Raw genomic sequence first — 48,254 nt, 5'->3', positions numbered from 1 at the left:
CGGGTTGGTGAGTTTGGTTTCCAGATTCGCTTTGGGGTTTTTGAAATCAAAATCGCGCTGGCTATAAGCGCCTGGCTGAAGCTTACGGCTGATGAGCCATTTGTTGATGTAGTCTTCATCACGTTCGACGTTTTGTGACGGTGGGTAATAGGGGACATCCGGCATGGCGATCGGTTCGTGGGCGCTGATGGAGTCTGAGAGTTTTAAGATATGTTTGCCATCTTTATGCATGAAGTAGTAATAAATACCTTCTTGCTCCATCAGGCGGCTGACAAAGTTAAAATCAGTCTCGCGGTATTGAACGCAATACTCCCAGGTGCGGTAGTTGCCACTCAGGGACTCTTCAAAATCTGAAAAGCCGTTATCACGAAAAACCTCTTTGATGATATCGGGGACCGTTTTTTCCTGAAAAATACGGCAGTCAGAGGTTTGATCCAGTAACCACAGCCACGGGCGTAATGTCGCTTTGTAGCTGAAAAATTCACCCTCCTCGCCCTCCTGGCTAAAGTGGCTGACGATGCCGTTGAAGTAACGGCTCTCACCCTCTGGAAGTGTCAGCTCCACGGTGAGGCTCTGACCCAGAACATCTTCCAGCTTTATCTGGTCATCTCGGCTCAGCAGGGTAAGATTAAACTCCGAGAGTCGCCCCAGCTCTTCGTTGCCCGTCATGCTACGCAACATCAGCACATCATCCCCCAGCGGGGTTTTAACCTTGATCGGTCTGTTTTTTTGTGTATAGCTCACTTAAATCATCCTCAAATGGTCATGTTATATTTATTATGGTAGCCATCTTTATTTTTTATCTTTGGCATCGCTCGAAACAGCTTAAAAACGATAGCTGAATTCATCGTCTGTCACGCTTACATGAACGCGTTCAATCGCTTCCCCTTGCAGCATTCGATTCAGGAACTCTTCGCTGATTCTTGGCAAGACTGTATTGGTCAGGATTGAGTCGATCATGCGTCCGCCACTATCAAGTTCGGTGCAGCGGCTGGCGATGAGTGTCACCACTTCTTCATCGTAGCTGAATGGAATTTCATAATTTTCCCGGATGCGTTTTTCGATGCGTCCGAGTTGTAGTTTTGAGATGGCGGTGATCATTTCATCGCTGAGCGGGTAGAACGGTATTGAGACCATTCGCCCCAGCAGGGCGGCGGGGAAAACATCTAACAGGGGTTTGCGCAGGGCTTTGCTTAAACCTTCGGGGCCTGGCATTAACTCGGGGTCTTGGCACATGTTCATAATGAGGTCGGTGCCGACATTGGTGGTGAGCAGAATAAGTGTGTTTTTAAAATCAATGACGCGGCCTTCGCCATCTTCCATCCAGCCTTTGTCGAACACTTGAAAAAATATCTCATGCACATCGGGATGGGCTTTTTCGACTTCATCGAGCAACACGACGCTATAGGGACGGCGACGCACTGCTTCGGTTAATACTCCGCCTTCACCGTAACCGACATAGCCTGGAGGTGCGCCTTTTAAGGTTGAAACTGTATGGGCTTCTTGAAATTCGCTCATGTTAATTGTGACGATATTTTGTTCACCGCCATATAACGCTTCGGCCAAAGCTAACGCTGTTTCAGTTTTACCCACTCCGGAGGGACCCGCCAGTAAAAACACGCCGACTGGTTTGCCAGGGTTGTCGAGATTGGCGCGGGAGGTTTGAATGCGTTTCGAAATCATCTCCAGTGCATGGCGCTGGCCAATGATTCGCTCTTGTAAAATATCAGCCAGCCGCAGTGCTGTTTCGATCTCGTTTTTGACCATGCGACCGACTGGAATACCCGTCCAGTCGCCGACTACGGAGGCCACCGCCTGGGCATCAACACTGGGTAAAATGAGCGGCGATTCACCTTGATATTCTTTGAGTTGTGATTGCAGTTCGCTCAGTTGTTCTAAAAGTGTCTCTCTGGGCAACGCTTGTTGTCTCTCTGCTGGCTCATCATCCGTTTCTAAGTCACGATCCGACTCTAATTCACGATCTGCTTCTAAATCACGCAGTTGTTGACGCAGGGTGAGAATCTGATCGACCAGCTCTTTTTCCGAGACCCAGCGTGACTCAAGCTTTTCAAGGCGCTCACGTTCATCGCCGAGGGCGCTATTGGCTTTTTCTTTTCGCTCATCCGCCTCAATACCAATGGTCTGCTCTCTCTCAATAATGTTTAACTCTGTTTCCAGCGCATCAATACTTTTACGGCAATCGTCCAGCTCGGCGGGCACGGCATGCTGACTGATGGCGACGCGTGCGCAACTGGTGTCGAGCAGGCTCACTGATTTATCCGGTAACTGACGCGCTGGAATGTAACGATGAGAGAGGCGCACTGAGGCTTCAAGCGCTTCGTCCAATATCTGCACGCGATGATGTTGCTCCAACGTGGAAGCAACCCCCCGCATCATACGAATCGCTTTTTCTTCATCCGGTTCGTGGACTTGCACCACTTGAAAACGACGCGTTAAGGCGGGGTCTTTTTCAATGTATTTTTTATACTCTGCCCACGTTGTTGCCGCAATGGTTCTAAGAGTGCCGCGCGCTAAGGCGGGTTTTAATAAGTTAGCCGCATCGCCAGTGCCTGCAGCACCGCCCGCACCGATCAAGGTATGGGCTTCATCGACAAATAAGATGATCGGTTTGCTTGAGGCTTGCACTTCATCAATCACTTTCCTTAGACGATTTTCAAACTCGCCTTTCATACTGGCACCGGCTTGCAGAAGACCGATATCTAATGTTCTGAGGGTGACATCTTGCAGCGAAGGCGGCACATCACCCCGCGCAATGCGCAAGGCAAAGCCTTCGACCACGGCTGTTTTACCCACCCCTGCTTCACCGGTGAGGATGGGGTTGTTTTGACGGCGGCGCATCAGAATATCAATGATCTGGCGAATCTCGTCATCACGCCCAACGATGGGGTCAATATCCCCATTACGCGCCTGTTCGGTGAGGTCGGTGGTGAACTGTTTTAGCGCTTGTTGTTTGCCCATCTGCGCTGGCGCAAGAGCACCGCTGGCTTCGCCCGGCTCTGCTCCGCTTTGAAAACCGTCGGTGGCCTGCAACGACTCTTCCGGTGAACCGGCAAGCACTTCATCAAAACGATCACTTAAAGTATCAAATTTAACTTTTTCAAACTCTTTGGAGATGCCGTAAAGTGCATGTCTTAATCCTGGTGTTTTGATCATGCCAACCATCAAATGGCCCATGCGCACCTGCGATTCACCAAACATCAAGGTGCCATAAACCCAGCCGCGTTCCACTGCTTCTTCAACATGTGAGGAGAGATCAGAGATCGAGGTTGAGCCTCGTGGCAGTCGATCCAGCGCTTCGGTAAAATCTTTGGTCAAGGTCGACGGGTTGATATCAAATTGTTTGATAATGCGGTGCAGGTCAGAGTCTTGCAATTGCAATACCTGATGCAACCAGTGAACCAGTTCCACATAAGGATTACCCCGCAGTTTACAAAAAACTGTTGCCCCTTCGATTGTTTTATAACCTACACTATTGAGCTTACCAAACAGTGCAACTCGGCCGATTTCAGCCATAATGACATCCTCCCACTAATTCGTTAATAACAGTATCGCTACGATCTTCAGAAATACCATTGGAATACAACCATGTTGTCCACCCCAGCTGGTTTTCTCCGCCTAATATAAATGCGGGAACCTCATTTTTATTCATCATTAAATTGGTATCCCAGGCAAACTGAAAACCTACATAATTTTTAACCACGGCGGCAACAGACTTCAGGTCATCTCCCCCGGGAAGCAGGCGTTTAAACTCAGAGAGAGACAGCGGCCCGAAATTCAGCCGAAATTTGTGCTGACACCCCCAGGATTTTTCGCCCACCAAGGTGGTTTTCCCCAGAATTCCTGTCTCTTCACTCTCACCCAGCCGCCATTGACTCTCTTTGGGCATCAACATCCACTCGCCAATAAACTCGCTCACCGTCACGGGTCTGTTGAGGTAGCCATTTAAAATCGTCGCCAAGCCATCGGCGTTACGCACCTGATTTGAAAATTTACCCGCAAAAAACAGTTTGGCCCGGTTGGGAAACTCATCTAGGTGATGTGATGGCTGACCCTCACCAAACAGTGAACCGACATATCTCTTAAACTGATCTGATGCTTCCCGATCAAAATTCACGGTGGGCTCTTTATTCGCCCAGGCACGATAAAAGAGTGACAACATGCGGTGATGAAACAGGTCAACAAAGCGAATAAAGGTGGGGTCTTTATCGTTTTTGAGCCGATCTTTGGCATATTCGGTCAAGTGTGCAGGGAGTGCACCGTGCGGTCCGAAAAGACCCAGAAAAAAACTATTCAGCCGAGCAGGGCGACCCTCTTTGCCTTCTTCAAAATCCGCCAGCGTCGAGTTCGCAAAAGAGAGCGAAGGCACTTGACCTAAGCGCACAGGGTCAGTCGCGGGGCGCAAGGATTCACCCAGGCGGGGAGACGCGGGTGACGCGCTCTCAATGCAGCGCAACGCTAAAAAAAAATTAAATTTTTCAGGCGCTTTTTTAAGCGCTTCGAGCCGTGTTAAATCACTGGACATCGCCCTACCCTCACTGGCCAACGCATCACTTCACCTCGACTTGTGCTCGTAATGACTGTTTGTGTAAAAGAGTTTATCGAGACGTAACGTGCCAAAAACTGCTCCAGTACAGCGCCCAGTAAAAAGATGCCGACACCTTCAAAGGCACTCTCTTCAAATTCGAGAGTAATCTCTACGCCCCGAGCCATCGCCATCGGCCCCGAGATGGGCACTCGGCGTATCACTGTTTGGGATTTTACCGATAACAAGCCATCAATCTGCTTATGAGTCGATATGTCATTCTCATCGCTATACAAACGTAACAGATCACGCAGTGCCTGTGCCCCCTTGTTGTCATCACTATCCACCAATGAGAGATAGTTAAGCGAAAGGTGGCTGATCAAATCCCAGCTCACACGGCTCGGATTATGGGCGGGCCGTGGTTTTGTCGGCCCTGCGATGCAACGCACGGAGAGTACTGGCGCACTGGACTCCATGGTGAAATCTGTTTTCCCCTTACCCACCGGCATATGCAGTGGCAAGTCGCGATTGGTGCAAAGCAGGTCAACACCGAGCTGCCTTAAATGACTGGAATACGGGGCCTCGTTGGCATCAACCAGGGAGACAAAAACTTCGCTGCCCATATAACTGGAGCGTGGGCCGTTCATGCGTTGACGACCCGAGAACATTCGTGGTTCGCGATAGTGTGTAAAATAGGCTCTTTTTTCGCGACTGTCGACGCTGTTATCTGCCGCATAAAAAGGCGCAAAGGGCTGTTCAGATTCAGTGCTGATACCATGACCCGTGACCCCTTTAACCGAGTGAACTTCAAAATCCATCGGTCGCGTTCTGTCTGGAACAACGTGATATTCGGTTTGGTTCGTTGTTAAATGAATGCGGTCGGACCGCTTGGGAAACAGGTTGATCGCCGGTGTGCAAAAAAGAGAAAAATTCTCTTTGTTTAATCTATTTTCTAACTGTGGCTCTGAGCGGTCTAACAGGACAATGATCTCTAATTCATCTCCCGAGCACTGTTTGACGGCCTCATCCAGACCGTTTATATTCAAAAACAGAAAGCGTTCGTAAAAGGCAAAGTACTCTTGTAATAGGCGATAGCCTTCAAAAGATCTTTTTGTGTAAGGCAAGATGGCATCAACATCATCAAAACCACCCGATTGAATTTTGTTTTTTGATAGCAGTTTGTCACTGTACGAACGATTCAGAGATTTGTTTTTTGAACGAACAACAACGCCTAGGCCGTTGGCAATAAACTGTTCATAAATGCGCGTGGGGAGTTCGCCACTGCCTCTCATAAACAGAGGCAAGGAGCTTAAACTCAGTTGATTGAAATTCAGACCTGCTGTGCTTCTCAAGCATAGTCGAATCGCGGCTTTTACCTTTGGAACATCCGGCAAACCCAAAGAGGCCACGGCGCCACTGCCTGAAATATAGTTCGCCTCAAACAATTCCAGTGGCCACAATGTTACGTCATGAGCGGTACGATATTCGCACGCGGTTTGATCATCTTTTCCCAGCAAGCTCCTTAAGCTACTATAACGTGGCACAACAAAGCCATTGGCCAATGAGCCTTCCATTAAATCAGGTTCAAATTGAACAACAGCCATGGAGGGCATGGGAGCAAGATAATGAGGGTAAACCATCGACAATAGATGCTGGGTGAAGCGGGGGAATTCCGAGTCTATTTTTAGCTGCACCCGCGCGGCTAAAAAGGCAAACCCCTCCAGCAGACGTTCAACGTAGGGATCCGCACACTCAAAGCTATCTAGCCCTAAACGTCCGGCAATTTTCGGAAACTCATTGGCAAATTCGCCGCCCATCTCCCGTATAAACTGAAGCTCCTGATTGTAATATTTAAGAAAACGCGGATCCATTAGCTTATTTTTTGAGTCCCTGATTCAGAAATATTGATACTGCCTGTTTCAAGGTCAACTTCTGTTTTCATAAACAGGCGTAACGGCACGGGCTGAGCCCACAGATCACCCTCTATTTCAAATTGCACCGCATTTTGATTCATCTCTTCTTCATCAACACACATACGCACACGAATAGATTTTCGTAAAATACGCGGTTCAAAATCCAGGATCGCCTGACGTAATTGGCGCTCAATTTCATGAATATTAAGTGTTGAAACCGTATGACCAGTTAAGCCCCGCATCCCATAATTTAATACCGATTTTTTAACATGGGGATAGTCTGAAAGTAGCATAACCTCTTCCAGATTACCCGTATTAAGCAACCAGGCAAGATCTCGAATGACGCACGCTCTTAAGCGGCGCAATGAAAGCACACGTTGATTGCGTGACTCTTGTGTCTGATCAGGCTCATCATCAGTCAAACGATCCAGTAATGAAGGTTGTAGACGCTCTTGTGTCGTTAATTCAGCCATTACAATTTAATATAATTTCTCTGACATCCATCAATGGAAATTCGCCCATATCAGTGGCCAACAGGCGCTGCCCCAAACCTAGATACAGATCATCACTGCACTCCAGCCACTCTGTTTTTTTTGCTAATTTTATTTGTGAGTCCATCGCATTTTCGGAGCCAGGGTAACGCGTCGGAATCAGGGCGGCACACTCGCCTTCATTTGCCCATATAAAATGGGCGGGCATCCAGACACTGTCACGTAGATCGCAGGGAGCTTCCACCTGAATTTTAGCAATTCGATGAAACGGCACCCAATAATAACGATCGTTGATGATAACCTCTATTACGGGTCCCAAACGACTATCAGCATCCGCAATCCAGCTAAACGCCTCACCGTTGATTTTACCGGTTGTTGCGGGAGCGGCATCAAACGCCTTTTCGCGCAGTTGTTGAGACTGCTCATGCTGCCCATCAGCAACTAGCTTAAACGCCTCTACAAGCTCAGCAATCCACTGCGTTGGTTCGCCAAAAATAAGCGGTGATTGTTTACCATCAAAAACATCACTTCGCAGTTGCTCGCAACTCAGTGCGTCACGATAGACTTGAACCATCGCCAAGGCAGAGTCATCTAAATCACCAACAATTTCCAATTGAACCAAAGCCTTATCCCAGTCGCCTAAAACAGCAAGCAACTGAAACAGAAAGATGCGCTCTTTAGCGCTAGCAGGATCACTGCGAACCCTCTCTTTAACTTGAGCTAGTGCACTATCCAAATCATCACTTTTTAAACTCTTTAACGCATTGTTCATTTTTCGCCCTCCATCATCAAGAAACGCAGGATATGCGGCTCCCGCACCCTTTGAGCGTAACGCGCACGAGTATACCCTGCGATTCATCTATCGCCAAAACCAGCGTCACATTTTTTGCGTCCCACTGGATTTTATTATGCACTTATGACTTGAATTCAGGTATTTATATTCCAATCATTAGAGGAAGCTCCACTAACAGGAATAACTTTTTCCTCTGGAATCAAGAACCCTGTCAGAATCACTCCACAAACACCTAGCGTTATTTTTTTAAATTTCATTTTTTCATTTCAGCGATGCACAATGAATTAAACTCGAAAGGTCGAATCAGAAATTGAAGCGTATTAATGTATTTTTATCTAATAGTTATTTTTGAACTTTGAGATATCTATCACCTCTCAAATGCAAATTATCACCACCTGAACCGCCACTTGCTACATAGTAACCCTCAAAACATATGACTCCTGTTTTATTTGGTGGTTAAGAAGGTAAATCTGTAATTTTCTTCTTTGTTACTTTTAGTGAATTACCTTTCACAGTCATTTTGTAATACCCTTCACTTAAGTTTATATAAAAGATGTATGTTAGCTCAGTTACTTTACCTTTACTGTCGACCACCGCTTCATAAAAACAGCTAGTTTCATCATTACAGCCTTCTGCCCATGCCCAAGAATTGAAAGCGCTATCAAACCAGTCATAAAAGCTTGTGCCAGTTGGATCAATTATGTAAATTCCACTCTTAATAGAATTGACATCACAGTGAACTTCTACCACCCAAGTTGTGTTGCTATAGTAAAATCGTGAACATTTTTTGTGGTCATCCGCAAACAGTTTAGCAACCAGATGAGGTTTCGACTTAGCTTCGCTAGTCGGGTTCAAAGTGATATTGTGACTAGCGCAGCCAGTGACGGTACTAAGAATTATGCATAGTAGTATTTTTATAAATAGTTTCGTATTCATGGAATAAACACTTATGGGGTGGATTTAATTAGTTTGCTCGGATCTTTATATTGACTTCCTATTTTTATCTCAATATGAATATGGTTTGTTATTCTCGGATATTTTATTGTTAAGTCCTGTGCCTCACCAACATCATCACCAGCTTGAACGATTTTACCTATTATTCCACTTGAAGGATTCATGTAGAATATTTTAATTGAATATCCTTTGTGCCTCCCCGTTCCTTCCAGTAATACGCCTGTGTACCGCATATCGTTGGCATAAGGGTAAGTTTTTCGGACTATAGACCCATCGATTGGTGAAACGATTACTTGCTTAGGATACGCTTCTATATCTAGTCCATTGTGTGTTCTACTTCCTCTTGGCGCTCCATAGTGACCTTTCCCCCATTTATCACCACTCCTTATTTTTCCATTTTTAACTGGATTTATTAGATTTTGTTGTACCGTCATTTAAACCGTTATGCACTAATGACTTGAATTCAGAATTTTTCGCCCTCCATTGGAGTATTTTTTAGGCATTTTACTTATCACTAGATTGCGGTAAAAACCACCTATTGAACAAATAGCCTGCCAACACACCTACAACCAAACTTGTTAGAACATAAATATTAAAATTACGCTGCTGATCTGACTCTGATTTGTACAACTGAATATCAAAGTACTCTAGCCCATGACCAAGGGCATAGAAAATTGTAAATACAACGATTAAACCTGCCGCAAAACCCGAGACAAAGAGACTAATTTTTTTTATCATTTGACCTCAAAGAACCTAATTGTCTTTGACTGTCTGAAATCAGACCAAAAGCCAGGGACTACGATATTGAAGCGCGTTCTAAGCCATGAACCAAAGCCTGTAAGTGAAGAGCCATCCCATAAATCAATATGTTCACCACCTGAACCACCACTTGGTGCATAGTAATCCTCAAAACATATGATTCCTGTTTTATTTAGAACTCTATCACGCCAGTTATCACCTGTTATATTTTGTGGTTTTGATACGAAGTGAACGATACCTTTCTCTAGCCAGTCAGCTAATTCTTTTGCGGCTAAAATATGTTCGTCACTTTTATGCACCCAGCACTTTCGGTTCTCTGGGAAGGACTGGAAGCTAACCCCTGTTTTTTTAATGCGTGACTTACTCTTATAGCGCATTGGTTAGAGAACAGCTTTTCTCCATCTTCATTCTTGGCATCACAAGGACCTTCATCTGAATAATTCGCCCACAACAGTATGAAGTTTTTTAAGAACTCACCGGCATCAGCGAAAATGATTTAATCGGTTATCCACTTATGACTTGAATTCAGAAGGCTTTTTTACTCGACGCCCAAATTAGAAAGGGTTTCAAATAAATGAAAGGGCTTATTAATCTCAGAAAGATTTTCCAAAAGGTTTCGTTTTTTCTTAGAAACGTTCAAATATTTGGCCTCCATTTCCAATTTTTTCCAATAATGTCCAAACATTAAGTTTTCGGAATATGGGTCAGCGAGCGTTGCTTTTTTTTCATAATGCTTTGCGGTCTCCCTATAAATGCTAGCTGCAACAACAAATTCCCCCCTTTTTCCCTGTTCACAAGAATCTTCAGCTTTAGCACTTAAAACGAACAAAGATACTTTCCATTCTTCATTCGTCAATTCTACATTTTTAAACGCGTTTTTTGATATTATGATTCGATTTTTGTCGCACTCTTCTATCTTTTTTTCTAGATTAATTTTTGCTTTTTTAAAATTATTGATTGATATATTGAACGCATCAGTTTCGTCGAGATTACTACTTTGACCGTTACACGAACCAGAAAATATAGCCAGAATAATTACCAGAAAAAATGAACTAGTTAATTTTACAGCCATCAGCCACCCCTTTCCAAAATGTAGACTCTTTTCCGATATGAGAAACTGCTTCAATTTTAGCAATATCTCTTATAATTTTTCTTTGAATTTCTGGTAGGGATGCCATAGCCTGTGCAAGTGCTTCAAAATCCGTCTGTTTGATGTTGTAACTAGATTTCAAAGCACCGTTCCCCACAAATATGTTTGCCATTGTGCCGAACGGCATCACTTGAGATAATACTAAAGTCAAATTACGACGTCTTTTTATGTCGTTAATCGCTGCGATACTACTACTATCAAATTTTACATCGTAAATTGGAATACACTTCATAGTAAAATTCCCTTAATTATTCGCCAAATAAAAATATGCACCCTAATATACGGCGACAAAATACAAGGTATAACATCTATATATACAAAGCTGCAGGTGGAGCGAAACCCCACCCACGACTTTTATTTACAACATCACAGTTTGATGTTCTGCTCTATATTCCAACCAAACACGATGCCGGCTTCACCCGCACCTTGGTCTTCTTGTGCTGTATATTCAACCTCAACTTCAGCAAAGCTGAGATTAACAGTTTCAGTTAATCGTTCTTCGCCTGGAGATCCACCTGTAGAAACACTGGTCACCATGATTTTCTTCATGTTAATCACCAGATACTCAAGAGGATCATCTCCAGCCTTACGACAAACAATTTTCCCTTCTTCAAAGTGCTTTCCTGCAGCGCAATACAGCATAAAATTAGCACTAGAACTATCGACATACTTAGAAATGGTAATATCCTGGATACTCACTTTTCCTGTTCCAGAGCCACCGCCTGTATGAGAACTGCCTGTTTGGGCCATTCCCCAGCTCCATCCGAGAATATCAATTTTACCCTCATAAGCTGCATCCTTAGATTCACCTTTGATGGTGCTGCCCAAATCCAAAAACATATCACTAGCCATTATTAAATCCTCTTATATTATTATTAAAAAAATGAGCTTTATTAGCTCTTCACGGAAGGAAGTTTTGAAACGAGGCGGAGCGACACTGTCAGTCCTTCCAGCTGATAGTGTGGCCGTAGATAAAACTTCGCCGCGTAATACCCTGGATTCCCTTCCACCTCCTCAACGACAACTTCAGCCGCTGCCAGAGGTTTTTTCGCTTTCGTTGTTTCACTTGAATTTTGAGGGTCGCCATCCACATATTGCATGATCCACTTTTGTAACCAGCGCTGCATATCATCACGCTCTTTGAATGAACCAATTTTGTCACGCACAATACATTTCAAATAGTGTGCAAAACGACAGGTCGCAAACAGGTAAGGCAGCCGAGCGGCTAATCGGGCATTCGCCGTTGCATCAGGATCATCATATTCCATAGTGCTCTGTAACGACTGTGCACCAATAAAAGCCGCAACATCAGAATTCTTACGATGAATTAAAGGCATAAAACCGTTTTTTGCCAACTCAGCTTCACGTCGATCACTGATCGCAATTTCTGTCGGGCATTTCATATCCACGCCGCCATCATCCGTAGGAAAGGTGTGGACAGGCAGCCCCTCAACCGCGCCTCCTGACTCAATGCCGCGAATACGTGAACACCAGCCATACTCTTTAAATGATCGATTAATATTCACCGCCATGGCATAGGCTGCGTTAGACCAGGTGTAGCTACTGGAGTCTGCGCCCTCCGTATCTTCTTCGAAATCAAAATCTTCCACAGGGTCTGTTTTTGTGCCGTAAGGCAGGCGTGATAAAAACCGTGGCATGGCCAAACCAATATAGCGAGAATCATCAGACTCTCTCAATGAGCGCCATCCAGCGTACTCAGGCGTGGTAAAAATTTTGGTCAAATCCCTTGGGTTGGTTAACTCTTGCCAGGAGTCCATCTGCATTAATGTCGGCGCAGCTCCAGTAATAAAAGGTGCATGAGCCGCAGCAGCCACTTGCGCCATACTATTTAATAATTCGACATCGGGCGGACTGTGGTCAAAGTGATAATCACCGACGATACAGCCATAAGGTTCGCCACCAAACTGCCCATACTCCTCTTCATACATTTTTTTGAAGATTGGGCTTTGATCCCAGGCAGTGCCTTTGTACTTTTTGAGTGTTTTCCCTAACTCTTTTTTAGAGATATTCATTACTCGAATTTTGAGCATCTCATCGGTTTCGGTATTGTTAACGAGATAATGAAGCCCTCGCCATGCACCTTCTAATTTTTGAAACTCTTCTTGATGAATAATGAGATTAATTTGATCCGTTAGCTTTTTATCAATTTCGGCTATAATCGCACTAATGGTATTCACAGCTTCATCTGATACCAATGTGGTATCTTTAAGCACATACTATGCTAATGTTGTCACCGCATTTTCAACGGCCTCTTTAGCCCGATCTGATTTAGGCTTGAACTGTTTTTGCAACAAATCACCCAAAACATTTGGGTCGAGTACTTCGGTTACCTCTTCTTGTAAACCTGACTTTTCTGATTCAACCATAATTATGACACCTCTTTAGTTTCTGATTCATCATCTGCTGGCTTGGCCGCAGAAACCAGTGCTTTCATCAATTCGGGATCATTGATCGCCTGTGCAACCAGTTCCTCCGCGCCTGATTTCCCATCCATATAGGTCACTAAATTAGAAAGCTGTGAACGCGCATCCATCAGTTTACTCAGTGAATCAACCTTTCTCGCGATAGCAGCGGGTGAAAAATCATCCATACTTTCAAAAGAGATATCCACATCAATGTTTCCCTCCCCCGTTAAAGTATTAGGCACAGAGAAAGCAACACGGGGGTTCATCGACTTGAGCCGACCATCGAAATTATCCATATCAACCTCAAGTGCTTTACGGTCAGAAACCGGCTCAAGCGCCTCTTTTGGAGTGCCCGATAAATCAGCCATCACCCCCATTACAAAGGGGACTTGAACCTTTTTTTCAGCACCATAAACTTCAACGTCATATTCAATTTGCACTCGTGGTGCCCTATTGCGTGAAATAAATTTCTGACTACTTTGTTTTGCCATGATGTTACCCCTCTTAAGCTGATCTTGTTAAGTATTTAATAGAATTTAGATAGCACTGCTCAAATTTATTTTTTTTTCTCATCAACACCCATAACTTTCTCCACTTGTTGCACTCCATCAGAGGCAAGGTCTTTAACAATTTCCATAAAATCCATTGACACTAAACGCTTCGTTCGTTGCAGCAACAAGGGCACTGGGCTTGAGCCGCCACGAGAGGTGAACACCTCAATGTCTGGATAATCGTTTGTGGGTCAATAGGCGACCCAGAAAATGTTTGGGATACCAAGCGCCTTATGAAACTTTTGAAAAGCTCGCGGGAATCGGTGAAAAGGGTTTAGACGATTATGCACTTATGATTTGAATTCAGGGGAAATGGATTTCCTTCGCCACGGTTTCCATTCTCGGACAAGCTCCTAGACATAATGATTTCCCCTTAATGGGGTCGACCTCCGTTCTACGTGGGTTAGCTACATCGAACATAATATGAAGATTTCACATATTCATTAACAGGATCGGAGGTCAACATGATTACTATCCTTTAGTAATTCCAGTAATTTGAAGCCCTCTATTATCTGATATTTCTCGACAGTACAGATGATGTGCCTTCTTCTCTTTATCTATTTTTATTGTAATATGAAGTCGATCATTAGGGTTTTTACTACCTAAAACATGAGCTGTAGCTTTTAGTCTCCATGCCCCATCAGCCATAACCTGAATCAATTTTTTTGCACTTGCTCGAGCGTTTAAACTACAGTTTTGTAATAGTTCATATATTTGTTTTGGCTCTAGTTTCTCCCATTCTCTAATGGTCGTGCTTCGAGGTGCAACACGGGATCTACGAAAATTTCGTTCAATTTTACTTTGAATTTCTGATCTTATCATAGAAAAACTCCGTTTATGATTAAACTATCAAATAGTACTTCAACATAACTGGTTTTACCCGTTCGAGACATTGCATTATTCGTTAGGAAATTTAAGGACACTTTTCTACCGAGTAAGAGACACTATCTGGATTTCTCCAACACCTAAAAGCTCTCTTAGCGCTCTTGATTTTCCATTGATCTTCAGTTTTCTCAATCACTAGCTCATGAATATCCCCCCTTACAGAATCATCCAAAAAACCATCGCGGATTATGATAATAGTCGATTTTTTATTTGACTCGCTACTCTGTGCTAAGTAATTAACTGAATAGGTTTTTAAATTAGAAAGATCAAAAAGGTGTTGAGGATAAAAGAAAGGATAAGAAACCCAGCTCTCGGAATTATTCCGCGCATTTTCTATTACTGTCGATAATTCTAATATTGAAAGTTTCTCCCATAATTTAACGGAATACCCGTAAGGTTCCACATGTTTCTTGTCAGTTGTTGTACACCCCAGCATAAGAAATATGAATGCAAATAAGACTATACTTTTTGACGATTTCATGGTTTTTTCAAAATTTTCGAGACTTTACGCTTTATACTTGGAAGCTGAGAAATTAAATTTTTCCCAGGACAGCTCGTTTTAGTAGTAGCACCCGGCACACTTGTATGCCCATATATATTTCTAGATGTTAATTTATATTTTTCACACCATTCAACTAACACTTTAACCACACTTTTTATCTGAACTGCTGAAGGGGTTTCATGTTCAAAATTTCCAACTATACATACTCCTAATGAATTATGGTTTGTACCTTTAGCATGGGCACCTTGGTGTTTTTCTGATCGACCAGATACAATCTTACCATTACTTTCGACGACCTTATGATATCCAATCTGAGAAAAACCTCGCTGCTTATGCCACGTATCTATATCTGACTTCTTTGTAGTTTCTTTTGCGCTAGCTGAATGATGTACCACTAGCTTTTTAATAATCATTTTATGTCTCCAGATTTATTTTCCTAACATCTATATATAAAAAGCTGCAGGTGGGGGACGCCCCCACCCACGACTTTTATTTACAACATCACAGTTTGATGTTCTGCTCTATATTCCAACCAAACACGATGCCGGCTTCACCCGCACCTTGATCTTCTTGTGCTGTATATTCAACCTCAACTTCAGCAAAGCTGAGGTTAACAGTTTCAGTTAATCGTTCTTCGCCTGGAGATCCACCTGTAGAAACACTGGTCACCATGATTTTCTTCATGTTAATCACCAGATACTCAAGAGGATCATCTCCCGCTTTACGACAAACAATTTTCCCTTCTTCAAAGTGCTTTCCTGCAGCGCAATACAGCATAAAATTAGCACTAGAGCTATCGACATACTTAGAAATGGTAATATCCTGGATACTCACTTTTCCTGTTCCAGCGCCACCTCCTGTATGAGAGCTGCCTGTTTGGCTCATTCCCCAATCCCATCCGAGAATATCAATTTTACCCTCATAAGCTGCATCCTTAGATTCACCTTTGATGGTGCTGCCCAAATCCAAAAACATATCACTAGCCATTATTAAATCCTCTTATATTATTATTAAAAAAATGAGCTTTATTAGCTCTTCACGGAAGGAAGTTTTGAAACGAGGCGGAGCGACACTGTCAGTCCTTCCAGCTGATAGTGTGGCCGTAGATAAAACTTCGCCGCGTAATACCCTGGATTCCCTTCCACCTCCTCAACGACAACTTCAGCCGCTGCCAGAGGTTTTTTCGCTTTCGTTGTTTCACTTGAATTTTGAGGGTCGCCATCCACATATTGCATGATCCACTTTTGTAACCAGCGCTGCATATCATCACGCTCTTTGAATGAACCAATTTTGTCACGCACAATACATTTCAAATAGTGTGCAAAACGACAGGTCGCAAACAGGTAAGGCAGCCGAGCGGCTAATCGGGCATTCGCCGTTGCATCAGGATCATCATATTCCATAGTGCTCTGTAACGACTGTGCACCAATAAAAGCCGCAACATCAGAATTCTTACGATGAATTAAAGGCATAAAACCGTTTTTTGCCAACTCAGCTTCACGTCGATCACTGATCGCAATTTCTGTCGGGCATTTCATATCCACGCCGCCATCATCCGTAGGAAAGGTGTGGACAGGCAGCCCCTCAACCGCGCCTCCTGACTCAATGCCGCGAATACGTGAACACCAGCCATACTCTTTAAATGATCGATTAATATTCACCGCCATGGCATAGGCTGCGTTAGACCAGGTGTAGCTACTGGAGTCTGCGCCCTCCGTATCTTCTTCGAAATCAAAATCTTCCACAGGGTCTGTTTTTGTGCCGTAAGGCAGGCGTGATAAAAACCGTGGCATGGCCAAACCAATATAGCGAGAATCATCAGACTCTCTCAATGAGCGCCATCCAGCGTACTCAGGCGTGGTAAAAATTTTGGTCAAATCCCTTGGGTTGGTTAACTCTTGCCAGGAGTCCATCTGCATTAATGTCGGCGCAGCTCCAGTAATAAAAGGTGCATGAGCCGCAGCAGCCACTTGCGCCATACTATTTAATAATTCGACATCGGGCGGACTGTGGTCAAAGTGATAATCACCGACGATACAGCCATAAGGTTCGCCACCAAACTGCCCATACTCCTCTTCATACATTTTTTTGAAGATTGGGCTTTGATCCCAGGCAGTGCCTTTGTACTTTTTGAGTGTTTTCCCTAACTCTTTTTTAGAGATATTCATTACTCGAATTTTGAGCATCTCATCGGTTTCGGTATTGTTAACGAGATAATGAAGCCCTCGCCATGCACCTTCTAATTTTTGAAACTCTTCTTGATGAATAATGAGATTAATTTGATCCGTTAGCTTTTTATCAATTTCGGCTATAATCGCGCTAATGGTATTCACAGCTTCATCTGATACCAATGTGGTATCTTTAAGCACATACTCTGCTAATGTTGTCACCGCATTTTCAACGGCCTCTTTAGCCCGATCTGATTTAGGCTTGAACTGTTTTTGCAACAAATCACCAAAAACATTTGGTTCGAGTACTTCTGTTACCTCTTCTTGTACACCTGACTTTTCTGATTCAGCCATAATTATGACACCTCTTTAGTTTCTGATTCATCATCTGCTGGCTTGGCCGCAGAAACCAGTGCTTTCATCAATTCGGGATCATTGATCGCCTGTGCAACCAGTTCCTCCGCGCCTGATTTCCCATCCATATAGGTCACTAAATTAGAAAGCTGTGAACGCGCATCCATCAGTTTACTCAGTGAATCAACCTTTCTCGCGATAGCAGCGGGTGAAAAATCATCCATACTTTCAAAAGAGATATCCACATCAATGTTTCCCTCCCCCGTTAAAGTATTAGGCACAGAGAAAGCAACACGGGGGTTCATCGACTTGAGCCGACCATCGAAATTATCCATATCAACCTCAAGTGCTTTACGGTCAGAAACCGGCTCAAGCGCCTCTTTTGGAGTGCCCGATAAATCAGCCATCACCCCCATTACAAAGGGGACTTGAACCTTTTTTTCAGCACCATAAACTTCAACGTCATATTCAATTTGCACTCGTGGTGCCCTATTGCGTGAAATAAATTTCTGACTACTTTGTTTTGCCATGATGTTACCCCTCTTAAGCTGATCTTGTTAAGTATTTAATAGAATTTAGATAGCACTGCTCAAATTTATTTTTTTTTCTCATCAACACCCATAACTTTCTCCACTTGTTGCACTCCATCAGAGGCAAGGTCTTTAACAATTTCCATAAAATCCATTGACACTAAACGCTTCGTTCGTTGCAGCAACAAGGGCACTGGGCTTGAGGGTTCCTGACGACTGTAGTAAGCACAAATTTTATCCAGCATTTGTGCTACATCAGTGCGACTATTAACTTCGCCAGCCAAGCGTGTTTTTGTATTTGTTTGTACCATACCAACATCATTCGCTTCTGCACCCGGCTCAATCATACTCTCTTCAGTAAACCCTCGTCGTGACAACTCTTTTTCTATCACGGACTGTGCATATGTTAACTCAGTGGATAATTCTTTCAACTGTGGCGCGATCTCCATTCCGACCAAAGCCATCAACAAGGTTTTAATTTGTTTGACAGACTCCAAACTTTCATTAATCGCCGCTGCAGTTTTTTGCAGCTCATCCCGGGAGCTGTCTATGAGCGCACCATCAATAAGCGCCTGTGTTGGCGGTGTGCCCTCCTCACCTTTCGGCAAAGTAATTTTTCCTGATGCAATGTCCATATCACGAAGACTAAAAACCCCAATGCCTTGAGCCGCCACGAGAGGCGAACGTCTCAATGACTGGATAATCGTTTGTGGGTCACTCAATGCATTAATCGCATTAATGCGACTAATGGGATCAAGATTATCATCAGGGTCGAGCTGTGGGTGCACCGTACTCCAATATTGTTCGATATAACCGCGAACCAGTGACAAAGCCTGAGTACATCCTGTAAAACCATCCGTATAAACAAGCGCACGTGCAAGATGAGTGGTAACAATGTGCAAATCCTTTGTTCGCAATAAAATTTCTATTGCAAGCATTTTGACTTTGCCCCAGTTGGGCTCTTCGGCTGGCACAACGGTGTCACCAAATTCTTGTGCGGATTTAGCCGTCGCAGCACTCTCAAGCGCCTGTAAGGCAGGGTCGTATTCAAGAGACTCACCACACGGCGCTTCTTCGGATATTTTTTCTAATAATTTTTCAATATTAATTGGTGACATATTCACACCTTTCTATTCTCATCTGTCGCAGAAATTTGAACCGTGACGACCGTCACATTATCTCGCGCACCGCGCTCTAACGAGAGATCAATCAACTGATGTGTGGCGGCTAAAACATTTTTACCGCACATTGACTCGGCTATTTCAATATCAGTCACTTCCTTATTCAGCCCATCACTGCAAAGTAGAAAGCAATCTCCTGCTTTTAAGTCAACGTAGCCCACCTCTAAATCAAGTTCACTACCCGCCCCTACGGCTCGTGTGACGATATTTGAAACGTTTACATCACCACCACAGCCAAGTCGCTCCACAGGGTCATAACTATGATCCTGTGTTAATTGCTGTAATTCACCCTCGCGGCTCAGATAAATGCGACTGTCTCCCGCCCATAAAAAGGCTGCTCGCCGGCCTATCATGACCAAGACAACAACCGTACAACCAATCACGGACACGGCTTTTTCATGCGCTTTTTCCATTAATTTTTGATTCACCGAGTCCAAGCAAGTTTTCACATCATCAACAAATTCACCGAGTGTTCCTGAGCTTTCAATACGACTTAAATCATCAACCACCATATTACTGGCCAGCTCACCTGCGGCATGTCCGCCCATGCCATCGGCAACCACCCACATGCCTCGTACCGGAAGCTCAAGGCAGGCATCTTCATTGGCGTTACGCACCCGCCCCACATGAGTCATGGCATTGGACTTCCAGGATAATGGCGTCAGCTTTTTCCCCACCTCATCAGCCACCAATAATTGACTAATTAATTGATCAACCGATAAATCAGTGCTCAAATATTTGTCAATATTCACCTCAGGTTTGTGGCTCGGAGATGGCCACGACTCCCAAGCAGTCGCGGCCCATTGACCATCAATCATTGCAGTGAAGCTCTCGCCAGCCGGCAAACCGGCAGAGACTAACAAGCTTGGTGTTACTTGTTCCGAGCCATCACTCCACCAAAGGCTGTAGGTGCTAAAACGTACGGATAACATCTGTTTTGATAACTCAGAACAACTCATAGCCGCCTCATCAATAGCACTTAAAGGCAGCCGCCAAAGTGGCCCCGACCCGACCCCCGACAAATTTTTATCCATATAAAACTGCTCGTCAAAATGTTGATTTAGCAGTTCAATTTTTTGATCGAACCCAGCAAGGCTCGGCTGGTTCTCATCCAGCAAAGCCAGCATAAGCTCCTCGACCTCAACAAACCACTTGCCCTGCTCCGCCATGAGATCAAAGGGATTAAAGTCAGCAGGCAATGAGCACGCCACGGTGAACGGAAAGTAACGCCCCACCTTGTCCACACTGGGCATCACCACTCCGGCCCAAGCATGTTTTCCGCAAAGCCCTGGGGCGAGGTAATAACGCCAAATTGGACTAGTCAGATAGGTCTGCAGCCATTGATCCATCAAACGATTGCGACTATTGGAAATAGCGCCTTGCAACCAAGCATCCCACGGTTCAATAAAATCACGTGGCAAACCGTTGTAGACAAAATCACCCCGACCAGGAATTTTGCCATGATAACCGCTTTGAAATAAACGCTCTGTTTGCTGACTGTCCAATATTCTTATCTGCCTTTGCATTATAGCCGTTCAGGGCAACGGAACTTCGATAATTCTTTTAAACGAAACGGGTTGTAGGTACTGCTGGCGTGAAGCTCATAACGTGCTTTACGCCCACCAAGCTCAAAGGTCACACGATAACGTTCAGGCCGTGATGTTGGTTGAATGTTAGCGTTATCAAGTACCCGAAACCATGCCCAAGCCCCTAACTCCCGTGCACTTGAAGAGAGGCCATTATTAAGTACAGGTAACAACTGAAGCTGCACTTGATTGCTCCCCCCTGAGCCTGGCCATTGCAGCGGCGTTAATCGCACTGGGCCGTGGCTATAGGTCACCTTCTGGCCATCTAAATCCAGTAAAAACCGGGTAATATCTTGATCCATGTTGATGGGTTTAAGTTCAAAGCGAACACTGGGCACTTGCCCTGCGCCCTGGAAAAAAGTCTGGCGTATCACATCGGCTCGCCTGAATTGCTCTAACACTCCGGCATCAATACCACTCACACTTCGCCATTGCCAAGGCACCTTGGAAGTATCCACAAACTCAGCTAGGTAATCGTTATAAAAACTCTCCATCACCCCAGCAGGACCAAAAAATTGGCCGAAATCATTCAGGGTAATTTCCCGCGAGGCATCACGACTGACAGGGTAGCGATCATTAATTGCGCGTCGACAAAAAGAGAGAGGGTTTGATTGCCACATAGTATTGAGGTATGAGCGCACGCCACCGACAGTCAAATTCTTGCTGCTGCTTGCGGCAGTCATCATCAAACGGCCAACCAGTTCAGGCTGACGCTTAGCTTTAATTTTCAATTTTTGCACAATATTGCTTAAAGCATCGTTACCCTTGACCGCATTCATGGCAGCTTGACCACGATCAGCCGCGCTGGCAATGGAGTCGAGATAAATATATAGCTCATTCAGCCCCATCAAGGTTTCATCAATGGGCATAGTGCCATCTTCACGCGGCATCACCAGACTGTTTAACCTGGCAAAGTGATCCTCTACCAACTGACCAGGGCTTTCATTCACCTCGTCAAAAACATTAGGTATTTCATCTAAGCCAATCACACGGGTCAGGCGTTTTTTCAGCGAATCAATACGGCCAGCCGCTTCGTCTATCAAACCCGAGTCGTTGGCAAAAGTACGCGTCAACCTTGTCTCTTTTGATACAGCAAGCAAGATCTGGCGCAATGGAGAGTTCGGCCCGGACATCACGTTAAGAATCTCAACCCCTCGATTGATGTTAGTCACTGGAGCCAGTTTCACATCAGCCAGCAGTGCTTCCCAGCGGTCGATATACTCTTTTTGATAAAGCCGATGCACCTCTTCGTTTAACAGCGTTTGTGCCTGAGCATCTTTCATCAAACCATCTTCTTCGCCAATAACCCAGCGTTCTGCGGCTATTTCGGTGCTTAATGTTTCACTCTGCGGAAGAAAAAGCTCATGAAAACCGGCATAAGTAAAAAAGCCATCAATCCCCGCATTGAGGGGTTGACCACTGCGACGAGAAAGCATCACAGGAGTATCAACCCCACCCGCTTCTGTCAGTCGAAATGGCGCAATGCCACTACGCCCCAGATTAGCCCGTTTTAAACGCCCATAAGTGCGTTCAGCCAACGGAACTTGCCTCAGTATTTCACGAGTATCAGCGATTAATTTTTCATCCAAAGCGAGGGGCAATACTGGAGAGCCTGCAGCAAGCAGTGTTTGTAGATGGTCGTTCATCTGCTGCATGTGCACTTCAGTGAAATCTCGCGGTTGGTTTTGATCCCAATCCAGTGAAATCCATGCGGCAATCGTTTCAGCATCAAATTGAGATTGCTCTCTCAGCATAAGATAAACTTTAAGCCCCTCAAATAGATAGTCCGGGTTATCTGTAGCCGATTTCAGTTGTGCTTCAAGGCGCAAAATTAGGCGAGGCAAGAAGGTCGTATTCAGCAAGCGCTGATAAGCGGCTCGCGCTTTGACCCCTAAACGCTCACCTTGATAAAGCCCAAAGCCCATGGACCAAGGCTCACCACCATCGTTAACATCCAGACCCGTCGTCATGGCTCGCACAGTGTTTAACGTCGGCAGAACCAACACAGGATCACGATGAGAGGCATCCAATGCTTCTACACTCGCCTGAGCCTCGGCTACCTGAACCGCCACGTCTTCAATATAGGCCTGGTTTTGACTGTAACTCACCACCCAAGCCACAACACACAAGGCAGTTAGCCCTGCGGCTATGGCATAGGCTCCATCTTGCAGCCAGACGCGATGACGCTCTAGCCGCTGATTGGTGCCCGCAATTTGTGCCTCGGGAATCATTACTTTCTTCAAAAAGTCGGTGATGAAATAGGCACGATTTTGGCCACCAAAGGAAGGAATCGCTTGTTGATTTAAACCAAAGCTACGAGCCAAACGACCCATGACGCGATCAATTGGTGTGCCCTCTTGCGTTCCACTGGTGAAATAAACACCTCTCAGCATCACTGGTTCATCAAAACGGCTGGGGCGAAAGATATCTTTTAGAAATAGATCAAAGGTCTCTTTGACGGCGGAAAATTGTTGAGGAAAACCATAAATCAAGGTTCGACGCTGATTATCACGCTCCTGACTTAAACGCCCAACCAGGCGTTCATTAATGCGTTGCAGAAGGCCATCAAACTCACGCGCAAAATGCTCCACGGCAGAGCCATCAGCCTGCTCCTCTAATGGAAAAGTCATCCCCCAGACTTGCTCTCTCTCTTCCCGCCCCAGATCATCAAAAAATTCCATGAAGCCTGCGATCAAGTCGCACTTTGTTAACAGCACGTAAACAGGAAAACGCATACCAAAGTGCTGGTAAAGTTCGTGAATTCGTTGCTTTATCGCCGTGACATGAAGTTTTCGCTCGTACTCATTCTGAACCATTAAATCTGAAATGCTAATGGCAACCATGACGCCATTGATGGGGCGACGACGGCGGTATTTTTTAAGTAAATCTAAAAACCCTGTCCAAGCCGCACTATCCACTTCAGCTTGACTGTCTTGAGTCACATAACGCCCCGCAGTATCAAGCAGCACCGCGTCGTTGCTAAACCACCAATCACAATTGCGTGTGCCACCAACCCCTTGCAGAGCTTTATCACCAAAGCGATCCGCCAAAGGGAATTCCAGCCCTGAGTTTGCCAAAGCGGTGGTTTTTCCTGAGCCCGGTGGGCCGATAATTACATACCAAGGCAGATCGTAAAGACTGGTCGCCTTGCGGCCTTTGCCACGCCGCGATTGTTTGAGTACCTCAATAGCCTCCTCAAAACGTGCTTTAAGCTGGGCAACTTCTTCTGCACCATAATCAGGCGCGTCCTTGGTGGCCGCCTGACTGATGCCTGCCATCAACTGTTTACCTGCTAAAGCAGATTTAATTTTTCTAAATGCCAAGTGACCCGCCCATAAAGCAATCACCACGACAACCATAATCAGACGAGAAAACTCACTCTCAAGCGGTATTTTTCCAGCAATTGCAATCAGTGGTCCGATGTACCAAATGATCAAGGAGAGTGCAATAACCCCCAATAGCGAAACCACCCAGCGTTGCGTGAAAAAATTAAATATTTTTTTCATCGCATCAACCCCTCTGACCCGTCACCCAAGAACTGCAAGGTAATCTCGACCCGTCGATTGCGCGCCTTGTTTTCAGAGCTGCTATTAGCCACCAGAGGTTGTGTATCCGCAAGGCCTTCGGCAATCACTCGTTGTGGTTCGCTGATATTCATTTTTAATAACGTCGCCACCGCCTCAGCGCGCTTTTGTGATAAATCCCAGTTGCTGGGAAATTTTAAACGCAAACTGCCGCCAATTGGATCGTTATCGGTATGACCTGTGACTAAAACCGGACCCGGTAAACGTTCCAAAACCAAAGCGATCTTTTGAATCAAAGGTATACGCTGCTCCGTTAGAGTCGCTCGAGCGGGGGCAAATAAATCCTCGCCACGCACCACGATGGAGACGCTTGTCGCGGACTCATCAACATAAACTAAGCGCTGCTTTATCTCCATCGCCAACGCCCGTGCAACGGAAAAATTCGGTGCTCTTTTTGGTACCGTTTCCGCACGTTCAACAATGGCTGGCACACTACGACCCAGTAGTTGCAGCTCTTCCATCACTGGATCAGAGTGGGCACTTAGGCGCATACTAAAAGCAAACCAAAGCAGCAATAATACCGTTACGGCAACAGCACTCACCACCCACAAAGGTACGTGACGAGCCAAGGGGTTGCGTTTATCTTCAACGCCTCGCCAATGAGGTGACAGCTCACGTTCAGTATCACCACGTTGCTGGCGCAAGGTGTTCATCAGTTGGTGCTGTATATCTTCGACGTGGCCAACACCACCAGCTTGCACTCGATATTTCCCTTTAAAGCCCAGAGCTAAACAGACGTAGATCAGTTCCAGTAGCGCTAGATTACGAGCTGGCTCTTGCAGTAATTTATCCAGAATTTTAAAAAATTTTTCACCGCCACCCACTTCGTTGTGGAACTTGCTTAGCAAGGTCTGCTGACTCCAGGCGCTCTGGCTTCCCCACGGTGTACTTAAAACAATTTCATCTATAAAAGTACACAGCAAATAACGGGCAGTAAAAATAACCTCTGGTGTTTCACCTTTGTTGCGTGCACTGCTCTCAAAATTAGTTATCTCACGCGCAACCAGATTGTGCAACATATCGGGATCAGGATGACTGGTAGTATTTCGCAACTGGCCTGTGGTTAATAACAATACGTTAGCAGCCGCCACCAGCGGATTAAGCCCATAAGCACTGACGGCATTGGATGCAACTTGATTGTATTCAAGGGCAGATGAGTTCGGAGGTGATGGCTGACGCGGAGAGGCAGAGGCCGCCTGCCGACGGCTACCACCAGGGCGCGGACGAACAACGGTTCTGCCTTCGTTGTTTTGAGCAGAAAAGGGGTCATCAGTCGTCACCGTTTCATCCCCCCTTTTATGACCCAAAATTCCATGGTAATGCCGGGGAACTCACCACTGAGATGCAAGGCGATGGCACCACTAAGTTTTAATTTATCCCAATACTCACATCCCTTTTCCAGCTCGAAATAGATTGAGCCAGCATGGTAAGGGATCTGACGAGGCGCAATGGGAAGTGGGTTGACCTTGATGCCCTGCAGTTGAACATTAACAAGTTCACTGATCTGCTCAACCGAGCCAATTTTGACTCGACTGGGAAAGTCACTACGCAGTGTTTCGTTGGCCATATCCGCACTGATAGCAAGCACAAAGCTTGCGCGTTCGAACAGTGTTTTATCGCCAATATTGCCAACACGAATGCCATAACGTTTTTCTTTCAATGGAATAGAGACGGCTGTTTGCTCAAGTACGGTGGTTAAAGCTTGGCGCACATCGTCCATCACTGGGGTAAATGTTGCTTCTAGATTGTGATGTTTATAAACCGGGAAATTAGCTGCTTGACGATCGGCGCGCGTAAAGGTTGCCAGTTCACCTGCCAGAGCAATCATGTCGCGGTAAAGCGACTCGGGGTGCAGTGTGCTCATACTTGCCGAATGAGCAAAAACCGGACTGTAACGATTAACCACCTGCAGAAAAAGATAATCAGAAATTTCCGCCGCTCCACCACGCCCCGACAGTGACACCCGGCTTGCCAAAGCTTCAACTCGGTGTTTTAACAAGCCCGACAACTCATCAAGAAAACTTGTCAATACAGAAACTGCCTGACAACTCACAACAGGCGGAATAAACGTACTGTCTAATACAACGTTACCACCCGCCTTGCGCTCAACAATTTTTGCAATGGCAACCGTGGTGTGGTCGCTCATCACTTCACCATCTAACAGATAACTCAGCCCTAACTGACCCACCTGAATATCTGCCGCGCCATTTTCTGCCAGGGTGGCATCAAAGGTGTTGTCATCACATAATCGGTTTCGAACTAACCCCACATGCGTGCCTGCTACATCAGCATCCAGCACGCCTTGACGTTTAAGAGGAAGTGAGAGATAAACAATCGTATTGCGGATATCCTCAGGCACATCTAACGGGGCGGGAGAGAGATCTTCTTCAGGAATATTAAACGGTGTACCATCAGGGAAAACCCCCTTCGCCTCGGACATTGAAAACTTACCAAGGCTTAATAATTTTTGATCAATATTAAGCACAGAAAACCCCCAGCCATAAGCACCAAAAGCCGAGCAACGCCCCTCAACAAAGTTTTCTATATACCGAATTTGTTGTTGAAAGTGCTGTGGTCGGATAAACATCCCCTCTGACCAGATAACTTTATTGTTCCACGGCATACACCCACCTTATTATTTAAATTACATTGCTTATTTATACTTTTCAAAGCTCACAAACCCCTTCATAAAAGTACTTATATTATCGCTCAATAAAAGCAGCAGAAACACTCAGATCTGATACATTAACCTGTAATATTCGGTTTTTTATAAAATCGAAAAAATCCTTCTCAGGCAATTTGACAACCACACGCCACCGCGCTTTTTCAATATCTCTAAATGCGGCAATCATAGCGATGTAAGTAGTGGCTGGATCAACATCAGCTGTATAGTCGTAACTTATACCAGGTTGCAATTCACGCTCTTCAACAGAGATTAAGTCACCGCTTAAAATCGCTCTCCCCTCATCAAACAAGGAGAAAAAATCAGACTCTTGAAAAGCACTAACTTCTTTCAATTGATATATTTTAACGATGATCGGGGAAGGTCGCCCCTGATGGTCTGGATTGGCATTGGGGGCAACAATTAAATGACCGGTAAATGTTCGCTGCTTAGGCGTATTGCTCGCACAACTGGACATAATCAAGACCATTAAAACAATGACCGTTAGTATAAAATAGTGCCATCTATCAGTCATACAATGACTCCTTACCACTCTGCTCTTTTGGCTCACGATCAGCACTCTTTATCTTATACATCTGATCTTCATAAGCTTTCATAAAGCCTTCCCCCAAAAGGTTCTGGAAATTATCCAGAGCTTCTTTATTGATCACTTCATAAAGTTCTTTGTAATGAGCCCAATACTTTGTTTTGTTATAGGCCGATAGAAGAATATTTTCTTTAGAGCCTACAGCAAAACGCTCTTCTAGTATCTCGGGATCAAAACGCTGCAATATATCTTGTAGTGCACCTTGCATACCAGCCACCATTGCCATCTGGTGAGCCTTCATATCGTTAAACCCCTCTCTAACCGCATCCAGCGCAGGGAGATAGCCACGATCACTTTTTAACAACATATTTTCAAGGGCTTCATCAACACCCACAGAAAATTTAAGTGGATTATTTTCAACAGGTTGAATCGTCGTTTGGTCAACACGAAAAGCACTCTTCATGCTGGTGCGAGCCATTAACTCTCCGATCAAACCCGAGATACACTCTCTTACCAACAGACCGATGGTCTTTGGTAACACATCAAGCAATTCAAGTGGTACGGATTCCTTGTTAATGCCAAGTGCTTGCAGAAGCTTGTCATATTCATCGGTAGATACTGGAAGTGAGGGAGCTGCAACTGGGATTTTCTGGGAAGTGATTTTTTTTATTACGGGCACTTCGTGAGCAGAACGAGACTGCTCAGACAGCATGTGCTCATCTGTTTTCACAGCTTTTTCTGGAGCGGTGACATGGGGCTTTTTATTCACGACGCTTGTTTGCCCCCGATCTTTGGGAACCTCAAGTGTCGCGCTGTTTTCTGAGACCTGCTCAGGTATGTGTGTCAGCGCCCAGTTATCAGGTATCTGCTTGTCAGCTTTGACTTTAATGTCAGGGGGTGAAAAATATTCATCCAGATTAGCCGATTGATCCTTTATGCCATGATCGACTGCACTTATCGCTTCATCGTTGCGCTGAGGTGTCGTATCTCTATGACTAAAAAGATCTAGCGGATCAAGGGAATCGGGAATACCTCCCATATTGGAGAGGCTATCGACCTGCTTAATAACAGCATCCTGTTTGGCTTCAAGTTCAACCAGAATTTCGTAATCACCGATATAAATGCGGTCACCGTGACTCAGCTTGAGACTACGATCTCTACCAATGGCTTCTTCATCGTTATTAAGATAAACGCCGTTGGTGCTGGTATCAATCAGGAAGTAATCACCATTTTCATATTTAATGGTTGCATGATGGTTTGAAATATAGCGCTGCGGGTCAGGCAACACCCAACCGTCGTGACTACTACGACCAATGGTGCCTCCTCGTTCGCAAAACCTTTTGTGTATTAACTGACCCCGCTTATCATGCAGGCTTTTAGCAACAAGAACCAAGTCCATTCTTTCAACCATCTAAACGGAATATTTTTTTCTATAAGTGTTTCTTATTTTCTCTTCCATTTGAGAGAGGCAACCATGTTCACTGTTATTAAGAAATACAGAGTCCAAGAATAGGAGCGGCCTACAGCATTGTCAAGATTTTTTTAGAATATGGTTAAAAACCAGAGTTCACTCGGAGTAAATGAAGATTTTCGGGTCATTTTTAACGTAATTGGGACGAAAAGCATAAATCGTAAGGAAGGTCTCTTAAAGTAGAAATATTTGCTAAGATGCTCACCATATAGATATCGAACACACATATCAAAACTATTTTTAGGTGAAAAATATTGATTTTTAGCAAAGATGTTTTACCCGAAGGCTATAAACTTCACTGGTATGATATTAAATCAATATTAGGACGAGGTGGTTTTGGCATTACCTATCTTGCATTAGATGAAAACTTAGATCAGCTGGTCGCTATCAAAGAGTACCTTCCAACAGATATTTCCTCACGCAACTCTGATCAAACAGTCCATCCTACTACCGGTGAAAAACATCAATTATACTTCTGGGGATTGAAACAATTTCTAAAGGAAGCCAGAGTATTAGCCAAGTTTAAGCATCCAAATATTGTTCGAGTTTTAAGCGTATTTGAAAAAAACAATACTGCTTACATGGTTATGGAGTTTGAGCAAGGAAAAGACCTTTCGGTTATATTTAAAGAGAAAACTTCATTTAAAGAAGAAGAGTTAATTAATCTATTTATTCCAATTATTGATGGTTTAACACTGGTTCATGACAGTGGTTTTATCCACAGAGATATCAAACCTGCAAATATCTTTATCAGAGATGCTGATGACAAAGCTGTTCTTATCGACTTTGGTTCTGCACGACTGGCCACTGAGGAAAAAACCCAAGCATTAACCAGTTTGATTACTTTCGGTTATACCCCATTTGAGCAGTATCATGAAGGTACCAACAAACAAGGCCCCTGGACTGACATCTACTCATTAGGCGCAACACTCTACTACTTGATTGTAGGGCACCTGCCTCAAGACGCTCTAAGACGAGGATCAGATCTCTTTGACGATGGCGTTGACAGCTATAAACCACTGTCTCAGATTGCGGCTGGAAAGTATAGTGACAATTTTTTATTGGCTATTGATAATGCGCTCATGTTTCGAACTCAGGATCGACCTAAAATTCTCTCTATCTGGCGAGCAATGTTACAGGGTAAAATAGCACCCAAACCGCTTTTAGAAAATATGACTATGCACTTGGGTAGTGACATAAGTGACATAAGCGACATAAGCGATAGAACAGTCATCATGCCCAGCCATAAAAAAAGGAGCTCTCAAGACCGCTCACCCTCCTCTCACAGAGACGAAAACAATCATGCTCCATCAACTGCTTCACAACAACCAATAACAAAGAAACCATGGTTCTTAACCGCCATCACAATAAGTATTGCGACAATTATTGGAGCTGGTGTGCTTACTCTTTTTTTAGCAGAATCCACACCACTATCACCGCCCCCTCAACAAATCAGCCAAAAACAAGAAAAGGCAGATTATGACAATGAGCTCGCAGAGCAAGCACAACAGATAGCACTATTGATACAACAAGCAGAAGAGAGCTTCTTCGCTGGAAGGATGATCCAGCCATTAGAGAGCAGTGCAACTTACCTTTATCAAAAGGTATTAGCTTTAGCTCCATCCAACCAAGACGCAATAACCGGCATTAACAATATTTTGACCCACTACAGCACACTGATAGAAGAAAGTATTTCCAAACAAAAAGAGGGGGAAGCTGAAAAATATATTCAGATTATAGAAGCCATTAAGCCTAGCTCAGAAATTGCCAACGACATGCGATTAAAGCTTAAAAATACCAAGCAAACGCAACTTAACCTTGCAAAAGAAATTAAGAGTGAGAGCTCTAAAAAACCTGCTGAAAAACAACTGGAACAGATTAGCTCATTATTGGCCGAAGCGGAACGCTACTATTCGACCTATAAAATTTCTATGCCCAAAGGTAAAAATGCATTTAATAGTTATTACAAAGCACTGAAACTCGACCCTTCTAATGAAAAAGCGCAACAGGGGATTAAAAAAATAATAGGCTTTTATGAACTAAAAATTAATAAGCATATTACCAATAATAATTTAATACGTGCCTCCCAAACTATTCATGTTCTAGAAAGAGTTGCACCAAACTCACCCGTGACAAAACAACTGCGAACTCGCATTGAAAAGGCTATTAACCAGAAAGCACAAACTAAAAGGATTGCCTTACAACCTGTCATACCTTCACGGCAAGGAATTGAAGCCGTCAGTGAGTTGGTTGGAGAATTTAAAAAATATTTGAAGGCACGTAATAGCAATGCGCTAAATAAAATCAGTGAAATGTCTTCTGCACGCCAACACTTCCTTAAAACATTCTTTAACCAGTATCAATCATTCACTGTAGAAATTTCCGGATTTGAATATATTGATAAAAAGAGTAGAGGTTCAGCATCCGTCAGCTTGACTCAGTTAGAAAACATAGAGGGTGAAGCTGTACAACCAAGAACTTGGGATCAGTTTGATATCATTATAAAAATGGACGCTAATGACCAGTGGAAGGTTTATTGGTAAAAAATTGGCATTGCTAACCAAACTATAGTAAACAGGACAGGACACGCATGTCTGCCCCTACGGTTTTAACGGGAAAAGGGCGCCATTTTCTGATACATATTTATAATGACCAGTGATTTTGTATTTAAAAAGTATATCTTCTAATTGCGGCCCACTACCTATATTGTGAACTATAAGAGGGCTACCTGTTTTTGTACTAATCTGGTCTGTGACTATACCTATGTGAGGCAAGTTTCCCGGCAATACCCAAGTGACTAGATTACCTGGTTTATAATCACCTGCTCTATTAGAAACACGAAGAGCCTCCCCATGCCGACTAAAAAAAGACTGTAGATTTGGAACACGCCGGTGATCAATATTTTTGTCAGGTTTGTTTAGCCCCCATATTCTTTTTGAGGGGTATGCATCAAAATTTCTCGTGATATCTTCATGAACTAATTTTTGTAAATCTATACCTACTTTACGATACGCACGAATTACAACATCAGTACAAACACCTATATTCTTAGGGACATCCCCATTTGGGTAATCAATTGAATAATATGAACCATCATAACGAACACTAAAACTCGTTCTTTCAATAGCTGATTTGACAAATTCATTTGCAAAACTCAAGGCATAGACGTTTTGTGAATTCAACAACGATATAATTATTAATGCTCGAACCATGTTTGTACTTCTTTAAAATATAACATCAGCGATAAGCGGCTCAAGGCTTGTGCTATTCTACCGACTTTAATCGAAAAGCCCTGTGAACACTTTAGTATCCCATTGAAACGGTGGGCAAGATGCAACAAGATCAAACGAGCCTGACAATATAACTGCATCGCCATTGATCATCACTGATTGCAGTTGTGTCTTGCAGTCATTTGGAAGCTCAGGATGAGGCGCTGAACTTTCTATTAAAATATATTTTTTTCCTGCATCTTCATATATCCGCACTACACCATCAAGATTTTTGTGTACTTGGCATGGCCATGGAATAAGAGAATCGAATTTTTTTTTGTTTGATCGGTTAACGAGCTGACATATGCTTGAATTGTTTGCCAGATAGAATGACTTGTCATCTATGTTAAAAGTATTTGAAGCAGCACAGCCATTCGTAGTAATCAGCATGAACAGTGGAATAAATAATTTTTTCATACCAACTCCCAGAACCATACTTGTGATGCTTTATTTCCAGGGTCTGAGTAACTTTGTGTAATACCCTTAAACCACAAATCAATGTGATCACCTCTTCGCGTTGTCTCTCCGCTTCTAGTAAAACAATCTTTGAAAAAAATAATTCCTTGTTTTGTTTGAATATCTCTCTTAGCTTCTATGCCTTTGGTGTAAATTTTAGGTCTTCCTAAATGACGCTTCCATAGCCAGTTCGCAAGAGATTCGGCACCTCTTGCATGTTCATGTGAGCACTTTGGCTCGGTGTATGTGTACTTGTTTATCTTGATAGTCATTTCGCTGTTTAGAGCTAGGCTCACCCTAATTGCACATTGATTTTCCCAAGGGCCGTCACATGGAGAGTCTTCTTTAGGATAACTACTCCATAGATTAATAAATGCTGGTTTTGCCATAATTTTTGCGGCCTCCGCCTGATGCTTTTGATTACCTAGAGCCTGAAGTGTACAGATTTTGTTCTAACTGTTTCAATCCACAGCCCAATACCGTAGCTCTCCAATGATCTTTCAAATTATCGAGCCTCTGAAATCAAAGCTTTTAGTTCAGGGATACATGACCCACAGTTAGTCCCTGCTTTTAATGCTTCGCCAATCATTTCCGGCGTTGTCAATTTTTGCTTAACAATTGCATCAACCACGGTATTCACACCCACTCCAAAACAAGCACAGACAATACGGCCTACATCGACTTGCCCCACAGGGGGGCGGCCTGTTAATAAACTTTTACGTTCATCACTCGCGAGCTCATCCTGAATAAATAGCCCACCCAACCAACTACGAGATGGCAACTCGTGGCTGGGCGCAATAAAAATACAACTCTCCACCCGATTACCAACCAGACGTGCGCCGCGATAGCGACGAGCGGCAACATCAAGATATTCCACCCAATTGACATCATCACTCGACGTACACAGCCATTGGCGCGCGCAAGCAGCCCAATCACTCGGCGCTTGCTCTCCTGCCAGCTCATAGCGATAGAAACCTTCGCCTGTAGCGCGCGCCCAATACGTTGCTCCGGGCAATTCCAACTGTCGGCGCGATAACAAAAAACCATGCCATGCAGGTTGATAAGGTGTAATTTGTACGGGCGTATGTTTAAATTCTGGTTGCCCTGAAACAGGATCAACCACCGGATTCACGACACTGCCCACCCGCCCACTACTGGAGTATTGCCCATTCCAGTGCATCGGTATAAAAACGGCTCCTTTCTGCGCTCCTTCACTTAAACGAACGCGGACAATCACCGCCCCAAAACGGCTGGAAACACGCATTAACTCACCCTCTTGAGTCCCTACCGCCTCAGCTGTATCAGGGTTAATCTCTACATAAGGCTCTGGGCTATGCTCAGTGAGTCGAGGTGCTTTCCCTGTGCGCGTCATTGTATGCCACTGGTCACGAGTGCGGCCGCTATTGAGTATAAATGGATAGGATTCATCCGTTTTATTAACAGGTGGTCTGGGTTCAATCGCAATAAATTTTGCTTTACGATTATTGGTAAAAAACCGACCATCTGTAAACATTCGAGCCGTACCCTGCCCCGCTTTTTTCACAGGCCATTGAATAGGCTTTAACTCATCATATTCAGAATGACTTAAAGCACTCAAACCTGAAATATCAAAATCTCTTTCATCACAATTTTCAAAGCCTGAAAGCGCCGCATGTTCACGAAAAATATCCGCAGAATTTTCATACTCAAAAGCCGCCCCAAATCCCATTTTTTTAGCCACTTGAGCAATGATCCACGCATCTGATTTTGCTTCGCCTGGCGCATGTAAAAATGGACGTTGGCGTGATATTCTTCGCTCTGAATTCGTTACCGTACCGTCTTTTTCACCCCAGGTCAGTGCGGGTAAAAGTACGTCTGCCACCAATGTAGTATCTGTTTTTTGAACACACTCAGACACCACAACAAAATCACACGTTTTCAAAGCCTCTTTCACTTTATCTGCATCGGGCAAGCTGACGACAGGATTGGTGCACATAATCCAAACAGCCTTAATTTTTCCATCAGAAATAGCATCAAATAACTCAACCGCTTCAAGGCCTGACTTCTCTGCAATGACGGGGGCGTGCCAAAATCGCTGCACTAAATCTCGATGGCTTGCATCATCAATATCCATATGTGCGGCAAGTTGGTTGGATAACCCACCGACTTCACGCCCACCCATAGCATTGACTTGCCCTGTAAATGAAAATGGCCCCATTCCAGGGCGGCCAATTCTGCCCGTCAACAAGTGACAGTTGATAATTGCATTGACTTTATCTGTGCCCGAACTGGATTGATTGACCCCTTGCGAAAAAACAGAAACGACCCGCTCAGTACGTGCAAACAAACGATAAAATTCAGCCACTGCACTTTCATCAAGTTCGCATGCTTTCGCCACAGATGCTGCCGTGGGTGAGCTTTCAATTGCTGCATCTAAAGCGGCTTGCATGCCTTGCGTAAAGTTTTCTATAAAGAGTGAATTTGCTTCACTCTTTTGATGTAGATAACTTAACAACCCATTAAACAGTATTGCATCACTGCCACTTTTAAGGGGTAAGTGCAGGTCAGCGATATCACATGTTGGTGTGCGACGTGGATCAATCACGACGACCATTAAGTCTGGGTTTTCACGCTTTGCCTGATTAATTCGTTGAAATAATACGGGGTGACACCAAGCCGCATTTGAACCGGTCAAAACAATCAACTTGGCACGTTCCAAATCTTCATAACAGCAAGGCACACTGTCCGAACCAAACGCTCGTTTATAACCCGAAACAGTGGACGACATACAAAGGCGAGAGTTTGTATCAATATTTGCTGAGCCAATAAAGCCTTTCATCAATTTATTGGCCAGATAATAATCTTCGGTCAGCAGTTGCCCTGAAATATAAAATGCGACGGAATCAGTGCCATATTTTTGTATCGTTTCTGAAAAGGTATCTGCAACGAGTGATAGCGCATGATTCCAATCAACCTGCTCTCCATTTACTTCAGGATATAGCAGTCGCCCACCCAGACCCACGGTTTCACCCAGCGCGGACCCTTTAGAGCAAAGCTGACCCAAATTTGCAGGGTGCTCAGTATCCCCTGCGACGGAAACGATGCCTGCTTCATCAACAGAAGCCAAAACCCCACAGCCAACACCGCAGTATGGGCAAATAGTTTTAGTGGTTTTTAATGCACTTTTTTTTATATCCATCATCGACACAACTCACCCGTACAAAAAATTATTTTATTACGATATCATAAAATTAATATGTGACTTAGTCACCGCGCCAATAATTTTATCCTGTATGCTGATAATTTTATAAACTCAAGTACGATGGAGCAACTCTGCAATGAACAAAAAAATACTCTGCACGGCGGTGATTATCGCCATAGCGACTCTTGGCGGCTGCACAGGAAACAATTCAACGACAGAGAAAACACCACAAGAAACACAAAATTCTCAAATAAAAATGATTAATATACTCAATGCAAAAAACCCTTTACCCAATGTACTAACAGGAGGGCAGCCCACCCCCGAGCAACTTGAGCAAGCACAAGCTGCAGGCTATAAAACGATCATTAATTTACGCACTGCGAATGAAAATGGAACTTGGGATGAAGCCAGCAAAGCGAGCGAGCTTGGAATGCATTACATCAATATTCCAATCGCTGGAAAAAGTGGCCTCTCCAGAGAAAATGCAAATGCATTGATGAGTGCCATTCAAAAACACTCTGATCACCCGGTGATGGTGCACTGTGGCAGTGGCAATCGAATTGGTGCTTTATTTGCGATTGATGCCAAGTTCAATAAAAATCAAACAACGGAAGAGGCCATAGAAATAGGAATAAAATCAGGCCTCACATCACTCAAACCTGCTGTAGTAGAATATATTGAAACGAACTAAGAGCATTAGTTCGTCATCGTTTCTATACTCTAATTAGAGAGGCTCAATGAAAAAATCTGTACAAGAGTATTACGGCAAAACCCTCCAGAGCAGTCAAGATCTTATGACCGATGCCTGTTGCACCGACGGTGATTTGCCTCACCATATCAAACAAGCATTGAGTCATATCAATGATGAAGTCTTGGCTCGCTATTATGGCTGCGGCCTAGTCGCCCCCCAACAGCTCGAAGGAATGCGTATCCTTGATCTAGGCTCAGGCTCCGGTCGAGATTGTTACACACTGGCTCAATTGGTAGGCTCGAAGGGTTATGTGGTCGGTGTAGACATGACTAAAGAGCAGCACGCTATCGCAACCAGACACCTCGATTTTCATGCTGAAAAATTTGGCTATGCCAATGTAGAATTTCGTCTTGGCCACATTGAAGAGCTGGACAAGCTGGGATTGCCCGACCACACCTTCGATATTATTATCTCCAACTGCGTAATCAACCTATCAACGAACAAAGAAGCCGTGCTGCGTGAAGCCCACCGCCTGCTAAAGCCAGGTGGAGAACTCTATTTTTCCGATGTTTATGCCGACCGCCGAATCCCCCAACACCTGCTGAGCGACCCCATTCTTTACGGTGAGTGCCTCAGCGGTGCACTCTACTGGAACGATTTTCACAACCTGGCCAAGCGGTGCGGCTTTGCTGATCCCCGTCTCGTCGAAGATCGTCCACTCGCGATTAACAATCAGAGCATTCAAACACGGGTCGGCTCTATCGGCTTCTACTCTGCCACCTACCGACTGTTCAGGATCAATGACCTGGAACCCGCCTGTGAAGACTACGGTCAAGCCGTATGCTACAAAGGCACCATTGAGCACAGCGAAGCGCTATTTGCTCTGGATAAGCACCATATTATCGAGAAAGATCGAATATTTCCGGTCTGTGGCAACACCTATCGCATGCTTAATGAGACTCGCTTTGCCGAACATTTTGAATTTTTTGGTAACGAGGAGACCCATTACGGTATTTTTTCTGGGTGTGGCACTGATTTGCCCTACAGCCAAACAAGCAACACGCAAAGCGCCAGTGACAACACGGGTGGTGGCTGCTGTTGATTGGGTCACATGTAAAAACCAACTTGACGGATTCCTAATTGAACCCGTCAAGTTGGTTTTGGAAATTAATCCAGCGGAATACGGATTTTCTGGCCAATGAAAATTTTATCCACATCTTTAATCACTTCCTTGTTCGCTTCAAAGATACGTGGGTACTGCATGGCATTGCCATAATAACGTTTCGCAATGGCTGACAATGTGTCCCCTTTTTGAATCACATAATATTCAACCTTCAGCGTTTGTTCGGGTGCATTGACACCTGCGGCATCCACTCTTTCCACACCCTTAATATTACCCGCCATCAAAACTGCTTTTTCAAGGGCTTCAGGAGTATCCGCTTGCCCAGAGATCGATACAACACCCTCATTGAAAGCCACTTCCATATTCTTGAGACCGGGGTTTTCCTCATTGATATGTGATTTTATTTTTTCGGCCGCATCATCCTCACCACCAAATATTTTATTTCCAAGATTTTTTGCAAAATCGAAAAGACCCATTATTTTATCTCCTTACAGATATTGTGAAAAACGATACTATAAACCATTAAAAAAATTTACTTTGGTGAACGCCCTGCACGTTTACGTTCATGCTCAAGTAAGAATCTTTTACGTATACGAATACTTTTCGGTGTCAATTCAACCAATTCATCATCATTGATAAATTCCAATGCCTGCTCCAGAGTCATGATGATCGGCGGTGTTAACTGAATATTTTCATCAGTTCCCGATGCACGCATATTAGTGAGCTGCTTACCTTTAAGTGGGTTTACAACCAGATCATTATCCCGTGAATGGATACCAATCACCATGCCTTCGTAAACTTCCACACCATGTCCGATAAACATACGGCCTCGGCTCTGTAAGTTATAGATAGAAAATGACAGTGCTTTACCCATACCATTTGAGATCAAGACACCATTCGCACGGCCACTGATATTGCCAGGTTTCATGGGGCCATAGTGATCAAATACATGATGTTTCAAACCTGTCCCTGAAGTCAGTGTCAAGAATTCAGTTTGAAAACCAATCAGACCTCGCGCAGGAATCACGTAATCAATACGAACACGACCATTGCCATCGGGCATCATATCTTTCAGTTCACCTTTACGCTCACCCAAAGCTTCCATTACAGCCCCTTGATGCGCCTCTTCGATATCAATCGTGAGCATTTCATAAGGCTCATGCTTTTCACCGTCAATCTCCCTGATGATAACTTCAGGCTGAGAAACGGCTAACTCATAACCTTCACGACGCATGGTTTCCAGCAAAATAGAGAGATGCAATTCACCACGACCCGAAACACGAAAGCGATCTGCACTCTCCGTTTCCTCAACGCGAAGCGCCACATTGTGAATTAACTCACGATCCAAGCGCTCACGAATTTGACGACTGGTCAGAAACTTGCCTTCTTTACCTGCGAATGGAGAGTTATTGACCTGAAAAGTCATGGTCACCGTAGGCTCATCAACAGAGAGCGCAGGCAGTGCTTCAACTAAATCGGGGTGACACAGTGTATCTGATATATTTAGATTATCGATTCCGGTAAAAGCGATAATATCACCCGCCTGAACCTCATCCGCTTCAACACGTTCAAGCCCGAGGAACCCAAAAAGCTGGAGTACGCGCGCATTTCTCTTCTCGCCCTTGCTATTAACAACAACGACCTGACTGTTTTTCTTAATGGTACCTCGCTTAATACGACCCGTACCAATAACCCCCACATAACTGGAGTATGCCAATGAAATCACCTGCATTTGAAAAGGGCCATCGGCATCCACATCAGGTTTGGAGACCTTTTCAACAATGGTTTCAAACAATGGAGTCATATCACCATCACGGATATCATTTTCCAGCCCAGCATAGCCATTCAGTGCCGAAGCAAAAACAACAGGAAAATCCAGTTGCTCATCCGTCGCGCCCAATTGATCAAATAATTCAAAAACTTGATCCATCACCCAGTCAGGGCGAGCGCCATGGCGGTCAATTTTATTGATGACAACAATCGGATTCAGACCCAAGGCAAATGCTTTTTGAGTCACAAACCGAGTTTGTGGCATCGGACCATCCACAGCATCGACCAGTAAAAGCACTGAATCAACCATTGATAAAACACGTTCAACTTCACCACCAAAATCTGCATGACCCGGAGTGTCTACAATATTAATATGATAATCATTCCAGTGAATTGCTGTATTTTTGGAAAGGATCGTAATACCACGCTCTTTCTCAAGATCGTTGGAATCCATCGCCCGCTCGGGTAACTTTTCACGGTCACCTAAAGTATCTGACTGTTGTAATAACTGATCCACAAGCGTCGTTTTGCCATGGTCAACGTGAGCAATGATTGCAATATTTCGAATTTTATCAATAGGTTTCATGAAATTAATATCTGTAAAGTCGTCAATGTAACGGAGCTTTTTAAAGCCCGCCTAATAAAGTCGCGACATTATACACTTAATAAATATGAACGCAGGGTTGAATTTGCTATTTTTTTTTGGCAAGGTGACGATCCCTCCTTCATTTTAATAACTCAAATTCAAGAATAACCAATGTGACTGCTCCCCTCGTTTCACTCATTATCTGTTGCTACAATCGAGCGTACCTTCTTCCAAAGACGCTTGAATCTGCATTTGCACAGAGTTACCAGCCGATTGAAATTATTGTATTTGATGACGGCTCGGAAGATAACACCGAACAACTCATGTCAACTTACAGTGATAGAATCCAATATTATCGCCAGGAAAACCAAGGGATCGCCGCCGCACGCAGCAATGCCTGTCGTTTGGCAAAAGGCGAATATATTGCTTTTCTGGATGATGATGATCTGATTCCAACTGAGCGAATCAATCTATTAATGGCTGCTTTAAAAGAGTTCCCACAAGCTATTTTTGCGGTTGGAGATCTCGCAATTATTGATGATGAAAGCCAATTAACCGGAAAACGCTGGCTGCCAGAAAATCACCTTGGCACGCAAAAAAACACTCTTTTTGAGCATGGTGATGAAGCTGTACTATGGCCTCACGTTCCAGCAACGCCACACACCACTCTTTTTCGTAAAGCCGATGGTGAAAAAATTGGCTGGTTTGACCTGCAATACCGCTTTGCCTCTGAAGACAAAGATTTTTTTGCCCGCCTTGGGCGCTTAGGTTCTATCGCTTATGTTCCTGAAATTGTCTCCTATTATCGCTGTGGCCACTCATCACTCACTAATAACAATAACTTGCGTACCCTTTATAGTCAGTTACTGTTATTTGAAAGCCACCTGCATAAAATCAGCCCCGAACGAAAAAAATTTCGCCAGCGCTTGCAACAACGAATATTGCAAACTTTGATAAAAATATTAAGTAATAAAAATATGGGCTCATTCCAGCCCAACAATAAACTGAATGATGACCTGAAACGGGCTTTGGCATTACTGAGTTTGAGTGACAAACTAAAATATTTCTGGGCGGCATGGATTAAGCGCCCAATAAAAGCAATCACATCACGGAAATAACCTATGAGCATTAACAACAAACCTCTGGTGACAATCGCCATACCGACCTACAACAGAGCCGATGGCTTTTTACCTCAAGCCATTGAGTGTGCTCTTAATCAAACTTACCCAAATCTGGAAATTCTTATTTCTGATAATCACTCGACCGACCACACTGAAAGCACCGTTGCCCGCTATCAAGATCAAAGAATTAAATATATCAAGCAACCAAAAAATATTGGTGCCAACAATAATTTCAACTTCTGTTTCTCTGAGGCTCGTGGGGAGTTTGTGTTACTCCTTCTTGATGATGACATGATTGACCCCGACTTTATCGAAGCATGCATGAATGCTGCTGAACCCTTGGATAATGTGGGTTTGGTTAGAACAGGAACGCGTATTATTGATATGGAAGGAAACATATTAATGCAAAGAGAAAACCCTGCATCGGGCATGTCTCCTACCGAGTTTTTTCTTGCATGGTTCAACAATAAAATTGCCTTATATGTATGCAGTACACTTTTTCATACAGAAAAATTACGTGAAATGGGAGGGTTTAATTCAAGGCATAACTTATTTCAAGACGGCCTTGTCATATCAAAGCTCATTGCAAAATATAACCATGCCAATGTCAAAGAAGTTAAAGCCGGGTTTCGCCAGCATGATAAAAACATGGGAGTCATCGCTGAATCCGATGCCTGGTGTGAAGATAGTCTAGACTTATTAAAAAGCATGTGTGACAGCTCGGAACAGGATCAATCAGCAATAAAAAGTGCTGGAATGATTTTTTTCTGCAAAATGAATTACACCGAAGCGGCTCGGCTTACATCCCCCTTTAGACGCTTCTACGCCTACTACAGAGTTGCAAAGCACTTTGACTTTGCCTATTCGCCTTTTCAGTTTGCTTTAAAGAAGGATATAAAGCCTGCTTTGCGAAAATTAAAACGCCTGTTGTTCAAAAAAGCCGATACACTCGCCACCAAATAATATAAAAAATACCCTATGAAACCTAATCAACAAGATTCATTAGTACGTTTTTTATTTGAACACACCCCACTGCGTGGTGAAGTCGTACATCTTGATCGGTGCTGGCAAAATGCGATTAGTGAACGAAACTACCCCAAACCCATACAAAAATTATTGGGTGAAATGATGGCCGCCAGTGCACTGCTGGCCTCTACACTGAAATTCAAAGGTAGCTTGACACTGCAAATTCAGGGAGATGGCCCTGTCAGCTTGATGCTGATGGAAGCCACTTTTGAGAAAACCTTACGCGGTTTCGCACAAATTTCTGAAGATAATGCCTCAAAAATTTCAAATGATGATTCTGACTACAAACTCAAAGAGATTATTGGCGATGGGCTGCTGGTCATCACAATCGACCCCGGCCAAGGTGACAAACGATACCAGGGCATTGTTGAAATCACGGGTGACTCTTTAGCCGAATGCCTGGAACACTATCTGGCCACTTCACAGCAACTGGAGACTCGCCTTTGGCTGGCCGCAGACGAAAAACAATGTGGCGGCATGCTATTACAAAAAATGCCCATAGAGATACAAGACGAAGCGATGGAGACCTGGGATCGCGCTGTCATGCTAGCCAGAACCATCAAACAAAGTGAACTGCTTGAACTTCCAGCAGACGAGATTCTCCATCGCCTTTTCCACGAAGAAGAGCTGCGGGTTTTTGAAGCCGAGCCGATGAAGTTTTTCTGCCGCTGCTCTCGTGAAAAAGTCTCAGCCGTATTGAAAAATTTGGGTCAAGATGAAATTCAAAAGATTATTAAAGAAGAGAGTTTCATCGATATTGATTGTGAGTATTGCGGCCAACACTATAAATTTGATTCAATTGATGCACAGCAGATTTTCAGTGATGAAAGCAATATCAACCCATCAAAGCTGAGGCATTAAAAACCCTGTCTGGAAATATGAATCTCCTCAAGCAACTGTTGATTATCCTGCATGAGCTTCTGGTGACCACGAGCAAGTTGGTTGGAGCGACGCGTAAATTGTTCCGCTTTTTTTAAGTTTCCGCTTGAAAAATAGAGCCTTGCAAGACGATGCCAAGCAAAGGCGTTGCGCGGCTCTATACGCACCGCACGCTCGGTGAGTGCAATCGCTTCAGATATATTGCCCTGTTTCTCTTTACCGACCGCCTGTGCAAGTAAAACCTGAGTGGGGCCGCTGTTTTTGATCTCGATATCAGCGGGCTGCTGCATCGGCCCTGTCACCGAACAACCGCCCAGCGTGAGAATTAACGCAATAATCAAGTAATATTTGTTCACTGAAACAACCCTTTAAATTTATCCCAAGTTTTTTTCATCCCTTTTTTCGCACACGGCGCATTTCCATTGGGAGCGGTGCCAATAATAAAGGGAAGCCACTCAGTATCAACGCAACCCTGATCCGCACGCAACCCTGTTTGCCGATCAATCAAAATATTTTCAATATTGGGAGGCAGAGATTCGTTATTCTCAGCTCGGGAAATTTTAACCATAATATCCGTCCAAATTTGCAGCGCCCCACTGGAACCAGTCAAACCCATCTTTTGATTATTATCTCCACCAAGCCACACAACCCCTGAAAAATCCTGACCAAATCCAGCGAACCAACTATCACGCAAATCATCGGTTGTCCCCGTTTTCCCTGCTAACACCACATCTTCAGATACTCGCGCAGCAACATGTCGGCCTGTACCGTGACGAAACGCTTGCCGCAATCCATAATTTACAAGAGAGACCGCATCGACATCAAAACGTTGTTCAGTATCCAGCGCGTAACGCTGCAAAGGCGTACCTTTTTGAGTCAACACTTCCCGCACCGAGCGCAGTGGTGTGTAAAACCCACCATCAGCTAATGTTTGATACATTTGCGCCATTTCAATAGGAGCCATTTCAATCGCACCTAACAATAGCGATGGGTAGTGTGGTAATTTCCGTTCAATACCCAAACCATGCAATGTTTTCACAAATTCATTGATTCCTAATTCCATACCTAGATTCACAGCCGCCAGATTATATGAGTGTGAAAGTGCATCTACCAATAATACTGAACCATGTGTGGTCTGATCATAGTTTTTAGGCATCCAGACCTGCCCATCTCTCATCGTTACCTGAATGGCTTCGTCATCAATCAATGAAGCCAATGTATAGTTTTTTTCTAATGCAGATAAATAGAGTGCAGGCTTGAGTAAAGAGCCAACAGGACGCTGAATATCCAGCGCACGATTAAACCCCTCAAAGCGAACATTACGCCCTCCCACTACGGCCACAATTTCAGCACTGCCCACACGAGTAACAACAACCCCCCCCTGCAAAGTGTCTGGCGCAATATCACGCTCTTTTTCCAGACGCTGAATCCACTGCACCGTCTCTTTTTCAGAGACTTTTTGAACAATCGGGTCAAGCGTTGTAAATATACGCAAACCTTCGCTCATCAAATCCTCTTCCCGGTAATCTTTTTTCAGATCACGTTTCACCAATTCAATGAATGCAGGGTAAAGGCCATGCCCTCTATTAGGTTTGGGTGCAACATTCAATGGAGATTGCTTGGCTTTTAGAACTTGCTTTTGATCAATAAGGTCATCTTGATAGAGCTTCTCAAGAATCTGGTTGCGCCGCTCTAATGCCCGATCTTCATACCGTCTGGGGTCATAATAGGATGGGCCACGTAATACGGCCACTAACAGAGCAACTTCAGGGGGAGTCAACTCACGTACAGGCTTATTAAAGTAAAATTCACTGGCAAGGCCAAAGCCGTGAATCGCCCGAACACCATCCTGTCCTAAATAAACCTCGTTAACATACGCCTCCAGAATTTCTTTTTTTTCATAGCGTAATTCCAATAGAGACGACATGATCGCTTCATTAAATTTACGTACCAGTGTGCGTTCATTATTGAGATAGAAGTTTTTCACCAACTGTTGAGTCAGTGTACTGCCGCCTTGTACCACGCGCCCTGCACGTAAATTAACCCAAGCAGCACGAAAAATACCACGCCAGTCAATGCCATGATGAGTGGAGAACTTTCTATCTTCAATAGCGAGCAAAGCCGCCAATAGCAAAGCAGGAAGCTCTTCAATTTGAACCAGAATTCGATCTTCTTTGTGTAGTGGGTAGATGGTACCAATCTGCATCGGTTCCAAACGGATCAGATTCAATGAATCGCCTGTGACGGCATCCTTTAACACATCCAAACGACCCGAATTGATTTCGACCTTAATTGAACGAGCAGGCTCTCGTCCATCCCAATATTGAAAGGCTCGAACTGAGATCACAAACTGATGACCACGGCGCAAATAGCTGCCTGCTGTCAATCCATCCTGAGAAGCTCGATAACCCATTAATTTCAATTCGGAATACAGATCATCTGCATTAATAAATTGACTGGGGTAAAGCTCTAGTGCTCGGGCATACACTCTGGATGGAACTGCCCAACGTTTGCCTTCAAACTTTTGTTGTACCACATGATCGAGATAAAGCACATAGCCTGTCAAGGCAACCATTGAAGGTAGAATAAGAACCAGCAGAAGTGATAACCATAAACGACGTGGCGATTTTTTGGATGCCTTTTGGGGTGATTTACTGCTCACTATTTAACACTTTAAGTGATGCTTCAGATAAAAAATATTCGGGGTTCACCCGTGTTTTATTCAGGCTGACACTCCAATGAAGATGAGGCCCAGTCGCACGTCCCGTTTGGCCAATTGTTCCCATCACAGCGCCCCGTTCAATCACTTGATTTTCCTGCACATCAATACGAGCCATGTGGCAATACATCGTAATCAACCCTTGGCCATGGTCAATAAATACAGAGTTGCCATTAAAAAAGAAGTCACCTGTTAGAATAACTTTGCCAGCAGCGGGCGCACGAATCGGTGTTCCTTCGGGGGCAGCAATATCAATTCCACTGTGCGGCCTGCGAGGTTGATTATTGAAAAAGCGCTTCAAACCAAACGGACTGCTGCGTACGGCAGCCACGGGCAAATCGAAATTCAAGTTCATATCAGAAACATCGCTCCATGCTCTATATGCTTGACCCATTCGCTTCTTTTCTCGTCCGATTCTTTCCAGAGATTTTTTATTGGGGCTGACTTTATTTTTGTTTTTTATCGTAATGTATTGAGCTTCGTACTCTTTAGGGTTCACTTTAAAGCGAATGATCTGTTTTTTGCTGTTTTCAGGTTTCACGGCGAGTTGATGCGTTCCTGGCTTCACATTTAAAGGGATTCCGACTACGGCTTGCCAGCCATTATCAGCGCGCGAAACCAATACCCTTCGTTCACGATAATGCACAACAGGCGGCTGCTCTGAAGTCACATCAAGTGGCACAACAGATATGCCACCAGGCACAGGGTTGTTTTGAACCGCATAAACCCATGAGCTCATCCCTAAAAAGCTCGCCATACAAACCAGTAATATAGTGGCTATTTTTTTCATATTTATACCTTTGTCAGTTTTTTTATCACTCAACTATGAGTTCATTTGCAATCAGTTCAGCTTGTTTTAACACCGTTTCTGTAGCCAATTTTTGCATATCGGGTGGGTAGCCATATTGCCTGAGTGTACGCTTAATGATCACTTTAAGTTTAGCTCGCACACTCTCTTTTATTGTCCAGTCTATAGAAGCGTTTTGTCTGACACGCTCTGTAAGCACAACCGCCAGTTCTCGCAATTTATCATGCTGCATCAGTTCTTTTGCACTTTTGTTATCCGCAACGGCGGTATAAAAAGCGTATTCAAAATCGGTTAACCCCAGCTCACTTGCCTCATTGTCCATGCTGACAATCTCTTGACTCAATTGAATCAATTCATCCATCACCTCTGCGGCGGTTAATACTTTGCTGTGATATTTTTGAATCGAATTTCCCAACATTTCCATCAGTGATTTACTTTTAACCAAGTTCTTTCTGGAACGGGATGTTAACTCATCATTAAGCAGTTTTTTCAACACCTCCAAAGCAACATTCTTATGCTCCATGCCTTTGAGTTCCAGCAAAAAATCTTCAGAAAGAATGGAAATGTCGGGTTTCTTAATGCCTGCGGCATCAAACACATCAATCACTTGTTCAGAAACCAACGCTTGATCAATCACTTGCCTTATGGTGGTTTCAATCTCTTCATCGGTTTGCCCCAAGCCTGTCGCATCAAACTTAACCAATCGAGCTTTTACCGCCTGAAAAAAGGCGACTTCATCTTTAACATCCATCGCCTGTTCATGCGGTATGGCAATGGCAAATGCTTTTGAAAGTGCCGTTACCTCATTAATAAAACGTTTTTTACCCTCTTCCAGCCCTAAAACATGATCTTCCGCCGCCAGAATAAGTGACAGTTTTTGGGCGGTGTCCGCAGCAAAATAATCTTCATAAGCAAAGCCACCCCCATCATTAGAGAACATCTGAGCAACAACTTCCAATTTTTCAAGCATTAACTCAACCGCTTGTTCTTGTAAAATAGTAGGGTCGCCTTTTCCGCCCGCATCCGAATAAAAAGACAAGGCTTTTTTAAGGTCTGAAGCAATGCCCAAATAATCGACAATCAACCCACCAGGCTTGTCTTTATAAACCCGATTCACCCGTGCAATTGCCTGCATCAGATTATGCCCTTTCATTGGCTTATCAATATACAACGTATGCAAACTGGGGGCATCAAAGCCTGTTAGCCACATATCCCGTACAATCACCAATTTAAGCGGATCATCAGGGTGTTTCATTCTGTCTGCCAGCATTTTTCTCTGTGCCTTGGTAGTATGGTGTTTGGCTATTTCTGGACCATCCGCTGAGCTGGAAGTCATCACCACCTTAATCACGCCTTTATCTAAATCATCCGAATGCCAATCGGGTTTTATCTTGATAATTTGGGCATACAAATCAGCGGCAATGCGGCGGCTCATGGAGACAACCATGCCTTTGCCGTCAAACACTTCTTGGCGTTGTTCAAAATGGCTGACAATATCCTGAGCAATATTTTTAATGCGATTTTCACTGCCAATTAAGGCCTCTAACTGCGTCCATTTTGCTTTGGCCCTCTGTG

General features: G+C 44.1%; 43 protein-coding genes and 1 pseudogene. 6 read left to right on the top strand and 38 right to left on the bottom strand.

Translation table 11 applies throughout. The features are described 5' to 3' along the window. The 28 genes and pseudogenes from vgrG to tagH form a co-directional block, all read right to left on the bottom strand. Positions 1-744: type VI secretion system tip protein VgrG (gene vgrG, locus L3J70_11295; GenBank protein ID MCF6236935.1), on the bottom strand; the 744-nt coding region annotated here is incomplete at its 3' end. Positions 745-825: 81 nt separating this feature from the next. Then, positions 826-3,534 carry a type VI secretion system ATPase TssH gene (gene tssH / locus L3J70_11290; GenBank protein ID MCF6236934.1) on the bottom strand — a complete coding sequence of 903 codons (2,709 nt, stop codon included), beginning with the start codon at positions 3,532-3,534 and terminating at the stop codon, positions 826-828. Beyond that, positions 3,527-4,543: a type VI secretion system baseplate subunit TssG gene (tssG, locus tag L3J70_11285; GenBank protein ID MCF6236933.1), complete on the bottom strand. Its 1,017-nt coding sequence runs from the start codon at positions 4,541-4,543 to the stop codon at positions 3,527-3,529. Before tssG ends, tssH begins: the two co-directional genes overlap by 8 nt. Beyond that, positions 4,528-6,414 carry a type VI secretion system baseplate subunit TssF gene (tssF, locus tag L3J70_11280; protein MCF6236932.1) on the bottom strand — a complete coding sequence of 629 codons (1,887 nt, stop codon included), beginning with the start codon at positions 6,412-6,414 and terminating at the stop codon, positions 4,528-4,530. The genes tssG and tssF overlap by 16 nt, the downstream gene beginning before the upstream one ends. Beyond that, a complete protein-coding gene (gene tssE / locus L3J70_11275; protein MCF6236931.1) occupies positions 6,414-6,929 on the bottom strand; it encodes a type VI secretion system baseplate subunit TssE in 516 nt (171 codons plus the stop codon). The genes tssF and tssE overlap by 1 nt, the downstream gene beginning before the upstream one ends. Then, positions 6,922-7,719, bottom strand: coding sequence for a virulence protein SciE type (locus tag L3J70_11270; protein ID MCF6236930.1), 798 nt, complete (start codon positions 7,717-7,719; stop codon positions 6,922-6,924). Before L3J70_11270 ends, tssE begins: the two co-directional genes overlap by 8 nt. Before the next feature lie 477 nt (positions 7,720-8,196). Continuing rightward, a complete protein-coding gene (locus L3J70_11265) occupies positions 8,197-8,676 on the bottom strand; it encodes a hypothetical protein (GenBank protein MCF6236929.1) in 480 nt (159 codons plus the stop codon). Between the two features lie 11 nt (positions 8,677-8,687). Then, complete coding sequence (locus tag L3J70_11260; protein MCF6236928.1) at positions 8,688-9,128, bottom strand: M23 family metallopeptidase; 441 nt, start codon at positions 9,126-9,128, stop codon at positions 8,688-8,690. A gap of 70 nt (positions 9,129-9,198) precedes the next feature. Continuing rightward, on the bottom strand, positions 9,199-9,432 hold the full coding sequence (locus tag L3J70_11255) for a hypothetical protein (protein ID MCF6236927.1): 234 nt from the start codon (positions 9,430-9,432) through the stop codon (positions 9,199-9,201). Then, positions 9,429-9,830: a type VI secretion system amidase effector protein Tae4 gene (locus L3J70_11250; protein MCF6236926.1), complete on the bottom strand. Its 402-nt coding sequence runs from the start codon at positions 9,828-9,830 to the stop codon at positions 9,429-9,431. The genes L3J70_11255 and L3J70_11250 overlap by 4 nt, the downstream gene beginning before the upstream one ends. A 161-nt stretch (positions 9,831-9,991) precedes the next feature. Then, positions 9,992-10,525, bottom strand: a complete 534-nt coding sequence (locus tag L3J70_11245) for a hypothetical protein (GenBank protein ID MCF6236925.1) — start codon at positions 10,523-10,525, stop codon at positions 9,992-9,994. Continuing rightward, complete coding sequence (locus L3J70_11240) at positions 10,506-10,835, bottom strand: hypothetical protein (GenBank protein ID MCF6236924.1); 330 nt, start codon at positions 10,833-10,835, stop codon at positions 10,506-10,508. Before L3J70_11240 ends, L3J70_11245 begins: the two co-directional genes overlap by 20 nt. Before the next feature lie 134 nt (positions 10,836-10,969). Continuing rightward, positions 10,970-11,455, bottom strand: coding sequence for a type VI secretion system tube protein Hcp (locus L3J70_11235; protein ID MCF6236923.1), 486 nt, complete (start codon positions 11,453-11,455; stop codon positions 10,970-10,972). Positions 11,456-11,496: 41 nt separating this feature from the next. Continuing rightward, positions 11,497-12,990 (bottom strand): annotated as a pseudogene (gene tssC, locus L3J70_11230) (type VI secretion system contractile sheath large subunit). Between the two features lie 2 nt (positions 12,991-12,992). After that, positions 12,993-13,520, bottom strand: a complete 528-nt coding sequence (gene tssB / locus L3J70_11225; GenBank protein MCF6236922.1) for a type VI secretion system contractile sheath small subunit — start codon at positions 13,518-13,520, stop codon at positions 12,993-12,995. A 65-nt stretch (positions 13,521-13,585) separates the two neighbouring features. Next, complete coding sequence (locus L3J70_11220) at positions 13,586-13,744, bottom strand: hypothetical protein (GenBank protein MCF6236921.1); 159 nt, start codon at positions 13,742-13,744, stop codon at positions 13,586-13,588. A gap of 307 nt (positions 13,745-14,051) precedes the next feature. Next, positions 14,052-14,402 (bottom strand): hypothetical protein, encoded by a 351-nt coding sequence (locus L3J70_11215; protein MCF6236920.1) that lies wholly within the window; start codon positions 14,400-14,402, stop codon positions 14,052-14,054. A gap of 540 nt (positions 14,403-14,942) precedes the next feature. Next, positions 14,943-15,380, bottom strand: coding sequence for a peptidoglycan recognition protein family protein (locus L3J70_11210; protein MCF6236919.1), 438 nt, complete (start codon positions 15,378-15,380; stop codon positions 14,943-14,945). Positions 15,381-15,468: 88 nt separating this feature from the next. Then, the gene (locus tag L3J70_11205) at positions 15,469-15,954 is read right to left on the bottom strand and encodes a type VI secretion system tube protein Hcp (GenBank protein ID MCF6236918.1); all 486 of its coding nucleotides are present in this window, start codon (positions 15,952-15,954) and stop codon (positions 15,469-15,471) included. 41 nt (positions 15,955-15,995) lie between these two features. Beyond that, the gene (gene tssC, locus L3J70_11200; GenBank protein MCF6236917.1) at positions 15,996-17,489 is read right to left on the bottom strand and encodes a type VI secretion system contractile sheath large subunit; all 1,494 of its coding nucleotides are present in this window, start codon (positions 17,487-17,489) and stop codon (positions 15,996-15,998) included. Between the two features lie 2 nt (positions 17,490-17,491). Next, entirely contained in the window at positions 17,492-18,019 is a 528-nt protein-coding gene (gene tssB, locus L3J70_11195; protein MCF6236916.1) for a type VI secretion system contractile sheath small subunit, read from the bottom strand. A gap of 65 nt (positions 18,020-18,084) precedes the next feature. Next, positions 18,085-19,137: a type VI secretion system protein TssA gene (gene tssA / locus L3J70_11190; protein ID MCF6236915.1), complete on the bottom strand. Its 1,053-nt coding sequence runs from the start codon at positions 19,135-19,137 to the stop codon at positions 18,085-18,087. A gap of 2 nt (positions 19,138-19,139) precedes the next feature. Further along, positions 19,140-20,726: a type VI secretion system-associated protein TagF gene (gene tagF, locus L3J70_11185; protein ID MCF6236914.1), complete on the bottom strand. Its 1,587-nt coding sequence runs from the start codon at positions 20,724-20,726 to the stop codon at positions 19,140-19,142. Continuing rightward, complete coding sequence (gene tssM, locus L3J70_11180) at positions 20,726-24,292, bottom strand: type VI secretion system membrane subunit TssM (protein MCF6236913.1); 3,567 nt, start codon at positions 24,290-24,292, stop codon at positions 20,726-20,728. The genes tagF and tssM overlap by 1 nt, the downstream gene beginning before the upstream one ends. Then, on the bottom strand, positions 24,289-25,650 hold the full coding sequence (icmH, locus tag L3J70_11175) for a type IVB secretion system protein IcmH/DotU (GenBank protein MCF6236912.1): 1,362 nt from the start codon (positions 25,648-25,650) through the stop codon (positions 24,289-24,291). Before icmH ends, tssM begins: the two co-directional genes overlap by 4 nt. Beyond that, entirely contained in the window at positions 25,647-26,993 is a 1,347-nt protein-coding gene (tssK, locus tag L3J70_11170) for a type VI secretion system baseplate subunit TssK (protein MCF6236911.1), read from the bottom strand. The genes icmH and tssK overlap by 4 nt, the downstream gene beginning before the upstream one ends. Before the next feature lie 79 nt (positions 26,994-27,072). Next, positions 27,073-27,567: a type VI secretion system lipoprotein TssJ gene (gene tssJ, locus L3J70_11165; GenBank protein ID MCF6236910.1), complete on the bottom strand. Its 495-nt coding sequence runs from the start codon at positions 27,565-27,567 to the stop codon at positions 27,073-27,075. Next, positions 27,560-28,978 (bottom strand): type VI secretion system-associated FHA domain protein TagH, encoded by a 1,419-nt coding sequence (gene tagH / locus L3J70_11160; GenBank protein ID MCF6236909.1) that lies wholly within the window; start codon positions 28,976-28,978, stop codon positions 27,560-27,562. Before tagH ends, tssJ begins: the two co-directional genes overlap by 8 nt. 326 nt (positions 28,979-29,304) lie before the next feature. Here tagH and L3J70_11155 point away from each other — a divergent pair, with 326 nt between their 5' ends. After that, positions 29,305-31,593, top strand: a complete 2,289-nt coding sequence (locus L3J70_11155) for a serine/threonine protein kinase (protein ID MCF6236908.1) — start codon at positions 29,305-29,307, stop codon at positions 31,591-31,593. Between the two features lie 57 nt (positions 31,594-31,650). Here the strand turns inward: L3J70_11155 and L3J70_11150 are convergent, their stop codons facing one another. From L3J70_11150 to L3J70_11135, 4 genes are all read right to left on the bottom strand, one after another. Continuing rightward, entirely contained in the window at positions 31,651-32,262 is a 612-nt protein-coding gene (locus L3J70_11150; GenBank protein ID MCF6236907.1) for a DUF1287 domain-containing protein, read from the bottom strand. Positions 32,263-32,328: 66 nt separating this feature from the next. Then, on the bottom strand, positions 32,329-32,736 hold the full coding sequence (locus L3J70_11145) for a hypothetical protein (GenBank protein MCF6236906.1): 408 nt from the start codon (positions 32,734-32,736) through the stop codon (positions 32,329-32,331). Beyond that, the gene (locus tag L3J70_11140) at positions 32,733-33,164 is read right to left on the bottom strand and encodes a type VI secretion system amidase effector protein Tae4 (GenBank protein ID MCF6236905.1); all 432 of its coding nucleotides are present in this window, start codon (positions 33,162-33,164) and stop codon (positions 32,733-32,735) included. The genes L3J70_11145 and L3J70_11140 overlap by 4 nt, the downstream gene beginning before the upstream one ends. A 116-nt stretch (positions 33,165-33,280) precedes the next feature. Next, on the bottom strand, positions 33,281-35,956 hold the full coding sequence (locus L3J70_11135; GenBank protein MCF6236904.1) for a molybdopterin-dependent oxidoreductase: 2,676 nt from the start codon (positions 35,954-35,956) through the stop codon (positions 33,281-33,283). 136 nt (positions 35,957-36,092) lie between these two features. On the opposite strand from L3J70_11135, the gene L3J70_11130 reads away from it, so the two are divergent. Both L3J70_11130 and L3J70_11125 read left to right on the top strand, forming a co-directional pair. Beyond that, positions 36,093-36,647, top strand: a complete 555-nt coding sequence (locus L3J70_11130; protein ID MCF6236903.1) for a sulfur transferase domain-containing protein — start codon at positions 36,093-36,095, stop codon at positions 36,645-36,647. A 46-nt stretch (positions 36,648-36,693) separates the two neighbouring features. Beyond that, positions 36,694-37,749 carry a methyltransferase domain-containing protein gene (locus tag L3J70_11125; GenBank protein ID MCF6236902.1) on the top strand — a complete coding sequence of 352 codons (1,056 nt, stop codon included), beginning with the start codon at positions 36,694-36,696 and terminating at the stop codon, positions 37,747-37,749. 65 nt (positions 37,750-37,814) lie between these two features. On the opposite strand, the gene lysM is transcribed toward L3J70_11125, so the two are convergent. Next, positions 37,815-38,246 (bottom strand): peptidoglycan-binding protein LysM, encoded by a 432-nt coding sequence (gene lysM / locus L3J70_11120; GenBank protein MCF6236901.1) that lies wholly within the window; start codon positions 38,244-38,246, stop codon positions 37,815-37,817. Positions 38,247-38,302: 56 nt separating this feature from the next. After that, positions 38,303-40,126 (bottom strand): translational GTPase TypA, encoded by a 1,824-nt coding sequence (gene typA / locus L3J70_11115; protein MCF6236900.1) that lies wholly within the window; start codon positions 40,124-40,126, stop codon positions 38,303-38,305. A 173-nt stretch (positions 40,127-40,299) separates the two neighbouring features. Between typA and L3J70_11110 the strand changes: the two genes are divergently transcribed. From L3J70_11110 to hslO, 3 genes are read left to right on the top strand one after another with little or no spacing between them, the layout of a single operon-like run. Beyond that, positions 40,300-41,244 (top strand): glycosyltransferase family 2 protein, encoded by a 945-nt coding sequence (locus tag L3J70_11110; protein ID MCF6236899.1) that lies wholly within the window; start codon positions 40,300-40,302, stop codon positions 41,242-41,244. Positions 41,245-41,247: 3 nt separating this feature from the next. Next, positions 41,248-42,210: a glycosyltransferase gene (locus tag L3J70_11105; GenBank protein MCF6236898.1), complete on the top strand. Its 963-nt coding sequence runs from the start codon at positions 41,248-41,250 to the stop codon at positions 42,208-42,210. Positions 42,211-42,225: 15 nt separating this feature from the next. Then, complete coding sequence (hslO, locus tag L3J70_11100; GenBank protein MCF6236897.1) at positions 42,226-43,134, top strand: Hsp33 family molecular chaperone HslO; 909 nt, start codon at positions 42,226-42,228, stop codon at positions 43,132-43,134. Here hslO and L3J70_11095 read toward each other — a convergent pair. The 4 genes from L3J70_11095 to L3J70_11080 all read right to left on the bottom strand — a co-directional run. Further along, positions 43,131-43,508 carry a tetratricopeptide repeat protein gene (locus tag L3J70_11095; GenBank protein MCF6236896.1) on the bottom strand — a complete coding sequence of 126 codons (378 nt, stop codon included), beginning with the start codon at positions 43,506-43,508 and terminating at the stop codon, positions 43,131-43,133. The two genes, hslO and L3J70_11095, sit on opposite strands and share 4 nt — an antisense overlap. Further along, positions 43,505-45,814, bottom strand: coding sequence for a penicillin-binding protein 1B (gene mrcB, locus L3J70_11090; GenBank protein MCF6236895.1), 2,310 nt, complete (start codon positions 45,812-45,814; stop codon positions 43,505-43,507). Before mrcB ends, L3J70_11095 begins: the two co-directional genes overlap by 4 nt. Further along, entirely contained in the window at positions 45,804-46,661 is an 858-nt protein-coding gene (locus tag L3J70_11085; GenBank protein ID MCF6236894.1) for a peptidoglycan DD-metalloendopeptidase family protein, read from the bottom strand. Before L3J70_11085 ends, mrcB begins: the two co-directional genes overlap by 11 nt. 25 nt (positions 46,662-46,686) lie before the next feature. Continuing rightward, on the bottom strand, positions 46,687-48,254 hold a 1,568-nt coding region (locus tag L3J70_11080; protein MCF6236893.1), incomplete at its 5' end, for a DUF3387 domain-containing protein.

The sequence above is a fragment of the Gammaproteobacteria bacterium genome (genome assembly GCA_021648145.1).
GTDB lineage: Bacteria > Pseudomonadota > Gammaproteobacteria > JAADGQ01 > JAADGQ01 > S141-38.
This window is presented reverse-complemented; position numbering and strand designations above follow the sequence as displayed.

What these genes read in the sequence shown, in the direction of transcription:
- L3J70_11085 (MCF6236894.1), bottom strand. Translation starts at nt 46,661, where the DNA reads ATGAAAAAAATAGCCACTATATTACTGGTTTGTATGGCGAGCTTTTTA.
- tssC (MCF6236917.1), bottom strand. Translation starts at nt 17,489, where the DNA reads ATGGCTGAATCAGAAAAGTCAGGTGTACAAGAAGAGGTAACAGAAGTA.
- tagH (MCF6236909.1), bottom strand. Translation starts at nt 28,978, where the DNA reads ATGGACTTGGTTCTTGTTGCTAAAAGCCTGCATGATAAGCGGGGTCAG.
- L3J70_11145 (MCF6236906.1), bottom strand. Translation starts at nt 32,736, where the DNA reads ATGAAAAAATTATTTATTCCACTGTTCATGCTGATTACTACGAATGGC.
- hslO (MCF6236897.1), top strand. Translation starts at nt 42,226, where the DNA reads ATGAAACCTAATCAACAAGATTCATTAGTACGTTTTTTATTTGAACAC.
- L3J70_11270 (MCF6236930.1), bottom strand. Translation starts at nt 7,719, where the DNA reads ATGAACAATGCGTTAAAGAGTTTAAAAAGTGATGATTTGGATAGTGCA.
- tssM (MCF6236913.1), bottom strand. Translation starts at nt 24,292, where the DNA reads ATGAAAAAAATATTTAATTTTTTCACGCAACGCTGGGTGGTTTCGCTA.
- tssJ (MCF6236910.1), bottom strand. Translation starts at nt 27,567, where the DNA reads ATGACTGATAGATGGCACTATTTTATACTAACGGTCATTGTTTTAATG.
- tssK (MCF6236911.1), bottom strand. Translation starts at nt 26,993, where the DNA reads ATGCCGTGGAACAATAAAGTTATCTGGTCAGAGGGGATGTTTATCCGA.
- L3J70_11125 (MCF6236902.1), top strand. Translation starts at nt 36,694, where the DNA reads ATGAAAAAATCTGTACAAGAGTATTACGGCAAAACCCTCCAGAGCAGT.
- L3J70_11140 (MCF6236905.1), bottom strand. Translation starts at nt 33,164, where the DNA reads ATGGCAAAACCAGCATTTATTAATCTATGGAGTAGTTATCCTAAAGAA.
- tssF (MCF6236932.1), bottom strand. Translation starts at nt 6,414, where the DNA reads ATGGATCCGCGTTTTCTTAAATATTACAATCAGGAGCTTCAGTTTATA.
- typA (MCF6236900.1), bottom strand. Translation starts at nt 40,126, where the DNA reads ATGAAACCTATTGATAAAATTCGAAATATTGCAATCATTGCTCACGTT.
- L3J70_11250 (MCF6236926.1), bottom strand. Translation starts at nt 9,830, where the DNA reads ATGCGCTATAAGAGTAAGTCACGCATTAAAAAAACAGGGGTTAGCTTC.
- L3J70_11245 (MCF6236925.1), bottom strand. Translation starts at nt 10,525, where the DNA reads ATGGCTGTAAAATTAACTAGTTCATTTTTTCTGGTAATTATTCTGGCT.
- L3J70_11260 (MCF6236928.1), bottom strand. Translation starts at nt 9,128, where the DNA reads ATGACGGTACAACAAAATCTAATAAATCCAGTTAAAAATGGAAAAATA.
- tssE (MCF6236931.1), bottom strand. Translation starts at nt 6,929, where the DNA reads ATGGCTGAATTAACGACACAAGAGCGTCTACAACCTTCATTACTGGAT.
- tssG (MCF6236933.1), bottom strand. Translation starts at nt 4,543, where the DNA reads ATGTCCAGTGATTTAACACGGCTCGAAGCGCTTAAAAAAGCGCCTGAA.
- tssB (MCF6236916.1), bottom strand. Translation starts at nt 18,019, where the DNA reads ATGGCAAAACAAAGTAGTCAGAAATTTATTTCACGCAATAGGGCACCA.
- L3J70_11240 (MCF6236924.1), bottom strand. Translation starts at nt 10,835, where the DNA reads ATGAAGTGTATTCCAATTTACGATGTAAAATTTGATAGTAGTAGTATC.
- L3J70_11255 (MCF6236927.1), bottom strand. Translation starts at nt 9,432, where the DNA reads ATGATAAAAAAAATTAGTCTCTTTGTCTCGGGTTTTGCGGCAGGTTTA.
- lysM (MCF6236901.1), bottom strand. Translation starts at nt 38,246, where the DNA reads ATGGGTCTTTTCGATTTTGCAAAAAATCTTGGAAATAAAATATTTGGT.
- tssB (MCF6236922.1), bottom strand. Translation starts at nt 13,520, where the DNA reads ATGGCAAAACAAAGTAGTCAGAAATTTATTTCACGCAATAGGGCACCA.
- L3J70_11215 (MCF6236920.1), bottom strand. Translation starts at nt 14,402, where the DNA reads ATGATAAGATCAGAAATTCAAAGTAAAATTGAACGAAATTTTCGTAGA.
- tssA (MCF6236915.1), bottom strand. Translation starts at nt 19,137, where the DNA reads ATGTCACCAATTAATATTGAAAAATTATTAGAAAAAATATCCGAAGAA.
- L3J70_11150 (MCF6236907.1), bottom strand. Translation starts at nt 32,262, where the DNA reads ATGGTTCGAGCATTAATAATTATATCGTTGTTGAATTCACAAAACGTC.
- L3J70_11135 (MCF6236904.1), bottom strand. Translation starts at nt 35,956, where the DNA reads ATGATGGATATAAAAAAAAGTGCATTAAAAACCACTAAAACTATTTGC.
- L3J70_11205 (MCF6236918.1), bottom strand. Translation starts at nt 15,954, where the DNA reads ATGGCTAGTGATATGTTTTTGGATTTGGGCAGCACCATCAAAGGTGAA.
- tssH (MCF6236934.1), bottom strand. Translation starts at nt 3,534, where the DNA reads ATGGCTGAAATCGGCCGAGTTGCACTGTTTGGTAAGCTCAATAGTGTA.
- L3J70_11105 (MCF6236898.1), top strand. Translation starts at nt 41,248, where the DNA reads ATGAGCATTAACAACAAACCTCTGGTGACAATCGCCATACCGACCTAC.
- L3J70_11265 (MCF6236929.1), bottom strand. Translation starts at nt 8,676, where the DNA reads ATGAATACGAAACTATTTATAAAAATACTACTATGCATAATTCTTAGT.
- L3J70_11235 (MCF6236923.1), bottom strand. Translation starts at nt 11,455, where the DNA reads ATGGCTAGTGATATGTTTTTGGATTTGGGCAGCACCATCAAAGGTGAA.
- L3J70_11210 (MCF6236919.1), bottom strand. Translation starts at nt 15,380, where the DNA reads ATGATTATTAAAAAGCTAGTGGTACATCATTCAGCTAGCGCAAAAGAA.
- L3J70_11130 (MCF6236903.1), top strand. Translation starts at nt 36,093, where the DNA reads ATGAACAAAAAAATACTCTGCACGGCGGTGATTATCGCCATAGCGACT.
- tagF (MCF6236914.1), bottom strand. Translation starts at nt 20,726, where the DNA reads ATGCAAAGGCAGATAAGAATATTGGACAGTCAGCAAACAGAGCGTTTA.